This window comes from Vibrio rhodolitus, assembly GCF_003350325.1.
Taxonomy (GTDB): domain Bacteria; phylum Pseudomonadota; class Gammaproteobacteria; order Enterobacterales; family Vibrionaceae; genus Vibrio; species Vibrio rhodolitus.
This window is the reverse complement of the sequence record NZ_QLYZ01000012.1, coordinates 57,672-115,342: the sequence shown is the minus strand read 5'-3', so window position 1 is coordinate 115,342 and position 57,671 is coordinate 57,672. Positions and strand designations below refer to the sequence as shown.

Here is a 57,671-nt window from a genome sequence, read left to right as displayed (position 1 = left end):
CAAACGATGCTTTTTCCACGCTAGCGAGGTGGTGGTCTCACCAAGGTACTTTTCAAATAATTTCAGCGTAGATGAGTGAATTTCTTTGGCTTTATTAACCGCGATAATTGGAATGTCAGCACTCAAAACTTGGCGAAGTTGGTTTAGCTGCCAAGTTAAAAATCGGTTGTTACGCGGGATCTGCATCAGGACTAAATCAACCGATGGTGGTAATTCGGCAAGGCTATCAAGCAGAGTAATTGGCTGGCATTGATTACGAGTTAGGTTAGCAGTGATCGCCTTGTGCGCGATATGTGAGTCGCTAATGGTGGTAACATTGTGGCGCGCTGAGAACCAGCACGAGAGCGCACCAAAGCTATCATTGAGCACTAAAATATTTTGCCCATCATTGAGGTTCATTTCTTCAATGTGGCTAATTAAATACTCATCGCCTGCGTCCCATGCCTGCAATGTTTCGTTGTTTCTAACTGGGTAGCGCAAAAGGGTCAGTGCGCGGTCGAAGAGGGTAAGCTCAGATTTCATAAATGGAACGCTTGGGTGTTTGAGATTAGGTGAAATTGTCGCAGATGAAGACTAAAGTGAAAACTAAAACCTTTCGATTTACGTATGAGACGTCTATGATGCGCTGATAACAATTCGTCATGATGTTAATAAGACGCGGTGAAATACGATGATAGAAGAAACTATTCAAACCAAACTACACCAGCAACTTTCTCCGACTCATCTTGAAGTGATTAATGAAAGTTACATGCATAACGTGCCGCCAGGCTCAGAAAGCCACTTCAAAGTAATCGTGGTCAGCGAGCAATTCGAAGGGCTGCGGTTGTTACCACGCCATCGTTTAGTCAACCAAGCTTTGGCCGATGAGTTGGCTAACCATATTCATGCTTTGGCGATTCACACATACACTCCAGCAGAATGGAGCGAGCAGCAAAGGGCTCCTCATAGCCCGATGTGCTTAGGTGGTACACGATAAAAGAGAGAAGCAGCGCAAGCTGCTTTTTTTCTGTGTTTAAAACATCCCTGTTAACAATGTGGAAACAAAAGTGAAATTACGACAAATTAACAATAAATGTTTCATTATGTTAATTATCAGTAGGTTTCGATAAGTTCTCATTTAGAGCGGGATGTGCGATAGCTCAAAGTTATGACTATTCTTTAACCTTTTAAACTCATTTCCTAACATTTATTGCCACTATAGGCGCCATTGGTCATGGCATCATATTCCCAATTGATGATAGACTATCGCCCCTGATGAATCTCGCAATTAATATGTGACGAGAAGTTTAATAGGATGTTGCGATTTTGATGCCTGGAGGGCGTCAGAACCGGACACTGATGTCGTGTCTAAAAGTTACGCAATTAAAGAATCTTTTTCCCGATAAAGTAGTGCAAGTGCGTATGATTACAATAAAGAAGGGTTTGGACCTTCCTATCGCAGGAACTCCTACCCAGGTGATTAATGATGGTAAATCCATCAAGAAAGTCGCCTTGCTTGGCGAAGAGTACGTTGGCATGCGTCCTACTATGCATGTCCGCGTAGGTGACGAAGTAAAGAAAGCTCAAGTTCTTTTTGAAGACAAGAAGAATCCAGGCGTTAAATTTACTTCGCCGATCAGCGGTAAAGTGATCGAAGTTAACCGTGGTGCGAAACGTGTACTTCAATCAGTAGTGATTGAAGCTGCAGGTGACGAACAAGTTACTTTCGATAAGTTTGAAGCTGCTCAACTAGCAAGTTTAGATCGTGAAGCGATCAAGACTCAGCTTGTTGATTCAGGTCTTTGGACTGCTTTCCGTACTCGTCCGTTCAGCAAGGTTCCAGCTATTGATTCTTCTACCAAGGCTATTTTCGTAACTGCAATGGATACTAATCCTCTTGCAGCTCAGCCTGAGTTGATTATCAACGAAGAGAAAGAAGCATTCATCGCTGGTCTTGACGTCCTTTCAGCCCTAACAGAAGGCAAGGTTTACGTTTGTAAAGCAGGCTCAAGCCTACCTCGCTCTTCTCAGTCTAATGTTGAAGAACATGTGTTTGATGGTCCACACCCTGCAGGTCTTGCGGGTACCCACATGCATTTCCTATACCCAGTAAATGCAGCAAATGTGGCGTGGAGTATTAACTACCAAGACGTGATTGCGTTCGGTAAGTTGTTCTTAACAGGTGAGCTATGTGTTGATCGTGTGATCTCTCTAGCGGGTCCAGTGGTTAACAAACCGCGCCTAGTTCGCACTATCATTGGTGCTAGCTTGGACGAGTTGACTGATAACGAGCTAATGCCTGGTGAAGTTCGTGTGATTTCTGGCTCAGTACTAACAGGTACTCATGCTGTTGGTCCACACGCGTACCTAGGTCGTTACCATCAACAAGTTTCTGTATTACGTGAAGGTCGTGAGAAGGAACTGTTTGGCTGGGCGATGCCTGGTAAGAACAAGTTCTCTGTTACTCGCTCTTTCCTTGGTCACCTATTCAAAGGTCAGTTGTTCAACATGACAACCACGACTAACGGTAGTGACCGCTCAATGGTTCCAATCGGCAGCTACGAGCGCGTAATGCCTCTAGATATGGAGCCGACATTGCTACTTCGTGATCTATGTGCTGGTGACACAGATAGCGCTCAAGCGCTAGGTGCTCTAGAACTGGATGAAGAAGATCTAGCTTTGTGTACCTTTGTATGTCCAGGTAAATACGAGTACGGTGCGTTACTTCGTGAATGCCTAGACACGATTGAGAAGGAAGGGTAATTTTCATGGCTCTTAAAAAGTTTCTTGAAGACATCGAGCATCACTTTGAGCCGGGCGGTAAGCATGAAAAATGGTTTGCCCTGTATGAAGCTGTAGCGACAGTTTTCTACACTCCTGGTCTAGTGACACATAAAAGCTCGCACGTTCGTGATAGCGTTGACTTAAAACGTATCATGATCATGGTTTGGTTCGCGGTATTCCCAGCAATGTTCTGGGGTATGTACAACGCGGGTGGCCAAGCTATCGCAGCACTTAACCACATGTACGCTGGTGAGCAACTAGCGGCAGTAGTAGCAGGCAACTGGCACTACTGGTTAACAGAAATGCTAGGCGGCACACTGGCTGCTGATGCAGGTGTTGGCAGCAAGATGATTCTTGGTGCGACATACTTCCTGCCAATCTATGCCACTGTATTCCTTGTGGGTGGTTTCTGGGAAGTGCTGTTCTGTATGGTGCGTAAGCATGAAGTAAACGAAGGCTTCTTTGTTACTTCTATTCTATTTGCATTGATTGTTCCGCCAACTCTACCTTTATGGCAAGCAGCGCTAGGTATTACCTTCGGTGTTGTTGTAGCTAAAGAGATCTTCGGTGGTACAGGTCGTAACTTCCTTAACCCAGCGCTTGCGGGTCGTGCTTTCCTATTCTTTGCTTATCCAGCACAGATTTCAGGTGACCTAGTATGGACAGCAGCGGATGGCTTCTCTGGTGCAACAGCACTAAGCCAATGGGCACAAGGTGGTAACGGTGCACTAATCAACAACATCACTGGTGCTCCAATTACTTGGATGGATGCGTTTATCGGTAACATCCCTGGTTCAATTGGTGAAGTATCAACGCTAGCACTGATGATTGGTGCGGCAATGATCGTATACATGCGAATCGCTTCTTGGCGCATCATCGCGGGTGTGATGATCGGTATGATTGCAACAGCAACGCTGTTCAATGTTGTCGGTTCTGACTCAAACGCAATGTTTAGCATGCCTTGGCACTGGCACCTAGTTCTAGGTGGCTTCGCATTCGGTATGTTCTTTATGGCGACCGACCCAGTATCTGCATCATTCACTAACTCAGGTAAGTGGTGGTACGGTATTTTGATTGGTGCAATGTGTGTGATGATCCGTGTAGTTAACCCAGCATACCCAGAAGGTATGATGCTGGCGATTCTATTCGCGAACCTATTCGCACCTCTGTTCGACCATGTAGTCATCGAGAAGAACATCAAGCGGAGACTAGCACGCTATGGCAAGTAATAACGATAGCATTAAAAAGACGCTGTTTGTTGTTATCGCATTGAGCTTAGTGTGCTCAATCGTTGTATCAACAGCGGCAGTTGCTCTACGTGGCCAACAAAAAGCAAACGCGGTTTTAGACAAACAGACTAAGATCGTTGAAGTTGCAGGTATTCAAGCTGACGGCAAGAAGATCCCTGAACTGTTTGCAGAATACATTGAGCCTCGTCTAGTAGACTTTAAAACTGGTAATTTCGTTGAGAAGACTGAAGATGGTCTAACAGCGGCAAACTACGATCAGCGTAAAGCTGCGAAAGAGCCTGCACACTCAATCAAATTAACAGCGGAACAAGACAAGGCGAAGATCCTTCGTCGTGCTGACGTAGGTATTGTTTACCTAGTTAAACAAGGCGGCGAAGTGTCTAAAGTGATCATCCCTGTACACGGTACGGGTCTATGGTCAATGATGTACGCTTTCGTAGCTGTTCAAACTGACGGTAACACTATTGACGGTATCACTTACTACGAGCAGGGTGAAACTCCTGGACTTGGTGGTGAAGTTGAGAACCCATCTTGGCGCGCACAGTTCGTTGGTAAGAAACTATTCGACGAAAACCACAAACCAGCAATCAAGATTGTTAAAGGTGGTGCACCAGCAGGTTCTGAGCACGGTGTTGATGGCCTATCTGGCGCGACACTGACCGGTAACGGTGTTCAAGGTACATTCGACTTCTGGTTAGGCGATATGGGCTTTGGTCCGTTCCTAGCAAAAGTTCGTGACGGAGGTCTGAACTAATGTCTAGCGCACAAAACATTAAAAAGAGCATTATGGCGCCGGTGTTGGATAACAACCCGATCGCGCTGCAAGTTCTTGGTGTATGTTCTGCTCTTGCAGTAACAACCAAACTAGAAACAGCATTCGTTATGACGATTGCGGTAATGTTCGTTACTGCATTCTCTAACCTATTTGTTTCGCTTATCCGTAACCACATTCCTAACAGCGTGCGTATCATCGTTCAAATGGCGATCATCGCATCTCTAGTAATCGTGGTAGACCAAGTATTGAAAGCTTACCTATACGATATCTCTAAGCAGCTATCAGTATTCGTTGGCCTTATCATTACCAACTGTATCGTAATGGGTCGTGCTGAAGCGTTCGCGATGAAGTCTGCTCCATTCCCATCATTTATCGATGGTCTTGGTAACGGTCTTGGTTACGGTTTCGTTCTAATCACTGTTGGTTTCTTCCGTGAACTATTTGGCTCAGGCAAATTGTTCGGTATGGAAGTGCTACCTCTAGTGAGCAATGGTGGTTGGTACCAACCTAACGGTCTAATGCTACTAGCACCATCTGCATTCTTCCTGATCGGCTTCCTAATCTGGGTAATCCGCATTCTGAAACCAGAACAAGTAGAAGCGAAGGAGTAAGGGCGTCATGGAACATTACATCAGTCTGTTAGTTAAATCGATTTTCATCGAAAACATGGCACTGTCTTTCTTCCTAGGTATGTGTACATTCCTTGCGGTATCTAAGAAAGTAAAGACCTCTTTCGGTCTAGGTGTTGCGGTTGTGGTAGTACTGACTATCGCTGTACCGGTAAACAACCTAGTGTACAACCTTGTACTGAAAGAGAATGCGTTAGTTGAGGGCGTAGACCTTAGCTTCCTAAACTTCATCACCTTTATCGGTGTAATCGCTGCACTTGTACAGATCCTAGAGATGGTTCTAGACCGTTTCTTCCCACCTCTGTACAACGCGCTAGGCATCTTCCTACCGCTGATCACAGTAAACTGTGCAATCTTCGGTGGTGTATCTTTCATGGTACAACGTGACTACAACTTTGCTGAATCTGTTGTTTACGGTTTCGGTTCAGGTGTGGGTTGGATGCTAGCTATCGTAGCTCTTGCAGGTATCCGTGAGAAAATGAAGTACTCTGACGTGCCTCCAGGTTTACGTGGTCTAGGTATCACGTTCATTACTGTAGGTCTAATGGCGTTGGGCTTTATGTCTTTCTCTGGTGTTCAACTGTAAGTCGGGTAAACCGCAGCAAATAAGGAATAGTTAATGTCTACTATTATTTTTGGTGTAGTGATGTTTACCCTGATTATACTGGCGCTAGTTTTAGTGATTCTTTTCGCTAAATCTAAGCTAGTACCAACAGGTGACATTACAATTTCTGTGAACGATGACCCTAACTTGGCGATCGTTACACAACCAGGCGGCAAGCTACTGACTGCACTTGCGGGTGCAGGCGTATTCGTATCTTCTGCTTGTGGTGGCGGTGGCTCATGTGGTCAGTGTCGCGTAAAAGTTAAATCAGGTGGTGGCGACATCCTACCTACCGAGCTTGACCACATTACGAAAGGTGAAGCACGTGAAGGTGAGCGTCTAGCGTGTCAAGTTGCAATGAAAACTGACATGGATATCGAGCTTCCTGAAGAAATCTTCGGCGTGAAGAAGTGGGAATGTACTGTTATTTCTAACGATAACAAAGCGACATTCATCAAAGAGCTTAAGCTACAAATTCCAGATGGCGAATCAGTACCTTTCCGTGCTGGTGGTTACATCCAGATTGAAGCGCCAGCTCACCACGTGAAATACGCAGATTACGATATTCCTCAGGAATACCGTGAAGACTGGGAGAAGTTCAACCTATTCCGTTACGAGTCTAAGGTGAACGAAGAAACAATTCGCGCATACTCTATGGCGAACTACCCAGAAGAGCACGGCATCATCATGCTGAACGTTCGTATCGCAACTCCGCCGCCGAACAACCCAGACGTAGCACCTGGCATCATGTCATCGTTCATCTGGTCTCTAAAAGAAGGCGACAAGTGTACTATTTCTGGTCCATTTGGTGAGTTCTTCGCGAAAGACACAGATAACGAAATGGTATTCGTTGGTGGTGGTGCAGGTATGGCACCAATGCGCTCGCACATTTTCGACCAGCTAAAACGTCTACACTCTAAGCGTAAGATGTCTTTCTGGTACGGTGCGCGTTCTAAGCGTGAAATGTTCTACGTAGAAGACTTCGACGGCCTAGCGGCAGAGAACGACAACTTCGTATGGCACTGTGCACTGTCAGATCCACTACCAGAAGATAACTGGGATGGTTACACTGGCTTCATCCACAACGTGCTTTACGAGAACTACCTACGTGATCACGAAGCGCCAGAAGATTGTGAATACTACATGTGTGGTCCACCAATGATGAACGCGGCTGTTATCGGCATGCTGAAAGATCTTGGTGTAGAAGATGAGAATATTCTTCTAGATGACTTCGGAGGCTAATTTCTGCCTCATTGAAGCGCTAGCGGTGTTCGCTGCATAAATCCTCCCTAGTCACATAGTTATCTATGCTCCTAGGGAAGGATTGATTTGCTGCCTAGCTAGCACGTCAATGAGTTGAAATTACTCTAAGAGATGGCTGACGTTTTTGTCAGCCATAATTTTATGGTCCTAGTGAATATAAGAGAGCTGATGAATAGCAACTAGAGTTTTGAGTGGTGGCGTTCAATAACAGCTTTCTTATGTTTTCTTTTTCAAGATAGGAGTAAACAAGTGAAAAAATGGCTTGTTGCATTTGCTTCTCTATTGGTGCTTGCGGGTTGTGAAAAACCAGTTGAGCAAATTCATTTAAGCGGTCCAACTATGGGGACCACTTACAACATTAAGTATATTGAGCAACAAGGTTTGCCGACTCCTGAAGCGCTGCAAAGCGAGATTGATCGTTTACTGGAAGAGGTGAATGATCAGATGTCGACGTATCGTAAAGACTCAGAATTAAGTCGTTTTAACCAACACCAATCGGATCAACCTTTTGAAGTCTCTCCGCAAACCGCTACCGTGGTGAAAGAAGCGATGCGTTTAAACGGTCTGACTCTAGGCGCACTAGATGTGACTGTGGGACCGCTGGTGAATCTATGGGGCTTTGGACCAGAGGCGCGTCCTGATGTAGTGCCAAGTGATGAAGAGCTGGCTGCGCGTCGTGCCAATATCGGTATTGAACACCTTTCTATCGATGGCAATAAACTCAGCAAAGATATCCCAAATCTGTACGTAGATCTTTCTACGATAGCGAAAGGCTGGGGCGTTGATGTTGTTGCGAACTATCTGCAAGCAGAAGGCGTGCAAAACTACATGGTTGAAGTGGGCGGCGAAATGCGCCTGAAAGGTAAAAACCGCGAGGGTGTGGCTTGGCGTATTGCGATTGAAAAGCCAACCGTTGATTCACGTGGTATTCAAGAAATCATCGAGCCAGGCGATATGGCGGTGGCAACCAGCGGTGATTACCGCAATTACTTCGAAAGTGATGGTGTGCGATACTCACATATCATTGATCCAAAAACCGGTAAGCCTATCAACCACAAAGTGGTGTCAGTTACTGTGTTGGATAAATCATCCATGACCGCAGATGGTCTTGCGACCGGATTGATGGTGTTAGGGGCTGAGCGCGGTATGCAGATCGCCAACGACAACAACATCCCAGTGTTTATGATTGTAAAAACACCGGATGGATTTAAAGAACTGGCTTCGGAAGCATACAAGCCATTTATCAACAAATAACGAGCTAAAGTGAGCGAATCAATATGAGTACATTTCTGATCACATTTGGGGTCTTCATGGCGGTTATTGCTGCGATGGCTGTAGGCTACATTTTCCAGAAAAAAGTCGTTAAAGGCAGTTGTGGTGGTTTGGGTGCAGTAGGCATTGAGAAAGTATGTAACTGCCCAGAGCCATGTGATGCACGTAAAAAACGTGAAGCACGTGAAGCGGCTCGCGCGGAAAAATTAGCCGCGTGGGAAAAAGACCGCATTGCTTAATAGTAAGCAGAAAAACGAAAAAACCGGCTTATTGCCGGTTTTTTATTGCTTTGAGTAATGTGCTTGATATTACTGAGTAATAACAATATTCCGACCATTCTCTTTAGCGCGATACAGGCGATCATCGGCAAGTTTAATTTGCTGATCGAGTGTTGGCTGCGCGGTTGCAACACCGATACTGATCGTTAGTTTAAACTCGACCTGATCGTGGTAAATCGTCGTGTTTTCAACACGGCTTCTTAACTTTTCCAGTTGCTCCGCAAACTGCTCAAATGGATGGCAGGATTGGATACAGAACTCTTCACCGCCAAAGCGCGCGACCAGATCATGCGGGAAGTAAAGTTGCAGTATTTTTGCCACTGTGACTAAGGCTGAATCACCGCCATCATGCCCGTAGGTATCGTTCACCTGCTTAAAGTGATCAATATCCAGCATGGCTATATTGCGCTCTTGGCAGCCGCCACAAGATTGATTAAACAGATAGCGCCGATTCCAAAGCCCAGTTAGAGCATCTTGATTCGCCATTCGATACAGTTCGTCGGTCGCCTCTTTCATATCGAGGATTTGGTGCACACGACAATAGAACTCTTCAGGGTGGAAGGGCTTATTAAGAAAGTCGTTAGCGCCGGCTTTAAGAAATTGAGCCGTGAGCGTGGCATCTTCTGAGCCAGATAGCCCAAGAATAGCCAGATGTTTCTTGTCTCGAGTTAGGCGAACTTGACGTATCATGCTGACGCCGTCTTTCTCTGGCATATCATGATCGGTAATGACAAAGGTAATGCTCGGATCAGTTTCGAGTATTGTGAGTGCTTGCTCACCATTTTCAGCTTGCACTGCCGTGATATATTGATGCTCAAGAAGCTGCACTATGTAGTTGCGCACAGTCGCTGAATCATCCACCACCAAGCACTTGTGCTGTTGATTCTTTTCTAATCTTTGTACCAATGGCAGCAAGTAAGCGACTGATGCGGTGCTGTCTTTGAGTAGATAGTCGACCACGCCGCGAGCGAGCATACGTTCGCGCAGGTCAGGATTAAATAGCGCGGTTAAAACGATAACGCGATGCTGGTAAGCAAGTGCTAACTCAATCGCTTCGCCATCAGGTCCATCAGGTAAGCAATAATCAATCACACAACAAAGGAACTCTCTCTCTTTAGCGAGAACCCCTTTGGCTTCGACAATATTTTCAGCACATAAAACGTGATAGCCAGCTTGGCTTAACAGTTGTTGGAGATAATTGCGAAAGGTCAGGCTATCTTCAACAACCAAAACTTTATTATTCACACTGCATCCATTCAATTTTAGTTATTGAGCGGAATAATAGTAACTTAGTAATGAGTGAGCCATCAGTAAGGGGGAAAAGTGCTACCTTCCCGGCAGATAAACAGTTTTATTTGCACAAGGATTTACTTATACTGTGTTTTTAAACAGTGATAATTTGGTGTAATCATGACTGAATCTATCAGGAAAATTATTCATGTTGATATGGATTGCTTTTATGCCGCGGTAGAGATGCGCGATTTTCCTGAATATCGCGGACGACCGTTGGCTGTTGGCGGTAGCGAAAAGCAACGTGGCGTGATCAGTACCTGTAATTACGAAGCGCGTAAGTTTGGTGTACGCAGCGCTATGCCGACTGGGCGAGCATTGCAACTGTGCCCGAACTTGACGGTTGTTCCCGGGCGCATGGAAGTCTATAAACAAGTGTCACGCCAAATCCGCGCCATCTTTGAACGTTACACCTCAATTATTGAACCTCTCTCGCTTGATGAAGCCTACTTAGATGTTTCGCATTCGACGGTATGTAGAGGTTCTGCCACATTAATAGCAGAAGCGATTCGCCGCGATATTTTCCAAGAGCTTAATTTAACTGCCTCTGCGGGGGTCGCACCTATCAAGTTTCTCGCCAAAGTAGCTTCGGATATCAATAAACCCAACGGGCAGTTTGTTATTCCGCCAGACCAAGTGCAGCAAGTGGTGGATAAACTTCCGCTGGAAAAGATCCCCGGTGTCGGCAAGGTCAGTCTAGAGCGCTTGCATCAAGCGGGATTCTATTTGTGTGAAGATATTAAGAACGCAGACTATCGAGAGCTACTGAGAACCTTTGGGCGCCAAGGCGAGTCATTGTGGAAGCGCAGTCATGGAATAGATGAGCGTGAAGTCGTGGTGGAGCGCGAGCGCAAATCGGTCGGGGTTGAGCGTACCTTTACTCATAACATTCGTTCTTACGATGAGTGCTGGCAGGTGATAGAAGAAAAATTGTATCCCGAGTTAGAAGTACGCTTAGCTAAAGCCAGTCCAGACAAAGCGATTATCAAGCAAGGCATCAAGGTTAAGTTTGCTGATTTTCAGCTCACTACGATTGAGCATATCCATCCACAGTTGGAGTTGGATGATTTTCGTCAGTTACTGCGTGATGTATTAAAACGGCAAAATGGTCGAGAAATTCGCTTACTTGGTCTTAGCGTGATGCTAAAACCGGAAGATCGCAGTCAGCAGTTGAGTTTCTTCTAAGCGATCATGCTATTCTTCGCCCCGTGATTTTTTACCGCTATTAGATATGGATAAACAATTAATCGTTGAAGCAATCCTAACTGCATTAGAAGCTAAGTTAGCTGTAGCGCGTTCATCCACTCAGCGTGCGATTGACGCCGCAACGGATGAAGAAACTGTCCCTGAGCACAAGTATGATACCTTGGCGCTAGAGGCATCTTACCTTGCTCATGGTCAAGCGATGCGCGTGTTAGAGAGCGAGAATGAACTTAATCTAATGCGCCAACTTAAGCTGCGTGATTTCAGTCAGCAGGCGATAGCGGTTGGCGCCTATGTTGAGCTGGAAGATGAGCTGGGTAAGCAGCAGTGCTTTTTTATTGCCCCGTGCGCGGGTGGACTGGAAGTTAACTACCTGCAAGCCAGTATCTATCTGCTGACCACCCAGTCTCCACTGGGTAAGCTGTTAAAAGGTAAGCGTGAAGAAGATGAAGTAACCTTAACAATTGGCGAAAAATCAAAGATCTACGATATCGTGACAGTCCGTTAACATGCATCATTACAATTGATGTTATAGTAATCACATATTCCACTGCTAATTAAGAGTTGGTCATGAAGCAAATTATTCCCTTATCTTTGATCTTATTAAGCTCAGGCGCTTTCGCTGCGCAGTGCCGTGTTGATCTACAGAATCAAGTTGCATTCAGCGGTGAACAGATTGAGATCACTCAACCTGATGGCGACAGTGCTAAGGTGGATGGCGACAATAATTTGTTTATTCATGGTAAGCAAATAGCGCTAACTGCTGAGCAGCAAGCTGCGATTGAAGCCTACCGCGAAAAAATGAGTGCCTACTTACCTAAAGCTAAGCAAATGGCGGATGAAAGCATCGCCTTAGCCAACACCTTAATTGATGACGTCGCTGCCAGCCTCGATGCTCCAGGTGCTTTTGATGATGTTAAAAAGGCAGTGAAAGAGTTCTATGCAGACGTTGAAGCTCGCTATTACAAAGATGGCGACTTAGTCCTGCCAGCCCAAAGCTTTGAACAAATGACGGAGTCATGGGCGGAAGATTTTGCCAAAGCGAAAGAGATTTTTACCTCTGAGTTTTTAGCCAATGCGATGACGGTATTGTCGGAGAAGATGCAGCAAGATGGTGGGCTAAACTTAACCGAGCTTTCTGAGAGTATGTATGAATTAAAAGCGCGTCTCGAGCAACGTATGGCAGAGCACGCGAAGCAAGCAGAAGAGCAAGCACAAGATTTTTGTGAGTCATTGGATGAAATGGCGGAGCAAGAGCAGGATGTCCTGAAAAAGATCCCTGAGTTAAAAGATTATCAAGTGTTCACGATTTAGTGAAAAATAAGCGAACAAGGCGCCAGTAGGCGCCTTTTTTGTGTCTATAGAGCGAGGGGTAGCGAGTTTGATTAATTTTTTATAATTTAATTCATAAAATATACCGAATAAATCACTACAGTGTATTGATTGTCGCAGATGACTCATATATTGTACTAGCTAACTAGTTCATTGATATTTGTGTGAGTGGTATGACACAAGCAACTTCTTCTAGCCGTGAACATTTCGGCTCTCGACTGGGCTTCGTATTAGCCGCTGCTGGCGCAGCTGTCGGTCTTGGTAATATCTGGGGTTTTCCAACCCAAGCAGCCAGTAATGGTGGCGGGGCTTTTCTTTTAGTGTATTTGGTGATGATCTTAGTGGTCGCGTTTCCAATGCTGGTGGTTGAGATGGCTATTGGTCGTTATGGTCAAGCTAACCCAGTAGACAGTATGCGCTCACTGACCAGTAACCCTCTAGGCAAAAACCTTGGCAGTGTGGTTGGCTGGATTGGTCTTAGTGTGCCATGTGCGGTACTGGCGTTTTACAGCATCGTTGGTGGCTGGCTGATTTGCTTCTTGTTAGGCGCGGTGACCGATATTTTCGGTTTTGACACGGCAACGGCTTGGTTTAAGGGCTTTAGTGTAGAGCGCAATCTGTTTGGTACGCTTGTTTTCTATGTTCTCACTATTCTTATTGTGCAAGGCGGCGTTAAACAAGGGATTGAAAAGTGGTCAACACGCTTAATGCCGGCACTGTTTGTGCTGTTTGCTCTGCTCTTTGTCTACATCATGACGCAAACAGGCGCGGTAGAAGGACTCAAACACTACCTCGTGCCTGATTTTGAAAAAGTCTTTGATCGCAAACTGATCCTAGCGGCGATGGGACAAGGCTTCTTTTCGCTCACCATTGGTGGTTGTTCAATGCTGATTTACGGTTCGTACCTAAGTAAGAAAGAAAACTTGCCTAAAATGGCGATGAACGTAACCTTGGTTGATACGGCTGTGGCATTTATTGCAGGTCTTGTGGTGATGCCTGCTATGTTTGTTGCGATGCAAAAAGGGGTTCAGATCTACGCCGAGGATGGGTCACTGCTGAGCTCTGATACTCTAGTGTTTACTGTCTTGCCGCTGATGTTCGACAGCTTAGGTCTACTTGGACAAGTTTTTGCCGGTGTGTTCTTCTTATTGCTGACTATTGCCGCTTTAACTTCATCTATTTCGATGTTGGAGTGTCCAGTATCGCTGGTGGGTGAACGTTTTAATACCAAACGCGGTCCAACAAGTTGGGTGCTAGGTGGTCTGATTGCGCTATTTAGCGTAGTGATTGTTTACAACTTTGGTGAGATGTTCGGTTTGGTCGCAACATTAGCCACTCAATATCTACAACCAATGGCGGCACTGTTGTTCTGTCTATTTGGTGGTTGGGTTTGGAATCGTCACTCTAAAATTAAAGAGCTTGAGCAAGGCTACCCTGAGTTCACTCAAGGTTGGTTTGGTAAACTATGGCCGGCATACGTGAAGTTTGTTTGCCCAATTCTAGTGGCAACGGTTATCTGGGCGTCGTTTGGCTAAGCGAAATATGAGAAACAAAAATGCCCGCATTTGCGGGCATTTTTAGATCGAAATCGTAGTGATTAAGATGGCGTATTGATTTGACCTGTTGTCAGCGGTTCAAGATCCGCATCAATGATATCTTCAATAAACTCTTCAACTAGCAACTCTGCTTCTTCATCATCACCTTCAAAGTAAGCAAGGTGGAAGATGGCGTCGCCTTCGTTAACCAATGGTAGAGTTTGCTGTCCGATAACAATACCGCCTTTACGTGCCACCAGTTCGATCTCGCTATGACCAAGCGGTGCGCTAATGTAGGCAAGTACTTGACCTTTTTCAACGCGATCACCGAGTGTCACGACTGTACGTAAAATACCGTCGCTTTCGGCACGCAACCAACTGGTCGATTTAGCAATCACCGTATTTGGGATCTTCTTACGGCTAGTACGTAGCATGCCAATAGACTGCATCACACGTTTCACACCTAGGTAGCCGGCACTAATACAAATTGGTTCAAAGCGAAGAGCTTCACCCGCTTCATAAGTCAGCACTGGAATACCTAAACGTTCTGCTTCACTGCGTAGTGAGCCATCACGTAGTGGGGCATCGATAGTTACTGGTGTACCAAACGCCTGTGCGATTCTTAGTGTCTCAGGGTTGCTCAGATCCGCACGGATTTGAGGCAAGTTAGTACGGTGAATCGCACCAGTGTGCAAATCTAGAATGTAGTCACATTGCTTCGCCACTTGGGAGAAGAAGGTATGTGCCATACGTGAAGCTAGCGAACCTTTTTCACTGCCCGGGAAGCAGCGGTTTAAATCACGACGGTCAGGCAAGTAGCGCGACTTGTGAATAAAACCAAATACGTTGACGATAGGCACAGCGATAAGCGTGCCTTTCAGTTTGCTTGCATCAATGGTATTGATCAGTTGGCGTACGATTTCTACGCCATTTAATTCATCGCCATGGATTGCAGCGTTTACCATCAAAATTGGACCCGCCAATTTGCCATTGATGATTTCGACTGGAATCGATAAAGGTGAATGAGTATAAAGCTTGGCCGCTTCCAACTCGATTACCTTACGTTCTCCCGGCGCAACTGATTCGCCGAGAAATTCAAAAGCACGATTCTTTTTAGCCTTTACCACGAGTTTTAGTCCTTTTACTTGCCGCGTTTTTCTCAATAAATTCGACAATCATTCCAGCAATGTCTTTACCAGTTGCGGCCTCAATACCTTCAAGACCCGGAGATGAGTTTACTTCCATGACTAATGGACCACGGTCAGAACGAAGTAGATCGACCCCAGCCACATTTAGACCCATTATTTTCGCAGCAGCAACTGCAGTACGGCGTTCTTCTGGTGTGATCTTAATTAGTGATGCGCTACCACCGCGGTGTAGGTTTGAGCGGAACTCACCCTCAGCACCTTGGCGTTTCATTGCCGCAATCACTTTGTCACCAATTACGAAACAACGGATATCCGCACCGCCAGCTTCTTTGATGAATTCTTGTACCATGATGTTTGCTTTCAGACCCATGAAAGCTTCTACTACGCTCTCTGCTGCCTTGCGAGTTTCAGCAAGAACAACACCGATACCTTGCGTACCTTCAAGTAGCTTGATAACAACTGGTGCGCCACCAACCATTTCAAGTAGGTCTTTAACATCATCTGGTTTGCTTGCAAAACCAGTGATTGGCATGCCGATGCCTTTACGAGATAGCAATTGCATTGAGCGCAGTTTGTCACGCGAGCGAGTGATCGCTACTGATTCGTTGACTGGGTAAACACCCATCATTTCAAACTGACGCAATACTGCTGTGCCGTAAAACGTTACCGACGCGCCAATACGAGGAATAATTGCATCGTAACCAGAAAGCTCTTCACCTTTGAAGTGAATTTCTGGCTTTTGAGAATTGATATTCATGTAACAGCGCAGAGCATCGACCACTTTAACTTCATGGCCTCGAACTTCACACGCTTCGATCAGACGACGAGTTGAGTACAGATTCGCGTTGCGAGACAGAATACCAATTTTCATTATTTGTTTTCCTCAAACGGGACTAAAAAAGATTCCACAGGGTCTACTTGGATACGACCGTGCATAGCGGTACGACCTAGTAGCATACGAAACGCCATGTTTTCGCGGTTATTTAGAGTAATTTCGATAGGCCAAGTTTGACCGCCAAGGCTCATCTCTGTCTCAATTACATAGCGTTTTTCTTCGTGGCCACCAGAGTCACGTACAACACGTGCATCGACCACTTTAGCTTCACATACGACCTCTACTTCCGTGTTGTGCTGGATTGGATGTAACCAAAAGCGCACCCATTGTGTCTCTTCCTTTGAGAAGCTCTCTACTTTAAACGCGTGTAAGCAAGATGTTCTAGCACCGGTATCAACTTTCGCGTTAATCTTATCAATACCAAGTCCTGGTAGGCTTAGTGTTTCACACCAACCCACAAGTAGTTTTTCTTTCTTCATCGCAGTCATTCAGTTTTTTGTTAATACCAATAAGTGTTAGTGCCGTTCTTGCCATGTTGCAGGCATGCGTAAGAGCTAAGAGCTTCGTTATAATTAGCCCGATTTATCATCAAAGCCAATAACTCATATCTCAAAGTGTGCGCTTGAGAACGACTACCTATTACAGATTAGTACATGAGAGAAATAAGACACTCCGGGATGGAGTGCTCCCAACATAACAACACGGTGTTATGGCTTGAAGAAGGCAAGATGGTTTGCCCAAAGACGCTTCAAGGTGGGGGACTGTAACAACCTGATTTATTTGTGACTAACGAAAATATGTTTTCGTAACGATAATTTATTTTTGTTGTCGCGCAATAAAAAGCCAGCTAATGCTAGCTGGCTTTTCGGATTACTTATTCTAATGAAAAGTGATTAAGCTTTACTAGGAATGTTCTCTAGTAGTGCCACCATTTGTTCCCAGAAAAGCGCGACAGTGCTGATTTCCACTTTCTCATCTGGAGAGTGCGGGAACTTGATGGTTGGACCAAATGAAAGCATGTCCATATGAGGATATGGTTCTTTAAATAGACCACACTCTAGACCCGCATGGATCACCATGATGTTTGGCTTATGACCGTAAATATTTTCATATAAGTCGCGGAAAACTTGCATGATTTCAGAGTCAGCATCTGGCTTCCAACCTGGATATGCACCACTGAACTTAATTTCAGCGCCAGCCAGTTCAGCAACAGAAGTTAAGGTACTTTCTACTTGCTGACGACCAGAATCAATCAATGAGCGAATCAGGCAAAGTACGGTTACTTTATCTGTTTCAGTTGTGATTACACCCACGTTGAGTGATGTTTCAACCACACCTTGAATATCATCGCTCATACGTACCACACCATTTGGTAACGCGTTTAGTGTAGCAATAAAGCGCTGTTGGCTCGCAAGTGAAAAGACCTCAGTTGCTTCAGCGGCTTGGTTGAAAGTCACGATGTCAGTTTCAACACGCCCAAGTTCTGCTTTAAGTAACTCAGTGTAGTAGTCGAACAGCTCAGCCAGTTTTGCTTCATTAGCTGCAGGCAGAGCAACCGTAACAAATGCTTCACGAGGAATGGCATTACGTAGACTACCGCCACGGAATTCAACCAGACGTAGGTCTAGCTCTTTTGCGTGACCGGCTAGGAAGCGACCCAGTAGTTTGTTGGCGTTACCACGACCGGTGTGAATATCACAACCAGAGTGACCGCCTTTTAGACCTTTCAGTACTAGCTGACGGGTAGCGTAACCTGCAGGGATAGCTTCACGTTCGATAGTCAGCGTTAGCTCACCATCAATACCGCCAGCACAGCCCATGTAAACTTCACCTTCTTGCTCTGAGTCGGTGTTAAGTAGGATATCACCTTCTAGCCAGCCTGCTTCAAGACCGAATGCACCAGTCATACCTGCTTCTTCATCAATGGTAAGCAGAACTTCAATTGGACCGTGTTTGATATCCGTTGACGCAAGAACAGCAAGGCATGATGCCATACCGATACCGTTGTCAGCACCTAGCGTGGTGCCTTTTGCCGTTACCCATTCACCATCAATGTATGGTTGGATCGCGTCAGTGGTGAAATCGTGCTGAGTATCTTCGTTTTTCTGCGGCACCATATCGATATGAGCTTGCAGAACGACACCTTTTTTATTCTCCATTCCTGGAGTCGCCGGTTTTTTGATAAATACGTTGCCGGTAGGATCACGGCGTACGTCTAAACCTTGCTCTTGCGCCCAGCTCACGATGTATTGTGCTAGTGCTTCTTCATGCTTAGAAGGATGAGGGATAGAACAGATTTTATCAAAGAACTGCCATAGTGGAGCAGGTGATAGCTTGCTGATTTCAGAATGGAACTCAGACACGGATGACTCCTTATATTACTTAAGATCAACGCAGTAGTTCACCCATGCAACGTTGTTTGGTATGAAACTCTAAAGCGGACCTACAAAATAGATGAAGCTAGCATATCACTGTCAATACAAAGAGAGTAGAGGGGTGAGAGTATTTATCATTTAGCGTTTAATAAAGTAGCAAATTGGTTAAACTCTCATATAAGCAATCGTTTTTATAGTTGAAGACGAAAAATCATCAAACTGAAATTTTTCTGTAATTTAATTACAGTTATATTTTGATTTTGGTCAATTATTGAGTTTTTTTGTGATATTTGTCATTTTAATCTTGTAGTTATTTTTCTTTGAGGTATATTTATAACCAACTTCACAAGTTGAAGAAAAAATGCTCAAAGGATGAGTCCGATTTATCGCCTCCAAGGAACCGAGAAATCAACGTTTTGTTTTAATTGCATTGATTTAAAAGGTGATAGCATGAAAGGTTTACCAAGTGCAATGTTCTGGATAAACAGCTCTGTTTATACAAGTAACTTTGTATACCCAACAAGCTTCGGCTACTAAGCTTAGCTTGTTTCTGAACAATTTTGTTCACCCCTATTATTGGAATTTTTTTACAGCTTTTATTTTTAAGCTGACATGATTCAACCGCCACTCATCTTGAGTGGCGTTTTTTTATCCGCTAGATTTTCCCTGCAAGCACCCACATCTCTACAATCGATATTGCTCTGCCCAAATTTTCACTTTAAGCCGAATATGCATCAGTTTTGTGGGTGATAAATAGCCTTACTAATAGTGAAAGTTTGCTACATGGTACGAATAATCACCAAATAACCGTCACTGGTTTTGATTTGCTTAACTGCTGAAAAATATAGATAAGTTACTGGTTTTTAGCGAAATACGCTAAGTCAGTTGGTTAGGTTGGCAGAAAAATATTAATTAGAGTGATAATTCTATCTGGAATTTGTTATTTGATAACTTTATAATCCCAGCCAATCGATTACGCAAACGTTTACCTCAAATTTTTATAGGATTCGACCATGTTCGAGAAACTGTTTAAGCTCAGTGAGAATGGTACCACTGTTAAAACGGAAATAATCGCAGGTTTAACCACCTTTTTAACCATGGCATACATCATCTTTGTTAACCCTGCAATGCTTGCCGATGCGGGAATGGACAAAGGCGCGGTGTTTGTCGCTACCTGTTTAGCCGCTGCGATTGGCTGTTTTATCATGGGTCTAGTGGCTAACTACCCAATAGCGCTTGCTCCTGGTATGGGTTTAAATGCCTTCTTCACCTATGGTGTTGTGCTAGGTATGGGTCACACTTGGCAAGTCGCGCTAGGCGCGGTATTTGTTTCTGGTATTTTGTTTATGGCTTTGAGTATTTTCAAAGTTCGTGAATGGATCATCAACTCAATTCCACTTTCGCTACGTACGGGTATTTCTGCTGGTATCGGTTTATTCCTTGCGTTTATCGGTCTGCAAAACGCAGGTATCGTGGTTGATAACCCAGCAACGCTAGTAAGCCGTGGTGATATCACTAGTCTTAAGCCAGCTCTTGCAGCATTGGGCTTTTTCTTAACGATTGGCTTGGTATACCGTGGTGTTCGTGGCGCGGTAATGATCGCTATCCTTATTATTACAGCAATCGGCATCTTAGTCGGTGACGTGCAGTGGGGCGGGTTAGTTTCTGCGCCACCAAGTATTGCACCAACGCTAATGCAAATGAACATTGCTGACGTATTTGAAGTGGGCATGATCTCTGTTGTGTTTGCCTTCTTGTTTGTTGATTTATTTGATACTGCTGGCACGCTAGTGGGCGTGGCGACTAAAGCTAACCTAATTAAAGAAGATGGCAAACTGCCTCGCCTAAGCAAAGCGCTGCTTGCCGATTCAACGGCAACTTCAGTTGGTGCGATGCTAGGTACTTCAAGTACGACGTCATTTGTAGAGTCAACCGCTGGTGTTGCCGCGGGTGGTCGTACTGGTCTTACTGCTGTTGTGGTTGGTTTGCTATTTATCTTAGCTCTGTTCTTTGCACCGTTAGCGGGCATGATCCCAGCTTACGCAACGGCGGGTGCACTGTTCTACGTGGCTATCTTGATGATGTCGGGTCTAGTGAGTGTTGATTGGCGCGATCTAACAGAAGCTGCACCTGTGGTTGTGACCTGCTTGCTAATGCCGCTGACTTACTCAATTGCTGAAGGTATTGCGCTTGGTTTTATCTCATACGCAGCGATTAAACTACTGAGCGGCAAAGGTCGCGATGTATCGATGAGTGTTTGGGTGCTGTCGGCTATCTTTATCGTCAAGTACCTTATTGCATAACCTATAGATTCCACTGAGAAAACGCACTGACTTAGTGGATGGGAAAAGGACTAATCGGAAAGCCATAGTAGATCACACTGCTATGGCTTTTCTTTTATTCAAGGAAATTCCTCATTGGTATTGTCTGCTCGATTGGGTAGAATAAACGTTTGCGCAGCTTGTCCCCCATTCAGCTGTTCGCACTCTGCTAGTTTCTGCATGAGAGCTCGATTTGCGTATCCGGGGACGCAAGATTTTAAAATTATTAGGTTATTACAATGAGTAAAAAATTCATTATTACTTGGGACAACATGCAGAACTACTGCCGTCAACTTGCTGAAAAACAAATGCCAGCTGAACAGTGGAAAGGTATTTGGGCTGTAAGCCGTGGTGGTCTTGTTCCAGGTGCTATTTTAGCGCGTGAACTGGGCATTCGTTATGTAGATACTATCTGTATCTCTAGCTATGACCATGATCACCAACGTGACATGAGCGTTCTAAAAGCTCCAGAAGGCGACGGTGAAGGCTACCTGATTGTAGAAGACCTAGTAGATAGCGGTGATACTGCGCGTAAACTACGTGAGATGTACCCGAAAGCGAAACTTATTGCTGTATGTGCTAAGCCATCAGGTGCTGCACTGCTCGATGACTACGTGGTCGATATTGCTCAAGATACATGGATCGAGCAACCTTGGGACACCGTCGTTCAATACGTTGAGCCAATCAATCGTAAGCAAAAATAAAGTTTGCATAATTGCTAAAATGACCCGCTAGGGTCATTTTTTTTACCTTTGTGATTTATCTACTAGTATGAATGATGTTTTGCCCGTTTAGATCGTCTTACTTTTCAGTCATAAATCGGTTTAAACTGGCGATAGATGTTAAAGCTAGGTACCAGTATGTCAGAAACTGAGAATAAGAATCTCTCTGAAACCCTGTTTGTGAAACATAAGCAGGCAAAAGAGACATCCGAACTTACCCGTTATATGCCGACCAATCGAGTTTTGCTCGATGAAATGCGTGAGAAAGATAACCACAGTTGGTATCGCAATCTGCATCGCTTGCAATGGACGTGGCAGGGGATTGACCCGATAGAAATGGAAGAAGTTCTGGCTCGTATCGCTGGTTCAAAACACTCACGCACCCATGATCAATGGCTCGATACTGTGATGGGTTATCACAGTGGTAACTGGACGTACGAATGGACTAAGTTAGGCATGCGTCATCAAAAGCGTGCCAATGAACTGCAAGGCGAAGCGGTGGCGGATGAACTGTTTAACGCTTCGCTGTGTTTTAGCATTGCCGGTTATCCGCATCTTAAAAATGACAACCTTGCTCAGCAAGCGCAATTGCTCGCCAATAAGGCGTATCACGAAGCCACCAAGAAAACACGTTTTATCGTTAAACGTCTTGAGGTGCCTTTTAAGGGCAAAAAAGTTACCGCTCATCTGCATCTTACCAGCACAGAAAAGCCGCAACCTGTGGTGATTGTCAGTGCCGGTCTTGATTCATTGCAAAGCGACATGTGGCGTTTGTTCCGCGACTACTTGGCACCGAAAGGTATCGCGATGCTGACGGTTGATATGCCGTCGATTGGTTATTCAAGCCACTGGACTCTCACAGAAGATACCTCATGTATTCACCAAGCGGTGCTGGATGAGGTACCGTCGATACCTTGGGTTGACCACTATCGCGTCGGTTTAATTGGTTTTCGCTTTGGCGGCAACGCCTTAGTGCGTTTGTCATTTATGGAACAAAGCAAAATTAAAGCCTGCGTCGCGCTTGGTGCCCCGATTCATGATGTGTTGTCTTCGCCTGAAAAACTGAAAAAAATGTCCAAAATGTACCTCGATCTGTTGGCGACAAGAATCGGTAAAGAGGTAGTGGATATCGGTAGCCTGTCTGCACAAATGCGGGCGTGGTCACTCAAGGCGCAAGGGATATTAGGCAGCCGTAAAACGAAGGTGCCGATTTTAGCGTTGAGCTTAGAAGGTGATCCGGTTTCACCGCATAGTGACAATCAACTAGTGGCACTTTTTAGTGACTATGGTAAAGCGAAGAAAATCAGTTCCAAGACAATTACACAAGGATATGAGCAAGCGCTCGATTTGGCGATCAAATGGCTCGAAGATGAGTTAATGAGATGACTTCTCTATTAATTTAGTGAACAGTAAGGTTGAGTTCACAATGAGGTCGAACTCAATTACAACTAAAAACAATGGAGAGTCTATATGTCAAAAGTGACGAAGATTCCGACGCATTTTCGCTTGTTAACCAGTTTAAGGGCATTGGGTCCTTACTTGAGAGAACCGCAAAGTGAAGAGGGATTTTATCTATTCGATTGCTTGGGTGTATGTGTAAATGACAAGAAGTCTCCCGAGGAGCGTGAGTTTTGGGGCTGGTGGCTTGAGTTAGAGCAACAAGAGAACCAATTTGCGGCACGCTACCGAATCGGTAAGTACAACAATCAAGGCGAATGGATAGAAGGGGCACTACCAAAAAATGCGGTTGCTGATGTCAATCGTATTCAAAATAGTTTTCATCAGTCACTGGTTGAAATGCTTAAAGAAGAGTATGCAATTGAGGTGACTCTCCATAAAGAATCTGTTGAATTTGTTTAATTGATACAGATATTTCTCTCTGATTAATAAAAAGGCGTCTTATGGCGCCTTTTCTGCTTGTTTAATTGGCTGTTGATTGATAAAACATCAGCTCTTGTTTTTTATTAATTCAATTTATCATGACAACGAATCAACAATGCGGAAAAGTTATGCAACCTCAAACTGTGGTTGTGAAACTTGGTACCAGTGTATTAACTGGCGGTACGCTACAACTTAACCGTGCTCATATGGTGGAGTTGGTACGTCAGTGTGCAGAGCTCAAAAAACTTGGTCATTCAGTGGTTATCGTAACGTCTGGTGCAATTGCAGCAGGTCGTGAGCATTTAGGTTACCCCGCACTGCCCAACTCGATGGCAAGTAAGCAATTACTTGCGGCAGTAGGACAGAGTCAATTGATTCAAACTTGGGAATCGCTGTTCTCCATTTATGGGATGAAAATTGGGCAGATGTTGCTAACGCGTGCCGATCTTGATGATCGTGAGCGTTTTCTTAATGCCCGTGACACCATTAATGCACTACTGAACTTTGATATTATCCCGGTCGTGAACGAAAACGATGCGGTAGCAACTAACGAAATCAAAGTGGGCGATAACGACAACTTGTCTGCGCTGGTGGGCATTTTGTGTGGTGCCGATAGACTACTGTTGCTAACTGACCAAAAAGGTCTCTTTACTGCTGACCCGCGCAAAGATCCGAATGCTGAGCTGATCAAAGAAGTGAAAACCATCGATGATACGTTGCGTAAAATCGCGGGTGGTAGCGGCACCAATTTAGGCACTGGCGGCATGGCAACCAAACTGCAAGCGGCAGATATTGCTCGCCGAGCTGGCATTGAAGTAATTATTGCAGCAGGTAGTGCGCCAAATGTTATCTTTGACTCGTTAAGTTCAGATCCTCAAGGCACACGTTTCTTACCTTGTGAAGAAGCGCTAGAAAACCGCAAACGTTGGATCTTAGCTGGTCCAGCGGCAGCGGGCGATGTAGTGATTGACGAAGGCGCAGTAAACGCGGTGATCACGAAAGGCAGTAGCCTGCTTGCAAAAGGTGTCTTGGATGTGAGCGGTAAGTTTTCTCGAGGCGATGTGGTTCGTATTACTAACCAAGAAGGCAAACTCATTGCTCGTGGTATTTCTGCCTATTCAAGCGCAGATATGAGCAAGATTCTTGGCAAACATAGTAAAGACATCCTCTCGATTTTAGGTTACGACTACGGCGCTGAAGTATTGCACCGCGATGATATGGTCGTGATTCAAGAATAACAAAAAGATAAATCCAAGCACTTGAAACTACTGCTTAGTGACTGTGTAAGTCGCCGTTGAAGTTTGTGCCAGCAGGCATGTAGCGGTGGTTTCAAGCAATAAGGGACAGAAAGGAAGAATTGACGTGGATTTAACCAATATGGGTAAAGCAGCGAAAGATGCTGCTTTCGTACTTGCGACAGCTTCGACTGCGCAGAAAAACCAAGCGCTCGCCATCATTGCAGATGAGCTAGAAGCGAATGCTGCCGACATTTTAGCGGCGAATGAAAAAGACATCGAGTTAGGTCGCCAAGCAGGCTTGACTGATGCACTACTTGATCGTCTTTTGCTTAACGAATCTCGTTTAGCGGGCATCGCCAACGATGTGCGCAATGTGATCAGCCTTAACGATCCTGTTGGCAGTGAAATCGATAGTAAAGTGCTAGAGAATGGCATGTCGCTGTCTCGCCGCCGCGTTCCGCTTGGTGTTGTCGGCGTTATTTATGAAGCGCGCCCTAACGTAACGATTGATATTGCGGCTTTGTGTTTAAAAACTGGTAACGCGAGCATTTTACGCGGTGGCAAAGAGACCTTCTTCTCTAATATGGAGTTGGTTAAGGTGATTCAAGTTGCACTGGCGAAAGCAGGTCTGCCTGCTGCATCGGTGCAATACATTGAAAAGCCAGATCGTGAACTGGTTTCACAACTGCTTAAGTTGGATGATTATGTTGATATGATCATTCCACGTGGTGGCGCTGGTCTGCACAAAATGTGTAAAGAGAACAGCACCATTCCTGTGATCATTGGTGGTTTTGGTATTAGCCATATCTTTATCGATCAAAGCGCCGATCTGTTTAAGTCACTTGATGTAATTGAAAACGCGAAAGTGCAGCGTCCTTCAGCGTGTAATGCGCTCGATACCTTGTTGGTTGATGAAACTGTCGCGGCAGAGTTTTTACCTATGCTTGCTGAGCGCCTCAATGGCAAAGTTGCTCTAGTGGCAGAGCCGAAAGCGAAAGCATTACTTGGTAATGCGCAGGAGTTGCGTGATGCGGGTGAAGGCGATTTTGATACGGAATGGCTAAGCTACACCTTAGGCGTAAAAGTGGTTGCGGATGTGGCAGAAGCGATTGACCATATGCGTGTACACAATGCCAGCCACTCTGATGCGATCATGACGAACAACCTGACCAATGCGGAACGTTTTATTAACTCCGTGGGCTCTGCGGCAGTATATGTTAATGCATCGACTCGTTTTACTGACGGTGCGCAGTTTGGTCTTGGTGCCGAAGTAGCGGTTTCAACGCAGAAGCTGCATGCACGCGGTCCAATGGGCTTAGAAGAGCTCACTAGCTACAAGTGGGTGGGTAAAGCAAACTATCTGACACGCAGCTAAAAGCTTATTCATCGAAGTTTTATGCGAAATATGCAGTGAAAAGGGGCTATCAAGCCCCTTTTTCTTTTATTCAAGTTGCTAATTCCGCTACACTACTGGCATTGATATGGAGGTAATATGCATTGTCCTTTTTGCTCTGAGACTGATACCAAAGTTATCGATTCTCGATTAGTGGCTGATGGCCATCAAGTGCGTCGTCGCAGACAGTGCTTGGCGTGTAGCGAGCGCTTTACGACCTTTGAAACCGCAGAATTGGTTATGCCTCGCGTGATTAAATCGAACGGCAATCGTGAACCATTTAATGAAGATAAAATGGTCGGCGGCTTACAGCGTGCGCTAGAAAAGCGTCCGGTCAGTGCCGATGCTGTTGAGTTGGCGATCAGCATGATCAAATCTAAGTTGCGTGCTACTGGCGAGCGCGAAGTACCCAGTGAAATGGTGGGTAACTTAGTTATGGAACAGCTGAAAGAGCTGGATAAAGTTGCGTATATTCGTTTTGCTTCGGTTTACCGCAGCTTTGAAGATATTCGTGAGTTTGGCGAAGAAATCGCAAAACTAGAAAACTAAATAGGTGTCATTATGGCTCAATTCGATACACAAGATTACGCCATGATGCAGCGCGCGATCAAACTCGCGCAGCAAGGTATCTATACCACCGCGCCGAATCCTAATGTCGGCTGCGTTATCACCCAAGACAACAAGATTGTTGGTGAAGGTTTTCATGCCAAAGCGGGTGAGCCGCATGCCGAAGTGCATGCTCTGCGTATGGCTGGCGATAAAGCGCAAGGTGCAACAGCGTACGTTACACTTGAGCCTTGCTCTCATTACGGCCGCACACCACCTTGTGCTGAAGGGTTGATCAAAGCCAAAGTGGCGAAAGTCATTTGTGCCATGCAAGACCCGAACCCGCAAGTTGCTGGTCGTGGTATTCAGATGCTGCGCGATGCTGGCATCGAAGTACAAGTTGGCTTATTGGAAGCCGATGCTCGCGCATTGAACCCTGCGTTCATTAAACGTATGGAAACGGGCAAGCCCTTTGTTCAACTAAAAATGGCCGCCAGCCTAGATGGGCAAACGGCGTTGGCAAATGGACAAAGCCAGTGGATTACCTCACCTCAAGCTCGCCAAGATGTGCAAGCTTTCCGCGCCAAATCAGGCGCGATTCTCTCCACAAGTAAAACTGTTATAGAGGACAATGCGTCTCTTAACGTGCGTTGGAGTGACTTGCCTTTATCCATACAAGTCAAATATCCAGCAGATAAAGTTCGCCAGCCGCCGCGTGTTATATTGGACCGTCAAAATCAGTTAGACCGTGCGTTAAAGCTGTTTACTACTGACGGTGAAATCTTGCGTGTCTCACCGCAAGGCGAGGTGGCTTATCAGCTTAATCAGTTAGAGCAGATTGATTTGACTCACCTGCTGGATACCTTAGTGACAGAGCACAATGTGAATCACCTTTGGGTAGAAGCGGGCGCGACACTAGCAGGCTCAATGATAAAGCAGGGGCTGGTTGATGAACTGGTTATCTATTTGGCGCCTAAACTGATGGGTAGTGATGGGCGCGGGTTATTCGGCGCGCTAGGTCTTACTTCTATGGCAGAGGTGATGGATCTGAATATCAAAGAGGTAACCTTAGTGGGGCCGGATATTCGCATCATTGCCACTCCAATCTATAAAGAACAATAGTTATGTTTACTGGAATAGTAGAAGCAGTTGGTACGCTAACTGCCATTACGCCAAAAGGCGAAGATATCAGTGTCACGGTTGATAGTGGCAAGCTTGATATGAGCGATGTAAAGCTCGGTGACAGTATCGCCACTAACGGGGTCTGTCTGACGGTGGTGGCATTTAATTCTAACAGTTACACCGCTGACCTATCGCTAGAAACACTTAATAAAACCGGCTTTAGTCAATACCAAGTGGGTGGCAAAGTGAACCTTGAGAAAGCGATGTTACCGACAACCCGTTTTGGCGGACACATTGTTTCAGGGCACGTTGATGGGGTTGGTGAAATCGTCGAGCGTAACCAAGTCGGGCGTGCGATTGAGTTTTGGGTCGCGATGCCGGCAGAGATTAGCAAATACGTGGCAGAAAAAGGCTCAATTACTGTTGATGGTATTAGTCTTACGGTTAATGCATTACGTAAGAATGCCTTTAAGTTAACTATTGTGCCGCACACCGGTGAAGAAACCACGATTGCTGATTTCCACGTTGGACGCAAAGTCAATTTAGAAGTCGATGTTTTGGCTCGCTATATGGAGCGTTTGCTAACTAGTCAGCAAGCTCAAGCACCGGAATCGCGCATTACGATGGAATTTTTACAACAAAATGGCTTTGCCTAACGGCGATCAGGGTATCGTGTCCTGATTAGTGAGCGAAAAGAACAGTCAGAAATAGGAATGGAAGATGCCAATTAGTACGCCTCAAGAAATTATCGAAGATATTCGTTTAGGAAAAATGGTTATCCTGATGGATGACGAAGATCGTGAGAATGAAGGCGATCTTATTATGGCTGCCGAGCATATCACGCCAGAAGCGATCAACTTTATGGCGACTTATGGAAGAGGCTTGATCTGTTTGACCATGACGCGAGAGCGTTGTGAAAATCTTGGTCTTCCACCGATGGTGCAAGACAATAACGCGCAGTACACCACCAACTTTACTGTTTCAATTGAAGCGGCTGAAGGGGTGACGACGGGTATTTCTGCCGCTGATCGCGCACGCACCGTTCAGGCAGCTGTTGCGCCAGATGCTAAAGCCGCAGATCTTGTGCAGCCGGGACATATCTTCCCATTGGCGGCACAAGAAGGTGGCGTATTAACCCGAGCTGGACACACTGAAGCGGGTTGTGATTTAGCTCGTTTAGCTGGTTTTGAACCTGCGTCGGTGATTGTCGAAATTCTTAACGACGATGGCACCATGGCGCGTCGCCCAGATCTGGAAGTGTTTGCCGAAAAACATGGCTTGAAGCTTGGTACTATCGCGGATTTGATTGAGTACCGCAATAACACCGAAACCACTATCGAGCGAGTGGCGGAGTGTAAGCTGCCAACCGAGTTTGGTGAGTTTAATCTCGTAACTTATCGCGATACCATCGACAATCAAGTGCACTATGCTTTGTGTAAAGAGAGTGTAGAGGCGGCTGCGCCTTTGGTTCGCGTGCATCTACAAGATACCTTTACTGATTTATTACGTAGCGATCGCAATGCAGAGCGCAGTTGGACGCTCGACAAAGCGATGAAACGTATTGGTCAAGAAGGCGGTGTGTTGGTGATTCTTGGCAATGAAGAACCAACGGATCTGCTCATCCATCGCGTTAAGATGTTTGAAGCGCAAGATCAGGGCAAAGCACCGACGCTGGCGAAAAAGCAGGGCACTTCACGCCGTGTGGGTGTCGGTTCACAAATTCTGGCAGATCTTGGTGTGCATGCCATGCGCCTGCTTTCATCAAGCAACAAGCGTTACCATGCGTTAGGCGGTTTTGGCTTGAATGTGATTGAGTATATTACTGAGTAACAAGCGTCGTAGTTTCAAATAATTAAGCGAGGTGTCTATGACATCTCGCTTTTTCGTTTTGGATATGTAAAAACCTATTAGATATTGCTCACAGTTTTGTGCTAGAATCCGGCGATTCTCACTTGATGAACATAGTTAAAGGAAGGCTTATGAAAGTGATCGAGGGTGGCTTCCCAGCGCCAAACGCAAAAATTGCTATCGTTATTTCTCGTTTCAACAGTTTTATTAACGAAAGTCTATTGTCTGGTGCAATCGATACTTTAAAGCGTCATGGACAAGTAAGCGAAGACAACATCACTGTTGTTCGTTGTCCTGGTGCCGTTGAATTGCCTCTTGTGGCTCAACGTGTAGCGAAAACAGGTAAGTACGACGCGATTGTATCTTTAGGTACAGTAATTCGTGGCGGTACTCCACACTTTGACTATGTTTGCAGTGAATGTAACAAAGGTCTTGCTCAAGTTTCTCTGGAATATAGCCTTCCAGTGGCGTTTGGCGTATTGACCGTTGATACAATTGACCAAGCAATTGAGCGCGCAGGAACCAAGGCTGGTAATAAAGGTGCAGAGGCTGCACTAAGCGCACTTGAGATGATTAACGTTCTTTCAGAAATTGATTCCTAATGGGGGCCAGTGTGAAACCAGCCGCACGTCGTAATGCACGTCGATTCGCTCTACAAGCGATCTACTCTTGGCAAATTACTAAAGACAATGTTGCCACAATTGAAGAGCAGTTCTTATCAGGTGGTAAGTATGATGAAGAAGAGCATCATGCATCAGAGCCTGCACTAACTGCGCCAGACACTGACGTTGCTTACTTCCGTGACCTGTTATCAGGTGTTGTGCTAAGTCACACAGAGCTAGATAGTAAGATTCGTCCATACACGTCACGTCCAATGCAAGATTTGGATTTGATGGAGCTAGCACTGCTACGTCTTGCTATGTATGAGATGACTCGTCGTGAAGACGTTCCTTACAAAGTGGTTATCAACGAAGCGATTGAACTTGCTAAAGTGTTCGCTGCGGAAGACAGCCACAAATTCGTGAACGGTGTACTTGATAAAGCTGCGCCGCACGTACGTAAGAAATAATCGATTTAAATTTAAAAAGGTCAGCATTTGCTGACCTTTTTTATATACTACAGCCTAGGTTTCTCATCTCTCTATTCTATGTCTGGCGAATTCAATCTCATCGAAAAGTACTTTGTCGGTCGGCAAGCTCAGCGCAGTGATGTTGTGTTGGCAGCGGGCGATGATTGCGCATTAGTCGCGGCTTCTACCGGGACTCTCATTGCGATCAGTACTGACACCTTAGTCGCGGATACGCATTTCTTATCTTCTGCCAATCCGGCTTGGGTGGCACACAAAGCATTAGCTTCAAATATCAGCGATCTTGCAGCGATGGGCGCGACACCTGCTTGGGTTTCGTTTGCCTTGACTATGCCTGAAGTGGATGAAACTTGGTTAGCCCCATTTTGTGACAGCTTCTTTGCTTTAGCTGATCAATACGGCTTACAGCTGATTGGTGGAGATACCACCAAGGGACCGCTAAGCATCACCTTGACGGTACAAGGTCTTCTGCCTCAAGGGGAAGCGTTAGAACGCAGTGGTGCCAAAGTCGGCGATGGTGTGTATGTCACGGGCTTCCTTGGTGATAGTAAAGCCGGATTGGATGTGGTGTTAGAGCCTGCCAACCTGAGCAAGCCTTATGCGCGCGAGCTAGAAAAACGTCACTACTTTTCAACTCCGCGAACGCAGGTAGGTGAGGCGCTAAGAGGCATTGCTAGCGCGGCAATTGATATTTCTGATGGCGTCATTTCCGATTTAGGTCATATACTTAAGCGCTCAGGTGTTGGCGCACAACTGCAAGTTGAACAGTTACCGCTGTCTGAGCAGTTACTAGGCTTTGTTGGCAGTGAGCAGCAAGCTCAGCAATATGCTCTTACCAGTGGTGAAGAATATGAGCTTTGTTTTACTCTTGCCGATGGTAACCAGCAGCGAATGTGGCAGGCAGTGAGTGAGATTGATTGCCAAATTACTCGCATTGGCACGATTAACGATAGTGGTAAGCTAACTTTGACTCAGCAAGGTCAAGCTCTTGCTTGGCAGCTCAACGGCTATGATCATTTCAAAACCAATTAAGACCGAATTATGACGAACCCTCTTTCTCTGATTTCTTTAAAGAACCCTTGGCATTTACTCGCAACTGGCTTTGGTAGTGGTCTTTCTCCGGTCGTTCCCGGAACGATGGGCACCTTAGCTGCGATTCCTTTTTATTTGCTCTTAGTGCAACTGCCGTTCAGTGCTTATCTGCTTGCTGTATTGGCAGCTTGTGTGATTGGCGTGAAGATCTGCCAGGTGACTTCTGATGATATGGGCGTGCATGATCACGGCTCGATTGTTTGGGATGAGTTTGCTGGTTTTTGGATCACTATGGCAGTGGTGCCGATGTTGCAACTTTCTGCGACGGATTGGAAATGGCTACTGACAGGTTTTATCTTGTTCCGCTTTTTTGACATGGTAAAACCATGGCCAATTGGTTGGCTTGATAAGCGCATTCATGGCGGTCTAGGCATCATGATTGATGACATCGTAGCCGGTGTCATGGCTGGTGTTGCCCTTTACCTAGTCGGTAAATACGCAGGTTGGATGTAACCTTACCGCTTTTGGAACGCATGGCGCTGCTATGCTTCGGGAGCGCTCAGCATAATACGTTTCACTTACGGAACGCTAACGCTTATGGAATGAAGCAAACTCCGTAGCGCAGCGTTCCCTCATCTGTAACAAAGCGATGTCATCGCTTTGTGTTCCCAGACTTAATTCAGCTTCTCCAAATCCGCCTCGATTTCGGCAATCTTGCTCGATACCACTTTTTCTAAATGACGCAGATCCGACAGGATTTTCTGTTTCACATCGACTTCTGCGCTTTTTTCTGGCTTGGTGAGTCTATTGAGCTCATCAATCACGAGGGTGAGATTGCGGTTGATTTCGGTGACTTCTTTGTACTTGTGACTGCCGCTATCTACTAGCACATTCTTGATTTGGCGTGGGTATTTGTATTTGACACTTTTGGCGAATAGTTCGCCTTTTTGTTTGCGGAAGTAGATTTTCAATACGTCTTTGTGAGCTTCTTGACGCAAAGAATAGCGCTCAATCTGTTTGGGATCTTGTATGCCTAGACCCGTTAATTGTGGAAACATAGGCTACCTCATTAATTGTGAGTTTTATGACCTAAGCTTAGCTTAAGTTAAATTGAACACATTTAATGTAGCAGCCTAGTTCTCGGCGATATAGTTGAACTGTCTATATTTTTATCAATTTGTGGCTAAGATCAGTTTGGAGCAAGCTCTGCTACGTTGGCAATCAAGCACTCGCGTAGCGCCATTTCTTCCTCTTCACTTAACTTGCCGCCTTCGGCTCCGGTAATAATAAAAAAGTCCTCTGCACGTTCGCCGATAGTGGTAATTTTTGCTGCGTGTAGGTTGATGTTGAGATCGGCAAAGGTTGCCCCAACGGTAGCAAGTAGCCCGGGAGTATCAAGGGCGACAAACTCAAGCGTGGTGCGCTTTTTGCTCTTACTAGGAAGAAAATCTACCGTGGTTTTAACCTTGAAGTGTTGCAGGTTACGTGGCGTGCGACGGGTACGGATCTTGGTCGGACGTCCATCCGTTAAAACATGCACCAAATGTTTCTCGACTGCCTTATGACGACCTTCCTCAACCGGATTGCCGTTTTGGTCAAGCACCATAAAAGTATCAAGTACATAACCATCTTTACTGGTCATGACTTGCGCGTCATGGACGTTAAAGTTCCTTCTGTCGAGCTCAGCCACAACGGTGGCAAAAAGTCCCTTTTGGTCTTTGGTGTAAACAAACACTTCGGTACCGCCTCGAGTTGGCTTTTTGCTGATCAGCACTAAAGGTTGCGTGGGATCTGTATGACGCAATAAGTTGGCACAATGCCAAGCAATCTGCTTGTGAGTGTGGCGTAAGAAATAGTCAGCTTTAAAGCGCTGCCAAATCACTTCAATTTCGCGGCTGCTAAACCCTTCCTTACGCAGTAGCGCTGACGCCATCTGCTGGTTGTGACGGATACGCTCACGCACATCAACTGGGTTCTCTAAACCGCGGCGCAGCGCTCTTTGAGTCGAGTAAAACAGCTCGGCAAGCAAGGTACGTTTCCAACTGTTCCACAGTTCTGGGTTAGTCGCACAGATGTCCGCCACGGTCAAGCACACCAGATATTCAAGATACTCTTCATCGCGCACTTGTTTGGCAAATTCGGTGATCACTTCTGGATCGTAAATATCACGGCGCTGAGCGGTGACGGACATCAGTAGGTGATTACGTACCAGCCAAGAAACAAGGTTGGCTTCTGGCGTCGACAAGCCATGTTCACGACAGAATGCATAGGCTTCTTCTGCGCCAATGATGGAGTGGTCGCCACCGCGTCCTTTACCAATATCATGGAAAATTGCGGCGATGATCAGCAGCTCTTTTTTCTGAATACGGGGGAAAACCTCACAGCAAATCGGGTGTTTGCTGTGGTTCTTAGCGTAGCTAAAAGTGTTGATGTGCTTGAGTAATCTCACGCTATGTTCGTCAACGGTATAGACGTGGAATAGGTCAAATTGCATCTGACCTACAATTTGGCTCCATTGTGGAAGATAAGCAGCCAGCACGCCCAGTTTGTGCATCAAACCAAAGGCATTGTGCAAAGCGTTGGGATGGCGACACAGCTCAAGAAACTTCTCACGCGCTTCGGGAATGGTGTGTAGGAACTTGTTGAAACGGCGACGTGCGGTGCGTAACTGGCGTAGTGTTGGCGGTGATACGCCTTCAATGGTTGAGTCATTGGCAATATGTAGAAACATATCCAAAATCGTTTCGGGGCGCGCTTGGAACAGAGCCGGTTTGCGCGCTTCAATCAAGCTGCCTCGACGTTGGAAATCTTCACTGATTACTTGCACCGAACTCTCAACACCTCGATTTAATATCGCTTGTCCAAACAGTTTGAGCAGCATTTTGTTTAGCTCAGCGACGCGGCGCAAAGTGCGGTAGAACTCTTTCATCATCATTTCGACGCCGCGATTGCCTTCACCGACAAAGCCCAGAGTCTCTGCAACAGGTGGTTGGTGAGCAAAAGTCAGGCGGTTGTCATAGCGTCTTAGATCAATATGCAAGGCAAAGCGCACGCGCCAAAGAAACTCTTGGCACTCTACCAACTCGCGATATTCAGCGTCGGTTAAAAAGCCGTAGCGGCTCATTTCAAACAGCGATGTGGCGCCAAAATGGCGTCGCGCAACCCAGCTTAAGGTGTGAATGTCGCGCAGTCCCCCAGGGGTGGATTTGATATCGGGCTCGAGATTATAGGTGGTGTCGTGATAGCGAGCGTGGCGCTCGGCTTGCTCTTGTACTTTGGCTTTATAGAAAACTTCGCTTGGCCAAAATGACTCAGAGTGGACGGTCATTTTGAGCTGGTGGAAGGTTTCTTCACAGCCAGTAAGCAGTCGGGCTTCTTGTAAGTTAGTGGCAACGGTGAGATCTTGGCTGCCGATCTCGCCGCATTGCTCGACAGTACGCACCGCATGACCGATTTCTAAGCGCAGATCCCATAGTAGGGTAATAAATTCACTAACTTTTGCTCCGAGAGCATCGGGCAGTGTTTTTTTGGATAACACCAAGATATCGATGTCTGACAGGGGGTGCAGTTCACCACGACCATAGCCACCGACGGCTACTAAACTGATGTGCGGCAATTGGGCAAAACCATAATACTGCCACAAGCGGGTCAGCAGTAAATCAGTGTAGTCAGAGCGCCCTAACACTAGGTCACTGACCGGGTGATGATTTTTAAACTCTTGCTTTTGGTATTCAGCAAACTGCTCTAATTGGGCTTTTAACTCGCTAACGTTAATTTGCTCGTCACTGAATGTGAGTGGCGATTGAAAAGGCATAGTGGCTATCCGTGCTGGGTGAATCTCGACCTAAGCGTGCCTAGGTTGTGATAGAGTTTTCTTAACTCTATCAAATCGTTGCTGACAAAAAAATATCCCCGCAAAAGCGGGGATATCTCAATTATGCATTTTTCATAAAACGTGGAATTGTATCGTCGCTACGCAGCGTTAACACCTCACAACCGTCTTTGGTCACCACGATGGTGTGTTCGTACTGAGCTGACTTCTTACCGTCGCCGGTGTATACCGTCCAGTCGTCTTCGGCATCAACCGTACAACCGAACTTACCCGCGTTAATCATCGGTTCAATAGTAAAACACATGCCTTCTTTGAACTGACGACGGTCGCTGTTGCGGTAGTGAACAACTTGTGGCTCCTCGTGGAACTCGTTACCAATGCCGTGACCACAGAAGTCTTTTACGATCGAGAATTTATTGCGTGGGTTGTTTTTGTTGTTGGTCTTGATGTACTTCTCAATCGCCGTACCGATATCACCTACAGTCGCGCCTGGCTTAACTTGACGCATACCAACATAAAGCGCTTCTTGTGTGACCATACATAGACGCTTATCCTCTGGAGATACGTCACCTACGAAGAACATCTTTGAGGTATCACCGTGATAGCCAGCTGGACGCACGTTCAAATCAGCGTTTTCATCGTCAGGAACGATAACCGTGATATCAACGTTGATGATGTCGCCATTTTTAAGCACAGCAGGTTTCATTTGACCGTTTGCACCCAGTTCATCTTGTGTTGCCGGAATGCCGTGACACACGATGTGGTTGATTGAGGTACAAATGGATTTTGGAAAGCCGTGGTAGTCGAGCGGAGCAGAGTAGGCACCTTTCTCTAGAGCATAATCGTGACAAATTTGGTTTAACTCATCTGTCGTTACCCCTTCTTTGATATGAGGTTCGATCATTTCTAGGATATCGGCAGCTAGGCTACCCGCAAGGCGCATACGTTCGACTTCTTCAGCCGTTTTGATCTTGATTGACATTGGCTTTTCTCTACTTTCTCTTCTTACGCAAAATGTGCGAATCGACACATTTTAACAGGAAGCCGCGCGAGACCCAAGTAGCTTAAGCAATTGCCAAGTTGAGCGTATCAAATTGGCTTGAGTGCATAGAGATAGGATTTATTTGCTTACAAATGATGTAGAGCATTGAGCTAGCCTTCTTTTACGCAGGGGAAAGGCTTTTTCACCACCGCGAGAGAGGAATTTTTACTAGCCAATATAGGGTGAAATGTGATATAAAGCGCGCCGGAAACATTGTCTGTTCTCTTCAGTTAGCATGGCTAAGCGGCGAAGCAGATGAGTTCCATAAACATTTATCTTTAAATCACACACATTCCGACACATATTCCGGGGTGCTGAGCAGAAGCTTAGTCGGAATCATGGGGAATGTGGAGGCCTAACCCCATAGAGGATTTTAAAATGGCAACTGTATCAATGCGCGATATGCTGAAAGCTGGTGTTCACTTCGGTCACCAAACTCGTTACTGGAACCCAAAAATGAAGCCATTCATCTTTGGTGCTCGTAACCGCGTTCACATCATCAACCTAGAAAAAACTGTACCAATGTTCAACGAAGCTCTAGCTGAACTAGCTAAAGTTGGCGAGAAGAAAGGTAAAGTTCTATTCGTAGGTACTAAGCGCGCTGCATCTGAAGCTGTTAAAGAAGCTGCAATCGCAAGCAACCAGTACTACGTTAACAACCGCTGGTTAGGCGGTATGCTAACAAACTACAAAACTGTTCGTCAGTCTATCAAGCGTCTAAAAGATCTTGAAGCACAGTCTCAAGACGGTACTTTTGACAAACTAACTAAGAAAGAAGCTCTAATGCGTACTCGCGAAATGGAGAAGCTAGAGAAATCTCTTGGTGGTATCAAAGACATGGGTGGTCTACCTGACGCTCTATTCGTAATCGACGCTGATCACGAGCACATTGCGATTAAAGAAGCTAACAACCTAGGTATTCCAGTATACGCTGTAGTAGATACTAACTCTAACCCAGACGGCGTAGACTACATCATCCCAGGTAACGACGACGCAATCCGCGCAGTACAACTATACCTAAACGCTGCAGCTTCTGCTGTAACTGAAGGTCGTAACAAAGACGTTGCTGTTGTAGCTGAAAAAGACGGTTTCGTAGAAGCTGAATAATAGCGGCTCCGAGTCTTTCTTAGTTTATGTGCAACTTAGTTGTCGCATATACTGAGTTATAGTTATCATCAGGGGCCGAAAATGTAGGCCCCTGATTTTTACCCTATCGAGAATCAACCGAGGAATACAGAATGGCTGTTACTGCTGCTCAAGTAAAAGAACTGCGTGAACGTACTGGCGCAGGTATGATGGAATGTAAGAAAGCGCTTGTTGAAACTAACGGCGACATCGAACTAGCAATCGAAAACATGCGTAAATCAGGTGCTGCTAAAGCTGCTAAGAAAGCAGGTAACGTAGCTGCTGAAGGCGCAATCATCATCAAAGACGCAGAAGGCGTAGCTGTTCTTCTTGAAGTTAACTGTCAAACTGACTTCGTTGCTAAAGACGGCAACTTCACTGCATTCGCAGAGAAAGTAGCAGAAGAAGCTCTAGCTTCTAAAGCTTCTGTTGAAGAGCTAATCGCTAAGTTCGAAGAAGAGCGTGTTGCTCTAGTTGCTAAGATCGGCGAAAACGTTGCTATCCGTCGCGTACAATACGTTGAAGGTGCTGCTATCGCTTCTTACCGTCACGGTGAGAAAATCGGTGTAGTTGTTGCTGGTGAAGGCGACGCTGAAACACTTAAGCACGTTGCAATGCACGTAGCTGCATCTCGTCCAGAATACGTTAACCCAACTGACGTACCAGCTGACGTAGTTGCTAAAGAGCGTGAAGTTCAAGTTGAAATCGCTATGAACGAAGGCAAGCCTAAAGAAATCGCTGAGAAGATGGTTGAAGGTCGCATGAAGAAATTCACTGGCGAAGTTTCACTAACTGGTCAGCCTTTCGTTATGGAACCTAAGAAGTCTGTTGGCGAAATCCTTAAAGAGCGCGGCGCATCAGTTTCTACATTCGTTCGCCTAGAAGTAGGTGAAGGTATCGAGAAAGTTGAAGGCCTAAGCTTCGCTGAAGAAGTAGCTCTAGCTCAAAAAGGTTAATCCTTAGAGACGCTGAGATATCTAGACCGTAGCCATGGCTACGGTCTTTTTACGATTAGTCGTGATGGATAAAGATTTAGACAAGTCTCTATCCATGACTGTTAATTAATAACTCTCTTTTTGGAAGGTATAATCCATGACTACGAACCCTAAACCGGCATATCAACGTATCTTGTTAAAACTGAGTGGTGAAGCACTTCAAGGCTCAGAAGGTTTTGGTATTGATCCTGCGATTCTTGACCGCATGGCTCAAGAAGTAAAAGAGCTGGTAGAACTAGGTGTTCAAGTTGGTGTGGTAATTGGTGGTGGTAACCTATTCCGTGGTGCTGGTCTAGCTGAAGCGGGTATGAACCGCGTAGTTGGTGATCACATGGGTATGCTAGCAACCGTTATGAACGGTCTTGCAATGCGTGACGCGCTACACCGTGCATACGTTAACGCTCGCGTAATGTCTGCTATCCCACTAAAAGGCGTGTGTGACGACTACAATTGGGCAGATGCAATTCGCGAACTGCGTCAAGGTCGCGTGGTGATCTTCTCTGCAGGTACTGGTAACCCATTCTTTACGACTGACTCAGCTGCGTGTCTACGTGGTATTGAGATCGAAGCTGACGTAGTTCTAAAAGCGACGAAAGTTGATGGTGTATTTACTGCAGACCCAGTAGCAAACCCAGACGCAGAGCTGTATGATAAGCTTACTTACGCTGAAATTCTTGATAAAGAACTAAAAGTGATGGATTTAGCAGCATTTACACTTGCTCGCGACCACAAAATGCCAATCCGCGTATTCAATATGAACAAACCAGGTGCACTACGTCGCGTGGTAATGGGTGAAGCTGAAGGTACTTTGATTACTGATAAAGCTTAATCTGTGCAGTCGCTATTTGGAAAAATGGCGACTTACCGAATAGCCCTGTTAAAATTTCTTTGAGAAAGAAGAATTATTAAGGTGAAATCGTGATTAACGAAATCAAAAAAGACGCGCAAGAGCGCATGGAAAAGAGTGTTGAAGCTCTAAAGAACAACCTTTCTAAAGTTCGCACGGGTCGCGCTCACCCAAGCTTGCTATCTGGTATCTCGGTAGAGTACTACGGTGCACCAACGCCTCTAAACCAAGTGGCTAACGTTGTAGCGGAAGATGCACGTACACTGGCTATCACTGTATTTGACCGTGAACTAACGCAAAAAGTTGAAAAAGCGATTATGCAATCTGACCTAGGTCTAAACCCTATGTCTGCAGGTACAATTATTCGCGTTCCACTTCCACCGCTAACAGAAGAGCGTCGTAAAGATCTAGTTAAGATTGTACGTGGTGAAGCGGAAGGTGCACGTGTTGCAGTACGTAACATCCGTCGTGACGCAAACAGCGATCTGAAAGCACTTCTGAAAGACAAAGAAATTTCTGAAGATGAAGATCGTAAAGGCCAAGAAGAAATCCAAAAACTGACAGATGTTGCTGTTAAGAATGTGGATGATGTTCTAGCGGCAAAAGAAAAAGAGTTGATGGAAGTTTAATTCTTCAACTATCTTCAAAAAAAAGCACTGTGCTCACCGCACAGTGCTTTTTTGTGCTACTCTTTGTCCCCTGCTAGTAACACTAAAAGCTATATGCAAAATTCACAACTCTCACCCGATCTACTTCCTAAACATATCGCTGTCATCATGGATGGCAATGGTCGTTGGGCAAAAGCGCAAGGAAAGCCGCGCGTATTTGGTCATAAAAACGGCGTCTCTGCGGTTCGCAAAACCATCTCTACTGCAGCTCGTCTTGGCATCAAGGCAGTGACGCTATTTGCCTTTAGCAGTGAGAACTGGCGTCGACCGGAAGAAGAAGTCGGTGTGTTGATGGAGTTGTTTATTACCGTGCTTTCAACCGAAGTGAAGCGACTGCATAAAAATGGCTTACGCCTAAGAGTGATTGGTGATACCAGTCGTTTTAATCAAAAGCTTCAAGATAAAATTGCTCAAGCAGAGGCTTTGACCGCAGGCAACAGTGGGATGGTAATTAACATTGCAGCTAACTATGGCGGCAAATGGGATATCACTGAAGCGACTAAGCAAATCGCCAAGCAAGTTCAGCAAGGCGAGCTGAATGTTGATGATATCGATGAAAGTTTAATTACTCAGCACCTGACCATGGCTGATTTGCCAGAGGTCGATCTCTTGATTCGCACTAGTGGCGAATGTCGCATTAGCAACTTTATGCTTTGGCAAATGGCTTATGCGGAAATCTATTTTACTCCTATTTATTGGCCTGAATTTAACGAGGATAGCTTAATTGAAGCTGTTACTTGGTTTATCGAACGTGAACGTCGTTTCGGATGCACTGGCGAGCAAGTTAGAGCATTAATGGAATGCCAATAAGGACATTAGTTTGAAACAACGAATTATCACCGCGCTTATTCTTGCACCTTTAGTGATCTTGGCGATTTTTAAGCTTTCTTTACCTCTTTTTATCGCTTTGATTACTGTTGTGACTTTGATTGGTTTTTGGGAATGGACCCAGTTTGTTGAAACCAATAATCGTATTACTGCACTGTTACCGAGTGTCGCCGTTACCGCTCTAAGTTTTGTTTTTATTCCTTTTGATGCCTACAGCCTCAATCATCTCTCTGAAGTGCATTACTTTGTGCTTGGCGCTGGTTTTATTTGGTGGCTAGTTTCAAGTGCTCTTGCCATCTCATATCCTAAGTCTGCCACTCTGTGGCAAGGGTCTAAGCCGCTGCGTCATCTATTTGGCATTCTTACCTTGCTGCCATTTCTATGGAGCATAGTGATGTTACGTGCTGAAGGCGTGCTTACAGAACCGTATCACGGCGCTAAACTTGTCTTATACGTTTGCTTTATTGTCTGGGCGGCAGATAGTGGCGCTTACTTTGCAGGCAAAAGCTTCGGTAAACGTAAGATGGCACCCCATGTCAGCCCAAATAAAACCATCGAAGGTTTGATAGGTGGTTTAGTGACCGCCCTATTAGTTGGTTGGGGTACGGCTGAGTGGTTTGATATCGAGTTTGCTAGTGTCGTGGCGTTTGTTGCAATTACCTTAGTGACGGTCATTATCTCAGTACTTGGCGACTTGGTTGAAAGTATGTTCAAGCGTGTATCAGGTATTAAAGATAGTAGTAATATCATTCCAGGGCATGGTGGTGTACTTGACCGTATTGATAGTCTGACAGCCGCTTTCCCGGTTTTTGCTCTTCTTTATTTCTTATTCTCTTGAGTTGAGCGAGCTTATCTCGCTCGCTTAGCTATCGGTTTAGTCTATGCGTAATTTAACCATTTTAGGTGCCACAGGCTCTATTGGTGCCAGCACCTTAAAAGTTATAGAAAACAATCCTGAGCAATTTCGAATTGTTGCTTTAGCTGCGGGTCAGAATGTCGAAAAAATGATTCAGCTGTGCGCAAAATGGCAACCGCAATATGCAGTGATGGCCGACGAAGTGTCAGCGCAGCAGCTGAAAAAGGCACTTGCCGCGCTTGGACTAAACGTTACTGTCTTGGCGGGTGTTGAGGCAATGTGTCACGTGTCATCGATGAGTGAAGTTGACACTGTGATGGCTGCTATTGTCGGTGCCGCTGGGTTAATGCCAACTATGGCAGCCGTTAAAGCGGGCAAGCGAGTGCTATTGGCTAACAAAGAAGCTTTGGTGATGTCCGGTCAGCTTTTTGTTGATGCGGTTAAGCAAAGCGGCGCAGAGCTTTTGCCTGTAGACAGTGAGCACAATGCGATTTTCCAATGTTTGCCTAGCGAGATCCAAACTAATCTAGGTCATTGCGATCTTAGCGAGCATGGCATCGAACATATCTTGCTGACGGGCTCTGGCGGTCCATTTCGTTATTCCAATCTAGAAGAATTGGAGCATGTGACCCCTGAGCAGGCGATTGCTCATCCTAATTGGTCGATGGGACCAAAGATTTCTGTTGATTCTGCGACGATGATGAACAAAGGCTTAGAGTATATCGAAGCCAAGTGGCTATTTAATGCCTCGCGTGAGCAGATGAAAGTGATCATTCATCCTCAGTCTGTGATTCATTCGATGGTGCAGTACAAAGATGGTTCAACACTCGCTCAATTGGGAGAGCCTGATATGGCAACTCCAATTGCATTAACACTTTCTTATCCAGAGCGCGTTCGTGCCGGTGTGAAGCCACTCGATTTTACTCAAGTTGGTCAGCTAACCTTCCTTGAACCTGATTTTGAACGCTATCCGTGTTTAAAACTGGCAATTGATGCTTGCTACATTGGTCAGCACGCCACAACGGCACTGAATGCCGCCAATGAGATCGCGGTTGATGCGTTCTTAAATCGTACGATTCCGTTTACTCATATTGCACGTGTCAATAATTGGGTAACCGAAAGAATTTGTTCGATGAATACGCAGTTAAAGTGTGATAGTTTGGAGAGCATTTTAGAGGTCGACAAAATGGCTCGCTCTCTTGCCACCAACTTTATTAGCGGACGCAGAGCATGACTGGAATCTTATGGAACTTTATTTCATTTATCGTTGCCCTAGGTATTTTGGTGGCGGTGCATGAGTTTGGTCATTTTTGGGTTGCACGTCGTTGCGGCGTAAAAGTTGAACGCTTTTCAATCGGTTTTGGTAAGTCGATTTGGCGCAAAGTTGCGCAAGATGGCACCGAATACACCATCTCAATGATCCCACTTGGTGGCTATGTCAAGATGCTTGATAGCCGCGTGGATGATATCCCAGCCGAGATGGAGCAATACGCGTTTGATAAAAAGCCATTGATAAAGCGCACCGCAATCGTGGCTGCAGGACCAGCGTTTAACTTCTTATTTGCTATCTTTGCTTACTGGTTAGTGTTCTTGATTGGCGTGCCAGCTGTCAAACCGGTTGTTGGTCAAGTTGAGGCTCACTCTATCGCTGCTCAAGCAGGATTAGAATCGGGAATGGAACTAAAAGCGATTTCTGGCGTCAAAACCGCGGATTGGGAATCGGTTAACATGCAGTTAGTCTCTCACATTGGTGAGCAAACACTAACGATGACAGTGGTGCCTAGTGACACCATTGGCATGGAGCAACAAGTTAAACTCGACCTTTCCGCTTGGAAGTTTGATCCAGAAAGTCAGTCGGCAATGTCTGCGCTTGGTTTTAAACCTTACACACCGGAAATTTCGACCACATTAGCCAGCGTATCTGATGCTAGTGCAGGTCAATTAGCAGGTTTGATTGCTGGTGATACGATTGTGGCGATTGACAATCAAGCGATTACTCAGTGGCAGCAGTTAGTGGAGGCGGTTCGCTCTAGTCCAAATAAGCCATTGAGTGTGGCAGTGATGAGAGATGAGCAGTTGGTGACACTAACCTTAATCCCGCAAAGTAAAGAGTTACAAGATGGCTCTTTAATTGGTTTTGCTGGAATCGCCCCTGAGGTCGCAGAATGGCCGGAAAATTATCGCTTCGACCTGCAATTTGGTGTATTTGAGTCAATCGGCAAAGCGGTGGATAAAACCGGACAAGTTATTGATTTAACCTTTACCATGCTGAAAAAATTGGTCGTGGGCGATGTGGGGCTGAATAACTTAAGCGGTCCAATCACCATAGCTAAGGGGGCGGGAACCACGGCTGACTATGGCTTGGTGTATTTCTTAGGCTTCCTCGCTTTAATTAGTGTGAACTTAGGCATTATTAATTTAGTGCCGTTACCGATGCTAGACGGTGGACATCTACTGTTCTTTGCCATCGAAGCAATTATTCGACGTCCTGTGCCAGAAAAGGTACAGGAGATAGGCTACCGTTTTGGTGGCGCAATTCTATTTGCCCTTATGGCGGTCGCGATTTTTAATGATTTCGCTCGCCTATAACGTGGATGAAAGTTGTAGCAAGGAATAACTAGAACAAATATGGCGATGAAAAAAATTCTGTTGGCAACACTATTGGCAACAAGTGTCTCTGCGCAAGCCGAGAGTTTTGTAGTACAAGATATTCAGATTGAGGGCTTGCAGCGCGTAGCATTAGGTGCAGCGTTGCTAAAAATGCCAATTCGTATTGGCGATACTGTCAGCAATCAGGATGTCGCAGATATCATCCGTGCGCTTTACTCAACCGGTAACTTTGAAGACATCAAAGTATCACGTGACAACAATGTGTTGGTAGTCCAGGTAACTGAGCGACCAACCATTTCTACTATCTCTTTCTCTGGTAACAGTGCGATTAAAGATGAGCAGTTGCAGCAGAACTTGGACGCATCAGGCATTCGCGTGGGTGAAGCGCTGGATCGTACAACGCTGTCAAATATTGAAAAAGGGTTAGAAGACTTCTATTACAGTGTTGGTAAATACAACGCAACTGTTCAGGCGGTGATCACGCCGCTACCGCGCAATCGTACCGACCTAAAATTTGTTTTCACCGAAGGTGTTTCAGCCAAGATTCAACAGATTAACTTTATCGGTAATAAAGTCTTTACTGATGACGAGTTAATGTCGCGTTTTAACCTCAATGCGAACGTATCGTGGTGGAACTTCTTGTCGGATGATAAGTACCAAAAGCAAGTGTTGGCAGGTGATATTGAAGCGCTCCGCACTTACTACTTAGATCGTGGGTACCTAAAGTTTCAAGTGACCTCGACGCAAGTATCGATTTCACCAGATAAAAAAGGTGTTTATATCACCTTGAGTATCAATGAAGGCGCGCAATATACGGTTGAAGGCGTTAAGTTCCGTGGTGACCTTATTGGTAAAGAAGCAGAATTTGAGCGTCTAGTGACGTTTGAGCCGGGTGAGGTTTACAAAGGCTCAGCCGTGACCTCATTGGAAGAAGGGGTTAAACGTGTGCTGGGTGAGGCTGGTTATGCTTACCCACAAGTTCGCACCATTCCTGAATTCAATGAAGAAACCAAGCAGGTTTCGCTGACGGTGAATGTAGAACCGGGCAAACGCGTGTACGTCCGTGATATTCGTTTTGTCGGTAACAACTCGACTAAAGATGAAGTGTTGCGCCGCGAAATGCGTCAAATGGAAGGCAGCTGGCTTAACTCAAAAGCGATTGAAACCAGTAAAGGGCGTCTAAATCGTCTCGGCTTTTTTGAAACCGTTGATGTACAAACCGTGCGTGTACCGGGTAGTGAAGATCAGGTTGATCTGGTTTACCGTGTCAAAGAGGCCAACTCAGGTAGTATTAACTTTGGTGTAGGCTACGGTACTGAATCAGGTATTAGCTTCCAAGTCGGTCTCCAGCAAGATAACTTTGCTGGTACCGGTAATCGCGTTGGTGTAAGCGCGATGATGAACGATTATCAAAAGAACTTAACTTTGGAATACCGTGACCCATATTGGAACCTTGATGGGGTGAGTTTGGGTGGTAAAGTATTTTTCAATACCTTTGAAGCATCAGAAGCGGGTATTGTCGACTATACCAACGAAAGTTATGGTGCGGATTTAACCTGGGGCTTCCCATTTGATGAGCTGAACCGTTTTGAGTTTGGTTTTGGCTACACGCATAACAAGATTGGTAACGTACCAACTTATGATCAAGCGCAACGATTTGCGCAAAGTATTGGTCAGCCTGAAGGCGATATCATCACCAACGACTTTGATATTAACCTAGCGTGGACACGCAACAATTTAAACAAAGGCTATTTCCCAACAGCTGGCAACTATCAACGTGCATCGTACATGATGACAGTGCCTGGTTCGGATGCGAAATACTTCAAGCTACAATATGATGTAAGAAATTACATTCCGTTGACGAAAAAGCATGACTTTACGCTGCTGATGCGTGGTCGTTTGGGGTATGGTAATGGCTACGGTCAAACCGATGGCAATGACAACTTGTTCCCATTTTATGAGAACTATTACGCAGGTGGTTTCTCAAGCTTACGTGGTTTTGGCTCAAACAGTGTTGGTCCACGAGCGGTGCAATCGCAAAGAGGTGGTAGCGTTGATGGGCAGATATGTAGTTCAGGCAATCCATGTTTGATTACAAGTGATGACTCTGTCGGTGGTAACGCTGTTGCGTTAGCAAGCTTAGAGCTAATTTTCCCAACGCCATTCGCGTCTGAAGAAGTTCGCAGTCAAGTGCGTACTAGTGCCTTTATTGATGCGGCGAGCGTGTGGGATACCGAGTTTGTCTATAAAGGTGATATTGGCGATCCGCTGTATTACGATTACTCAGATCCAGCAAATTACCGCGCTTCTTACGGTGTTGCGCTGCAATGGATGTCACCAATGGGACCATTAGTGTTCTCAGTGGCGAAACCAATTGAAAGTTATGAAGGTGACGATGAAGAGTTCTTCACTTTCACAATCGGCAGAACCTTCTAATTAAAGGAATTTACAAGTGAATAAAACAATCAAAGCGGCTGGTCTTGGTCTTCTAGTAATGACTTCTTCTCTTTTTGCTAACGCGGCTGAAGCGGCGCAAAAGATCGGTTACATTAATACAGCTCAGGTGTTCCAAGAGTTACCGCAGCGTGAAGCGGTATTGCAACAGATGCAGAAAGAATTCAAAGACAAAGCGGATGAGCTAAAAGCGATTCAAGCAGAAGCAAGAACGAAAATTGAGAAGCTGAAGCGTGATGGCGAGCTACTTGGTCAAGAAGAAGTGGAGAAAATCCGCATTGAAATTGGTCAGCTAGACAGTAAGTACAAGATCAAAGCGCAAGCACTTGAGCAAGCATCGGCACGCCGCGAAGCGCAAGAAAAAGCGAAACTATTCCAAGTTATTCAAAAAGCAGTAAAAGAAGTTGCAGAGAAGCAGGGCTACGATATGGTTATTGATATCACAGCACTGCAATACTCTAAACCTGAGTACAACATCTCTGAAGACGTAATCAAAGCACTAAAATAGACGTTTATGAAGACACTGACATTAGCCGAATTGGCAACAATTACTGGGGGCGAGTTACATGGTGACGCGACAGCGACAGTCACTATGGTTGCACCAATGGATAAAGCACAGCAAGGTCATGTGACTTTCTTGTCTAATCCAAAGTACGCGAAACATTTAGCGCAATGCCAAGCAACAGTAGTCATGGTGAAAGCGGCTCAATTAGAGCAGTGCCAAGGCAATACTCTGGTTGTCGATGATCCTTACGTTGCTTTTGCGAAAGTGGCGCAAGCGCTAGATACCACGCCGAAAGCAGCATCAGGCATTGCGCCTTCTGCGGTAATCGATGCAACAGTGAAACTTGGAGCCAACGTCTCAATTGGCGCTAACGCGGTTATCGAGGCGGGTGCTGAGCTTGGTGATAACGTCATCATTGGTGCAGGTTGCTTTATTGGTCAACACGCTAAAATTGGTAGCAATACTCAGCTTTGGGCTAATGTTAGTATCTATCACAACGTTGAGTTAGGCAGTGACTGTCTAGTTCAAGCAAATACCGTGATTGGCAGCGATGGCTTTGGCTATGCCAATGAAAAAGGTGAGTGGATTAAGATCCCTCAGCTTGGCACGGTGCGTATTGGTAACCGTGTTGAAATTGGCGCGTGTACCACGATTGACCGTGGTGCGTTAGATGATACTGTGATTGCCGATAACGTCATTATTGATAACCAAATGCAGATCGCTCATAACGTAGAGATCGGATATGGTACAGCGATGGCTGGTGGTACAGTAGTCGCTGGTAGTACCAAAATTGGTAAGTACTGCATTATTGGTGGCGCGAGCGTAATTAATGGTCATATTGAGATCGTTGATGGTGTGACTATCACAGGTATGGGCATGGTGATGCGTGGTATCGAAGAAAAAGGTATGTACTCATCAGGTATTCCGCTACAGACCAATAAAGAGTGGCGCAAGACTGCAACACGCGTGCATCGCATCGATGAGATGAACAAGCGCTTAAAAGCTGTCGAAAAACAGCTAGAGGATAAAGCGGATTGTTAAATTCGTTGATTCCAAAAAGACTCGCAATGGGCGGGTCTTTTTTGTCTTTACTTACTTATGTTTCTTGATCTCCATAGCATCAGTAACATACTTGGGTATAATGCCTGCCAGAAAATGAATTAAGCATTCAGAAATAGGAATATGACTTTGACTACAGAAAATAAAACGATGAACATTACTGAGATTCAGGAATTGTTACCGCATCGCTACCCATTTTTATTGATTGATCGTGTGACCGACTACCAAGAAGCGAAGTACTTGACCGCGATTAAAAATGTTTCTGTAAATGAACCGCAATTTACTGGTCATTTCCCTCAACTTCCTGTCTTTCCTGGCGTATTGATCCTTGAAGCTATGGCTCAAGCAACGGGCTTGCTAGCATTCAAATCATTTGGCGCACCTTCAGGTAACGAGCTTTACTACTTTGCTAGTGTCGATAACGCAAAATTCCGCAAGCCAGTGACACCTGGTGATCAGCTAGTGATTGAAGTTGAGTTTGTTAAAGAGCGCCGTGGTATTGCAGCATTCTCATGCTCTGCAAAAGTTGATGGCGATGTTGTATGTTCTGCAGACCTTAAATGTGCTCGTCGAGAGTTTTAATTTATGATTCATGAAACTGCTCAAATCCACCCAATGGCGGTGGTTGAAGAAGGTGCAAAAATTGGCGCTAACGTAACCGTTGGTCCATTTACTTACATCACCTCGAATGTCGAGATTGGTGAAGGCACTGAAATCATGTCACATGTTGTGATCAAAGGTCACACTACGATTGGTAAAGATAACCGTATCTTCCCGCACGCAGTGATTGGCGAAGAGAACCAAGACAAGAAATACGGTGGTGAAGATACCACGGTAGTGATTGGTGATCGCAATGTGATTCGTGAAGCGGTGCAAATCCACCGTGGTACGGTACAAGATAAAGCAACGACCGTGATCGGCAATGATAATCTTCTGTGTGTTAATGCTCACGTTGCGCACGATGTTATCGTTGGTAACCATACTCATATTGGTAACAATGCGATTCTTGGTGGTCACGTAACGGTAGGTGATTACGCAGGTGTGATGGCGTTGTCTGCGATTCATCCATTCTGTACGGTAGGTGCATACGCCTACATCGGTGGTTGTTCTGCGGTGGTGCAAGACGTATTGCCATACGTACTGGCTCAAGGTAACCACGCTTCACCATTTGGTCTAAACCTAGTGGGTCTAAAGCGTAACGGCTTTGAAAAACCAGAACTACGTGCATTGCAAAAAGCGTACAAAGAGATTTACCGTTCAGGTAAAACGCTAGAAGAAGTAAAACCAATTTTGGCAGAGATGGCACAAGAGTGGGCATCAATTGAGCCAATGTTGAAGATGCTTGAATCCACTGAACGTGGCATTATTCGCTAAGCGATTGAGCTCAAATTAGTATCAAAAGATCGCAGTGATGAACTGCGGTCTTTTTGTGTTTTTAAGCTGGGGAAAATTTACGATGGAAAGACCGCTGAGAATTGGTATCGTCGCAGGTGAACTATCTGGCGACACCTTAGGTGAAGGCTTTATCAAAGCGATTAAGCAGCAATATCCGAACGCGGAATTTGTTGGCATTGGTGGACCTAAGATGATTGCTCAAGGCTGTGAATCTCTATTCGATATGGAAGAGTTGTCAGTGATGGGCTTAGTCGAAGTGCTCGGTCGCTTACCGCGCCTGCTGAAAGTCAAAGCTGAGTTGGTCAAATACTTCACTTCAAATCCACCAGATGTCTTTGTCGGGATTGACGCTCCAGATTTCAACCTGCGCTTAGAGCTTGACTTGAAAAATGCCGGGATTAAGACCGTGCATTACGTCAGTCCATCGGTATGGGCATGGCGACAAAAGCGTATTTTTGGTATTGCCAAGGCAACCAACTTGGTGCTGGCGTTTTTGCCATTTGAAAAAGCGTTTTACGATAAATTCGATGTGCCGTGTGAATTTATTGGTCATACCTTGGCGGATGCAATTCCTCTGCAATCAGATAAAGTTCCAGCCCGTGAACTGCTTGGCTTAGCGCAAGACAAGCGTTGGTTAGCTGTGCTGCCGGGCAGTCGTGGTGGCGAGCTCAAAATGCTGGCGGAACCGTTTATTCAAGCCTGTAAGCAACTGCATGCGAAAGATCCAGAGCTTGGTTTTGTCGTCGCACTGGTTAATCAAAAACGTCGTGAGCAATTTGAAGCGGCATGGCAAGAGATCGCCCCAGAGCTCGAGTTTACACTCATCGACGATACGGCTAAGAACGTAATTACCGCTTCTGATGCAGTCATGTTGGCTTCAGGCACCGTCGCGCTAGAGTGCATGTTGGTTAAGCGTCCAATGGTGGTAGGTTATAAAGTCAATGCCTTTACCGCCTTCTTGGCGCGCCGCATGTTAAAAACCAAGTATGTTTCGCTGCCGAATATTCTGGCTGATCAAGAGTTGGTCAAAGAGTTCCTGCAAGAAGAGTGTACCCCTGAAAATCTTAGCCAAGAGGTAGAGCGTCTACTCGGTGAGCATGGTCAAGCAATGGTGAGTAAGTTTACTGAGATGCACCATTGGATCCGCAAAGATGCCGATCAGCAAGCCGCTAAAGCGGTGTTAAACCTAATTGAAATGAATAAAGCAGTATGACGAAAGAGAAAAAAGAGTTACCGCCATTTGAGTACCCGCAAGGTTACCAACTGATTGCTGGTGTGGATGAAGTAGGTCGTGGACCTCTAGTGGGCGATGTGGTGACCGCTGCCGTGATCCTTGATCCAAATAACCCTATTGAAGGGTTGAACGACTCGAAGAAGCTAAGCGAGAAAAAACGTTTAGCCTTATTGCCAGAGATTAAAGAGAAAGCACTGGCTTGGTCTGTTGGGCGCTGTTCTCCTGAAGAGATCGATGAGCTGAATATTTTACAAGCGACAATGGTAGCGATGCAGCGCGCGATTGCAGGGCTGCAAGTACAACCTGATTTGGCTTTAATTGATGGCAATCGCTGTCCACAGTTGCCAATGGATGCGTTAGCAGTGGTTAAAGGCGATTTACGCGTGGCAGAAATCAGTGCCGCATCGATCATCGCCAAGGTGGTACGTGACCAAGAAATGGAAGAGTTGGATAAACAATACCCACAGTTTGGCTTTGCCAAGCACAAAGGTTATCCAACCAAAGCACACTTTGAAGCCATTGAGCAGCATGGTGTGATTGATCAACACCGTAAAAGCTTCAAACCAGTAAAAAAAGCACTCGGACTCGAAGAGTAATCGCGTAGAATAGTCAGTTAAGCGTCAAAGCCGGAAAGTATTAATGTCAGATCCAAAGTTTATTCACCTTCGTGTTCACAGTGATTTCTCCATGGTGGATGGCCTGTCGAAAGTGCCACCTCTTGTGAAGAAAGTGGCCGAAATGGGCATGCCAGCCATGGCATTAACCGATTTCACCAACTTATGTGGCTTGGTGAAATTCTATGGTACCGCCCACGGTTGTGGCGTGAAGCCAATTATTGGTGCTGACTTTGCTATGCAAATCCCAGAGTTTGGTGATGAGCTGGTTAAATTAACGGTGTTGGCGGCGGATAACGTTGGCTATAAGAACCTAACGTTACTGATTTCTAAAGCCTACCTACGCGGACATGTGCAACATCAGCCAGTGATTGATCGTGACTGGCTGATTGATCTCGCAGAAGGTTTGATCCTCATCTCAGGCGGTAAGAATGGTGATGTAGGTAAAGCGTTGCTGAAAGGCAATAAAAAGCTGGTGGATCAGTGTGTTGATTTTTATCAGCAACATTTTGCTGACCGCTACTATTTAGAGCTGACTCGTACTGGTCGTGCTGACGAAGAGAGCTATTTACACTTTGCGCTTGAATTGGCTGAGGAAAAAGACCTGCCAGTGGTGGCAACCAATGATGTGGTGTTTCTCAACGAAGAGCTGTTTGATGCCCACGAAATCCGCGTTGCGATTCACGATGGTTACACTTTAGAAGATCCTCGCCGTCCCAAGAACTACAGCCCTCAGCAATACCTGCGTAGTGAAGAGGAAATGTGTGAGCTATTTGCTGACATTCCTGAAGCACTCGAGAACAGTGTTGAGATTGCTAAGCGTTGTAATGTCACGGTTCGTCTGGGTGAATACTTCTTGCCAGCCTTCCCAACCGAAGGCATGGAAGAAACCGAATTCTTGGTGATGAAATCTCGAGAAGGTCTTGAAGAGCGCCTTGAGTTTCTGTTCCCCGATGAAGAAGAGCGATTAAAGCGTCGTCCTGAATACGATGAGCGCCTCGAAGTTGAACTGGAAGTAATTAACAATATGGGCTTCCCGGGCTACTTCTTGATCGTAATGGAGTTCATTCAGTGGTCAAAAGATAACGCCATCCCGGTTGGTCCTGGTCGTGGTTCAGGTGCGGGTTCATTGGTGGCATATGCGTTAAAGATCACTGACCTCGATCCGCTTGAATACGACCTGCTATTTGAACGTTTCCTTAACCCAGAACGTGTATCCATGCCCGATTTCGACGTTGACTTCTGTATGGATAAGCGTGACCAAGTAATTGATCACGTAGCGGAAATGTATGGTCGTGATGCGGTATCACAGATCATTACCTTTGGTACCATGGCGGCAAAAGCGGTAATTCGCGACGTGGGTCGTGTGCTTGGCCACCCGTTTGGTTTTGTTGACCGCATCTCAAAACTGGTACCGCCAGACCCAGGTATGACGCTGGAAAAAGCGTTTGCCGCAGAACCAGCTTTGCCAGAGTTGTATGCTGCCGATGAGGAAGTCAAAGAACTGATCGACATGTGTCGCATCCTCGAAGGTTGTACGCGAAATGCGGGTAAACACGCGGGTGGTGTGGTTATCTCACCAACTACCATTACTGATTTTGCACCTATCTACGCTGATGCGGAAGGTCACTTCCCGGTAACTCAGTTTGATAAGAATGACGTTGAAACTGCTGGTCTGGTTAAGTTTGACTTCTTGGGGCTACGTACCCTAACTATTATCGACTGGGCGCTGGGCTTAATTAACCCGCGTCTTGAGCGTAATGGCGAAGCGCCTGTGCGTATTGAGTCGATTCCACTGCAGGATGAAGCCTCATTCCGTGTGCTGCAGAACTCTGAAACCACCGCAGTGTTCCAGCTTGAATCGCGCGGGATGAAAGAGCTGATCAAACGTCTGCAGCCAGACTGTTTTGAAGACATCATCGCATTGGTAGCTCTGTTCCGTCCGGGGCCACTGCAATCAGGCATGGTAGATAACTTTATCGACCGTAAGCATGGTCGTGAAGCGATCTCTTACCCTGATGAAAAATGGCAACACGAGTCATTAAAAGAGATCCTCGATCCAACCTACGGCATCATTCTTTACCAAGAGCAGGTAATGCAGATCGCGCAGGTACTGTCGGGCTACACCCTAGGTGGAGCGGACATGCTGCGTCGTGCGATGGGTAAGAAAAAGCCAGAAGAAATGGCCAAGCAGCGTGCCACTTTTGAAGACGGCGCGGTGAAAAATGGCGTCGATGGCGAGTTGGCGATGAAAATCTTCGACTTGGTAGAAAAGTTTGCTGGCTACGGCTTTAACAAATCGCACTCTGCTGCCTATGCGTTGGTTTCTTACCAGACGTTATGGCTAAAAACCCACTATCCGGCAGAGTTCATGGCGGCAGTAATGACCGCGGATATGGACAATACCGAGAAAGTGGTTGGCCTGGTTGATGAATGTTTCCGCATGAAACTTAAAGTACTGCCACCGGATATCAACTCGGGGCTGTATCGCTTTAATGTCGACGATGACGGTGCGATTGTTTACGGTATCGGTGCGATTAAAGGGGTGGGTGAAGGTCCTATTGAAGCGATTTTAGCTGCGCGCAATAAAGATGGTCACTTTAAAGATTTATTCGATTTCTGTGCGCGTATTGATCTGAAAAAGGTCAACAAGCGTGTGATTGAAAAGCTGATTTATGCAGGTGCATTGGATAGATTGGGTCCCCATCGTGCTGCTTTGATGGCGTCTCTGGATGATGCGGTAAAAGCGGCGAGTCAACATCACCAAGCAGAAGCCTTTGGACAGTCTGACTTGTTTGGCGTTTTGACTGAAGCACCAGAAGAAGTTGAAAACAAATACACCAAAGTGCCACCTTGGCCAGAGAAGGTGTGGTTAGAGGGTGAGCGTGAAACGCTGGGTCTTTATTTGACCGGACACCCAATTAATGCCTATATCAAGGAACTTGGTAAGTACACCAGTTGTCGACTTAAAGACGCAACGCCAACTCGTCGCGATCAATCAGTGACTATTTCGGGGCTGGTTATCGCTTCGCGAGTGATGACGACCAAGCGCGGCACTCGCATTGGCATTATGACGCTCGATGACCGCAGTGGTCGTATGGAAGTGATGTTGTTCTCGGATGCGTTAGAAAGATATGCAGAACTGCTTGAAAACGATAAAATTCTAGTAGTTTCTGGACAGGTCAGCTTTGATGATTTTAATGGTGGCCTTAAAATGACCGCGCGCGAGGTAATGGACCTTGGCGCTGCGCGTGAAAAATACGCCCGCGGTCTCTCTGTTTCGATTAGCGAATCGCAAGTCGACAGCCAGTTTTTTGAGCGCTTTAGTACCATTCTAGAGCCTCATCGAGCAGGAACTATTCCTGTTCACGTTTATTACCAACGTCAAGACGCCAGAGCGCGTTTGACCTTAGGTACAGAGTGGCGAGTGACGCCGAGTGACGCTCTAATAGATGATTTAAAACAGTTGCTTGGTTCTGACCAAGTAGAACTCGAATTTAACTAAATTTGGTACACGTTGCCGAATCAAAAAGGATCGATAGATGAGCCTAAACTTTCTAGAATTTGAAAAGCCTATCGCAGAACTTGAAGCTAAGATTGAAGCGCTACGTGGCGTATCGCGTCATGGTGGTGAGGCTGGCGTCGATCTCGATAAAGAGATTGAGCAACTAGAGAAAAAAAGTCTAGAACTAAAAAAGAAAATCTTCAGTGACTTAGGTGCTTGGGAAACGGCTCAATTAGCCCGCCATCCATTGCGTCCTTATACACTAGATTACATCGACCACATTTTTACTGAATTTGATGAGCTTGCTGGTGACCGTCATTACGCAGACGACAAAGCGATCGTGGGTGGTATGGCGCGTCTTGAAGGTCGTCCTGTGATGATCATTGGTCACCAAAAAGGTCGCGAAACCAAAGAGAAAGTGAAACGTAACTTTGGTATGCCAAAGCCAGAAGGTTACCGTAAAGCGCTACGCCTAATGCAAATGGCTGAGCGTTTTAACATGCCGATCATCACCTTTATCGACACCGCAGGTGCCTACCCAGGTGTTGGCGCTGAAGAGCGTGGTCAATCAGAAGCAATCGCAACCAACTTGAAAGTGATGGCTGGTCTTAAAGTGCCAGTGATCTGTAACGTAGTGGGTGAAGGTGGTTCAGGTGGTGCACTGGCGATTGGTGTCGGTGACTATGTGAACATGCTGCAATACTCAACCTACTCAGTAATTTCACCTGAAGGTTGTGCATCAATCCTATGGCGTGATTCAGATAAAGCACCGCAAGCGGCAGAGGCGATGGGTCTAATCGCTCCGCGTCTCAAAGAGCTTGAGTTAATCGATGAGATCATCGAAGAGCCACTAGGTGGCGCACATCGTAACCACAAGCAAATGGCGGCAAATATGAAGCAAACTCTGCTTCGTCAACTTGAAGAGCTTGAGCAGTTTGATGATGAAGCACTAATGGCACGCCGTTATCAACGTCTTATGAATTACGGTTACTGCTGATCCCTGCCTACTCAGAATTACAGCTTTGTTGAAGGGTAACCTAGCTGTAAACCCGATTAGTTTGGGGAAATGACAGAAAATAGATGAAAAGGGTTGAGCTAGTCTCAACCCTTTTGTTTTGGTGTAGAATAATGGCAACAACTCTCTCGATGCTCTCGACCATGGATCCTCTATTAGATCTTTTTACACACACTGTTAATGAGTCCAAGCCGAATAAATTGGTGTTAGCGCTAAGTGGCGGCATTGATTCACGCGTGTTACTCGACTTACTGCGTCGTTATAAGCAGCAATATCCAGTTCCCTGCTTGGCGGTTCACGTTCATCATGGCTTGAGCAGCAATGCTGATAATTGGGCAGCGCAATGCATCGATTGGTGTCAGCAATCAGAGATAGAGTTGCGGGTTGAGCGGGTTCAGCTAGATCTTGCCGGTCGCAGTATTGAAGAAAGTGCACGTGAAGCCCGCTATCAGGCATTAGCGAAACACTTGCAGTCCGGAGACATCTTACTCACTGGTCAACATAGTGATGATCAACTCGAGACCTTTCTTTTAGCACTAAAGCGCGGCAGTGGTCCAAAAGGCTTGTCCGCGATGGCAAAGCAAATCCCTTTTGCCAGTGCAAGTATGTTACGCCCACTTTTGTGCGCCTCTCGAACACAAATCGAACAGTACGCGCAACAGTATCAACTCACTTGGGTGGAAGATGAGAGTAATCAAGATACTCGCTTTGAGCGCAATTTTATCCGCCACCAAGTAGCGCCGATTTTGCAACAACGTTGGCCACACTTTAGTAAGTCTGTGCAGCGCAGCAGTGAGTTATGTGCCGAGCAAGAAGCGCTATTGCAAGAACTACTGCAAGATAAGCTTGAGCAAGCGATGTGCGAATATCAAAGCCTTTCAGTCGAAGTATTAGCCACATTTAGTGAACGAGTTCGCAGTCAAATTATCCGCCAATGGCTTGCTAAGCTTGAGGTTAAGATGCCAAGTCGTGAACACCTAGTCAAGATCTGGCAGGAGGTGGCTTTAGCGCGTGAGGATGCCAATCCGATTCTCAACTTAGGATATGGTCAAATTAGGCGCTTTGAACAGCGTCTCTATTGGGTGACCGAGGTACACGACATCTCAAGTTGGCATCAGTCTATCAGCTTAGATGAAACCGTAGCGCTGCCGGATGGTTTAGGCGAGATTACATTGCGCCTTCAAGCGGGTGGTTTGCTGGCTGCGGATACACTGCAAGATAAGAACTTATCGATCATTTTTGACCCACAAGGGTTAAGTGCTCATCCGGTTGGACGTGGACACAGTCGAAAACTAAAAAAACTGTTTCAAGAGTATGGCGTACCAAGTTGGCAGAGGCGGCGTTT

General features: G+C 45.7%; 55 protein-coding genes (2 of these 55 cut by a window edge). 46 read left to right on the top strand and 9 right to left on the bottom strand.

The annotated features are described in order from the left end of the window. Positions 1–522 carry the 5' portion of a methyltransferase gene (locus DPF93_RS12735; protein WP_114766523.1) on the bottom strand. The gene continues 609 nt to the left of window position 1, outside the view, so the window shows 522 of its 1,131 coding nt (coding positions 1–522); its start codon is at positions 520–522; its stop codon lies off the left edge, out of view. Between the two features lie 148 nt (positions 523–670). On the opposite strand from DPF93_RS12735, the gene DPF93_RS12730 reads away from it, so the two are divergent. The 9 genes from DPF93_RS12730 to nqrM all read left to right on the top strand — a co-directional run bounded on the left by DPF93_RS12730 (position 671) and on the right by nqrM (position 8,795). Next, positions 671–976, top strand: a complete 306-nt coding sequence (locus tag DPF93_RS12730) for a BolA family protein (protein ID WP_114766522.1) — start codon at positions 671–673, stop codon at positions 974–976. Positions 977–1,401: 425 nt separating this feature from the next. Continuing rightward, positions 1,402–2,742, top strand: a complete 1,341-nt coding sequence (locus DPF93_RS12725) for a Na(+)-translocating NADH-quinone reductase subunit A (protein WP_114766552.1) — start codon at positions 1,402–1,404, stop codon at positions 2,740–2,742. A 5-nt stretch (positions 2,743–2,747) separates the two neighbouring features. After that, entirely contained in the window at positions 2,748–3,992 is a 1,245-nt protein-coding gene (locus tag DPF93_RS12720; protein ID WP_114766521.1) for an NADH:ubiquinone reductase (Na(+)-transporting) subunit B, read from the top strand. Beyond that, on the top strand, positions 3,982–4,767 hold the full coding sequence (locus DPF93_RS12715) for a Na(+)-translocating NADH-quinone reductase subunit C (RefSeq protein ID WP_114766520.1): 786 nt from the start codon (positions 3,982–3,984) through the stop codon (positions 4,765–4,767). The genes DPF93_RS12720 and DPF93_RS12715 overlap by 11 nt, the downstream gene beginning before the upstream one ends. Next, complete coding sequence (locus tag DPF93_RS12710; RefSeq protein WP_114766519.1) at positions 4,767–5,399, top strand: NADH:ubiquinone reductase (Na(+)-transporting) subunit D; 633 nt, start codon at positions 4,767–4,769, stop codon at positions 5,397–5,399. Before DPF93_RS12715 ends, DPF93_RS12710 begins: the two co-directional genes overlap by 1 nt. Before the next feature lie 7 nt (positions 5,400–5,406). After that, positions 5,407–6,003 carry an NADH:ubiquinone reductase (Na(+)-transporting) subunit E gene (gene nqrE / locus DPF93_RS12705; RefSeq protein WP_005436652.1) on the top strand — a complete coding sequence of 199 codons (597 nt, stop codon included), beginning with the start codon at positions 5,407–5,409 and terminating at the stop codon, positions 6,001–6,003. A 33-nt stretch (positions 6,004–6,036) separates the two neighbouring features. Next, the gene (nqrF, locus tag DPF93_RS12700) at positions 6,037–7,263 is read left to right on the top strand and encodes an NADH:ubiquinone reductase (Na(+)-transporting) subunit F (protein WP_075647664.1); all 1,227 of its coding nucleotides are present in this window, start codon (positions 6,037–6,039) and stop codon (positions 7,261–7,263) included. A gap of 270 nt (positions 7,264–7,533) precedes the next feature. Next, a complete protein-coding gene (locus DPF93_RS12695) occupies positions 7,534–8,538 on the top strand; it encodes an FAD:protein FMN transferase (protein WP_114766518.1) in 1,005 nt (334 codons plus the stop codon). A 23-nt stretch (positions 8,539–8,561) separates the two neighbouring features. After that, on the top strand, positions 8,562–8,795 hold the full coding sequence (gene nqrM, locus DPF93_RS12690; RefSeq protein WP_075652712.1) for a (Na+)-NQR maturation NqrM: 234 nt from the start codon (positions 8,562–8,564) through the stop codon (positions 8,793–8,795). Positions 8,796–8,864: 69 nt separating this feature from the next. Here nqrM and DPF93_RS12685 read toward each other — a convergent pair whose 3' ends face one another. Then, the gene (locus DPF93_RS12685; RefSeq protein WP_114766517.1) at positions 8,865–10,079 is read right to left on the bottom strand and encodes a GGDEF domain-containing response regulator; all 1,215 of its coding nucleotides are present in this window, start codon (positions 10,077–10,079) and stop codon (positions 8,865–8,867) included. A gap of 165 nt (positions 10,080–10,244) precedes the next feature. On the opposite strand from DPF93_RS12685, the gene dinB reads away from it, so the two are divergent. The 4 genes from dinB (at position 10,245) to DPF93_RS12665 (ending at position 14,194) form a co-directional block, all read left to right on the top strand. Further along, complete coding sequence (dinB, locus tag DPF93_RS12680) at positions 10,245–11,309, top strand: DNA polymerase IV (RefSeq protein WP_114766516.1); 1,065 nt, start codon at positions 10,245–10,247, stop codon at positions 11,307–11,309. 46 nt (positions 11,310–11,355) lie between these two features. Further along, entirely contained in the window at positions 11,356–11,835 is a 480-nt protein-coding gene (locus tag DPF93_RS12675) for a GreA/GreB family elongation factor (RefSeq protein ID WP_114766515.1), read from the top strand. Positions 11,836–11,897: 62 nt separating this feature from the next. Further along, positions 11,898–12,641, top strand: a complete 744-nt coding sequence (locus DPF93_RS12670) for a YggN family protein (RefSeq protein ID WP_114766514.1) — start codon at positions 11,898–11,900, stop codon at positions 12,639–12,641. A 191-nt stretch (positions 12,642–12,832) separates the two neighbouring features. Then, positions 12,833–14,194 (top strand): sodium-dependent transporter, encoded by a 1,362-nt coding sequence (locus DPF93_RS12665; protein WP_114766513.1) that lies wholly within the window; start codon positions 12,833–12,835, stop codon positions 14,192–14,194. 62 nt (positions 14,195–14,256) lie between these two features. Here DPF93_RS12665 and DPF93_RS12660 read toward each other — a convergent pair whose 3' ends face one another. From DPF93_RS12660 to DPF93_RS12645, 4 genes are all read right to left on the bottom strand, one after another. Continuing rightward, on the bottom strand, positions 14,257–15,321 hold the full coding sequence (locus DPF93_RS12660; protein WP_114766512.1) for a succinylglutamate desuccinylase/aspartoacylase family protein: 1,065 nt from the start codon (positions 15,319–15,321) through the stop codon (positions 14,257–14,259). Then, positions 15,308–16,213: a 30S ribosomal protein S6--L-glutamate ligase gene (gene rimK, locus DPF93_RS12655; RefSeq protein ID WP_114766511.1), complete on the bottom strand. Its 906-nt coding sequence runs from the start codon at positions 16,211–16,213 to the stop codon at positions 15,308–15,310. Before rimK ends, DPF93_RS12660 begins: the two co-directional genes overlap by 14 nt. Then, complete coding sequence (locus DPF93_RS12650) at positions 16,213–16,656, bottom strand: ATP-dependent zinc protease family protein (RefSeq protein WP_114766551.1); 444 nt, start codon at positions 16,654–16,656, stop codon at positions 16,213–16,215. Before DPF93_RS12650 ends, rimK begins: the two co-directional genes overlap by 1 nt. A gap of 414 nt (positions 16,657–17,070) precedes the next feature. Beyond that, the gene (locus DPF93_RS12645) at positions 17,071–18,540 is read right to left on the bottom strand and encodes an aminoacyl-histidine dipeptidase (protein WP_114766510.1); all 1,470 of its coding nucleotides are present in this window, start codon (positions 18,538–18,540) and stop codon (positions 17,071–17,073) included. Positions 18,541–18,924: 384 nt separating this feature from the next. Here DPF93_RS12645 and vcdP point away from each other — a divergent pair, with 384 nt between their 5' ends. The 15 genes from vcdP (at position 18,925) to pgpA (ending at position 32,255) form a co-directional block, all read left to right on the top strand. Beyond that, positions 18,925–19,089 (top strand): small protein VcdP, encoded by a 165-nt coding sequence (vcdP, locus tag DPF93_RS21585; RefSeq protein ID WP_483050731.1) that lies wholly within the window; start codon positions 18,925–18,927, stop codon positions 19,087–19,089. 476 nt (positions 19,090–19,565) lie between these two features. Next, positions 19,566–20,855: an NCS2 family permease gene (locus DPF93_RS12640; protein ID WP_114766509.1), complete on the top strand. Its 1,290-nt coding sequence runs from the start codon at positions 19,566–19,568 to the stop codon at positions 20,853–20,855. Between the two features lie 257 nt (positions 20,856–21,112). Next, a complete protein-coding gene (gene gpt, locus DPF93_RS12635; protein WP_075649531.1) occupies positions 21,113–21,577 on the top strand; it encodes a xanthine phosphoribosyltransferase Tet(34) in 465 nt (154 codons plus the stop codon). A gap of 156 nt (positions 21,578–21,733) precedes the next feature. Further along, entirely contained in the window at positions 21,734–22,981 is a 1,248-nt protein-coding gene (gene frsA / locus DPF93_RS12630) for an esterase FrsA (RefSeq protein WP_114766550.1), read from the top strand. Between the two features lie 84 nt (positions 22,982–23,065). Further along, positions 23,066–23,455, top strand: a complete 390-nt coding sequence (gene crl, locus DPF93_RS12625; protein WP_114766508.1) for a sigma factor-binding protein Crl — start codon at positions 23,066–23,068, stop codon at positions 23,453–23,455. Between the two features lie 119 nt (positions 23,456–23,574). Beyond that, positions 23,575–24,714 (top strand): glutamate 5-kinase, encoded by a 1,140-nt coding sequence (proB, locus tag DPF93_RS12620; protein ID WP_114766507.1) that lies wholly within the window; start codon positions 23,575–23,577, stop codon positions 24,712–24,714. A gap of 124 nt (positions 24,715–24,838) precedes the next feature. Beyond that, a complete protein-coding gene (locus DPF93_RS12615) occupies positions 24,839–26,089 on the top strand; it encodes a glutamate-5-semialdehyde dehydrogenase (protein WP_114766506.1) in 1,251 nt (416 codons plus the stop codon). Between the two features lie 117 nt (positions 26,090–26,206). Continuing rightward, positions 26,207–26,656, top strand: coding sequence for a transcriptional regulator NrdR (gene nrdR / locus DPF93_RS12610; protein WP_114766505.1), 450 nt, complete (start codon positions 26,207–26,209; stop codon positions 26,654–26,656). A 12-nt stretch (positions 26,657–26,668) separates the two neighbouring features. Beyond that, positions 26,669–27,775 (top strand): bifunctional diaminohydroxyphosphoribosylaminopyrimidine deaminase/5-amino-6-(5-phosphoribosylamino)uracil reductase RibD, encoded by a 1,107-nt coding sequence (gene ribD, locus DPF93_RS12605; protein WP_114766504.1) that lies wholly within the window; start codon positions 26,669–26,671, stop codon positions 27,773–27,775. A 2-nt stretch (positions 27,776–27,777) separates the two neighbouring features. After that, on the top strand, positions 27,778–28,431 hold the full coding sequence (locus tag DPF93_RS12600; RefSeq protein WP_114766503.1) for a riboflavin synthase: 654 nt from the start codon (positions 27,778–27,780) through the stop codon (positions 28,429–28,431). A gap of 64 nt (positions 28,432–28,495) precedes the next feature. Beyond that, the gene (ribBA, locus tag DPF93_RS12595) at positions 28,496–29,605 is read left to right on the top strand and encodes a bifunctional 3,4-dihydroxy-2-butanone-4-phosphate synthase/GTP cyclohydrolase II (protein ID WP_114766502.1); all 1,110 of its coding nucleotides are present in this window, start codon (positions 28,496–28,498) and stop codon (positions 29,603–29,605) included. Positions 29,606–29,754: 149 nt separating this feature from the next. Then, a complete protein-coding gene (gene ribH / locus DPF93_RS12590; protein ID WP_005440184.1) occupies positions 29,755–30,225 on the top strand; it encodes a 6,7-dimethyl-8-ribityllumazine synthase in 471 nt (156 codons plus the stop codon). Further along, positions 30,225–30,692 carry a transcription antitermination factor NusB gene (gene nusB, locus DPF93_RS12585; protein ID WP_114766501.1) on the top strand — a complete coding sequence of 156 codons (468 nt, stop codon included), beginning with the start codon at positions 30,225–30,227 and terminating at the stop codon, positions 30,690–30,692. The genes ribH and nusB overlap by 1 nt, the downstream gene beginning before the upstream one ends. 78 nt (positions 30,693–30,770) lie before the next feature. After that, positions 30,771–31,742 carry a thiamine-phosphate kinase gene (thiL, locus tag DPF93_RS12580; protein ID WP_114766500.1) on the top strand — a complete coding sequence of 324 codons (972 nt, stop codon included), beginning with the start codon at positions 30,771–30,773 and terminating at the stop codon, positions 31,740–31,742. Positions 31,743–31,751: 9 nt separating this feature from the next. Then, the gene (pgpA, locus tag DPF93_RS12575; RefSeq protein ID WP_114766499.1) at positions 31,752–32,255 is read left to right on the top strand and encodes a phosphatidylglycerophosphatase A; all 504 of its coding nucleotides are present in this window, start codon (positions 31,752–31,754) and stop codon (positions 32,253–32,255) included. A gap of 161 nt (positions 32,256–32,416) precedes the next feature. On the opposite strand, the gene DPF93_RS12570 is transcribed toward pgpA, so the two are convergent. The 3 genes from DPF93_RS12570 to map all read right to left on the bottom strand — a co-directional run bounded on the left by DPF93_RS12570 (position 32,417) and on the right by map (position 36,556). Next, positions 32,417–32,800, bottom strand: coding sequence for a DUF3461 family protein (locus tag DPF93_RS12570; RefSeq protein ID WP_114766498.1), 384 nt, complete (start codon positions 32,798–32,800; stop codon positions 32,417–32,419). A gap of 131 nt (positions 32,801–32,931) precedes the next feature. After that, entirely contained in the window at positions 32,932–35,556 is a 2,625-nt protein-coding gene (glnD, locus tag DPF93_RS12565) for a bifunctional uridylyltransferase/uridylyl-removing protein GlnD (RefSeq protein WP_114766497.1), read from the bottom strand. Positions 35,557–35,677: 121 nt separating this feature from the next. Next, positions 35,678–36,556, bottom strand: coding sequence for a type I methionyl aminopeptidase (map, locus tag DPF93_RS12560; RefSeq protein WP_114766496.1), 879 nt, complete (start codon positions 36,554–36,556; stop codon positions 35,678–35,680). Between the two features lie 438 nt (positions 36,557–36,994). Here map and rpsB point away from each other — a divergent pair, with 438 nt between their 5' ends. The 18 genes from rpsB to tilS form a co-directional block, all read left to right on the top strand. After that, positions 36,995–37,723, top strand: coding sequence for a 30S ribosomal protein S2 (gene rpsB, locus DPF93_RS12555; protein WP_075649516.1), 729 nt, complete (start codon positions 36,995–36,997; stop codon positions 37,721–37,723). Between the two features lie 131 nt (positions 37,724–37,854). Further along, entirely contained in the window at positions 37,855–38,697 is an 843-nt protein-coding gene (gene tsf / locus DPF93_RS12550; protein ID WP_114766495.1) for a translation elongation factor Ts, read from the top strand. 136 nt (positions 38,698–38,833) lie between these two features. Further along, complete coding sequence (gene pyrH / locus DPF93_RS12545; protein WP_114766494.1) at positions 38,834–39,565, top strand: UMP kinase; 732 nt, start codon at positions 38,834–38,836, stop codon at positions 39,563–39,565. Positions 39,566–39,654: 89 nt separating this feature from the next. Beyond that, entirely contained in the window at positions 39,655–40,212 is a 558-nt protein-coding gene (frr, locus tag DPF93_RS12540) for a ribosome recycling factor (RefSeq protein WP_114766493.1), read from the top strand. Positions 40,213–40,275: 63 nt separating this feature from the next. Next, entirely contained in the window at positions 40,276–41,061 is a 786-nt protein-coding gene (gene uppS / locus DPF93_RS12535; protein ID WP_279628071.1) for a polyprenyl diphosphate synthase, read from the top strand. A 10-nt stretch (positions 41,062–41,071) separates the two neighbouring features. Next, the gene (locus DPF93_RS12530; RefSeq protein WP_114766491.1) at positions 41,072–41,917 is read left to right on the top strand and encodes a phosphatidate cytidylyltransferase; all 846 of its coding nucleotides are present in this window, start codon (positions 41,072–41,074) and stop codon (positions 41,915–41,917) included. Positions 41,918–41,960: 43 nt separating this feature from the next. Further along, on the top strand, positions 41,961–43,169 hold the full coding sequence (gene ispC, locus DPF93_RS12525; protein WP_114766490.1) for a 1-deoxy-D-xylulose-5-phosphate reductoisomerase: 1,209 nt from the start codon (positions 41,961–41,963) through the stop codon (positions 43,167–43,169). Continuing rightward, entirely contained in the window at positions 43,166–44,524 is a 1,359-nt protein-coding gene (gene rseP, locus DPF93_RS12520) for a sigma E protease regulator RseP (protein WP_114766489.1), read from the top strand. The genes ispC and rseP overlap by 4 nt, the downstream gene beginning before the upstream one ends. A gap of 39 nt (positions 44,525–44,563) precedes the next feature. Further along, positions 44,564–46,981 (top strand): outer membrane protein assembly factor BamA, encoded by a 2,418-nt coding sequence (gene bamA, locus DPF93_RS12515; RefSeq protein WP_114766488.1) that lies wholly within the window; start codon positions 44,564–44,566, stop codon positions 46,979–46,981. Positions 46,982–46,997: 16 nt separating this feature from the next. Then, positions 46,998–47,507 (top strand): OmpH family outer membrane protein, encoded by a 510-nt coding sequence (locus DPF93_RS12510; RefSeq protein ID WP_164675362.1) that lies wholly within the window; start codon positions 46,998–47,000, stop codon positions 47,505–47,507. Between the two features lie 6 nt (positions 47,508–47,513). Then, a complete protein-coding gene (gene lpxD / locus DPF93_RS12505) occupies positions 47,514–48,545 on the top strand; it encodes a UDP-3-O-(3-hydroxymyristoyl)glucosamine N-acyltransferase (RefSeq protein ID WP_114766487.1) in 1,032 nt (343 codons plus the stop codon). 147 nt (positions 48,546–48,692) lie between these two features. Continuing rightward, positions 48,693–49,145 (top strand): 3-hydroxyacyl-ACP dehydratase FabZ, encoded by a 453-nt coding sequence (gene fabZ, locus DPF93_RS12500; protein ID WP_114766548.1) that lies wholly within the window; start codon positions 48,693–48,695, stop codon positions 49,143–49,145. A 3-nt stretch (positions 49,146–49,148) separates the two neighbouring features. Next, positions 49,149–49,937 carry an acyl-ACP--UDP-N-acetylglucosamine O-acyltransferase gene (gene lpxA, locus DPF93_RS12495; RefSeq protein ID WP_114766486.1) on the top strand — a complete coding sequence of 263 codons (789 nt, stop codon included), beginning with the start codon at positions 49,149–49,151 and terminating at the stop codon, positions 49,935–49,937. A gap of 82 nt (positions 49,938–50,019) precedes the next feature. Continuing rightward, entirely contained in the window at positions 50,020–51,171 is a 1,152-nt protein-coding gene (gene lpxB / locus DPF93_RS12490; RefSeq protein ID WP_114766547.1) for a lipid-A-disaccharide synthase, read from the top strand. Continuing rightward, the gene (rnhB, locus tag DPF93_RS12485; RefSeq protein ID WP_075649504.1) at positions 51,168–51,788 is read left to right on the top strand and encodes a ribonuclease HII; all 621 of its coding nucleotides are present in this window, start codon (positions 51,168–51,170) and stop codon (positions 51,786–51,788) included. The genes lpxB and rnhB overlap by 4 nt, the downstream gene beginning before the upstream one ends. A gap of 43 nt (positions 51,789–51,831) precedes the next feature. After that, positions 51,832–55,311 carry a DNA polymerase III subunit alpha gene (gene dnaE / locus DPF93_RS12480; protein WP_114766485.1) on the top strand — a complete coding sequence of 1,160 codons (3,480 nt, stop codon included), beginning with the start codon at positions 51,832–51,834 and terminating at the stop codon, positions 55,309–55,311. 37 nt (positions 55,312–55,348) lie between these two features. Next, a complete protein-coding gene (gene accA / locus DPF93_RS12475; RefSeq protein WP_114766484.1) occupies positions 55,349–56,308 on the top strand; it encodes an acetyl-CoA carboxylase carboxyl transferase subunit alpha in 960 nt (319 codons plus the stop codon). Positions 56,309–56,469: 161 nt separating this feature from the next. Next, positions 56,470–57,671 carry the 5' portion of a tRNA lysidine(34) synthetase TilS gene (gene tilS, locus DPF93_RS12470; RefSeq protein ID WP_114766546.1) on the top strand. The gene runs 106 nt beyond the window's last position, so only the first 1,202 of its 1,308 coding nucleotides appear in the window; it begins with the start codon at positions 56,470–56,472; the stop codon falls past the right edge of the window.

What these genes read in the sequence shown, in the direction of transcription:
- DPF93_RS12720 (WP_114766521.1), top strand. Translation starts at nt 2,748, where the DNA reads ATGGCTCTTAAAAAGTTTCTTGAAGACATCGAGCATCACTTTGAGCCG.
- ribBA (WP_114766502.1), top strand. Translation starts at nt 28,496, where the DNA reads ATGCCAATTAGTACGCCTCAAGAAATTATCGAAGATATTCGTTTAGGA.
- nqrM (WP_075652712.1), top strand. Translation starts at nt 8,562, where the DNA reads ATGAGTACATTTCTGATCACATTTGGGGTCTTCATGGCGGTTATTGCT.
- DPF93_RS12665 (WP_114766513.1), top strand. Translation starts at nt 12,833, where the DNA reads ATGACACAAGCAACTTCTTCTAGCCGTGAACATTTCGGCTCTCGACTG.
- ribH (WP_005440184.1), top strand. Translation starts at nt 29,755, where the DNA reads ATGAAAGTGATCGAGGGTGGCTTCCCAGCGCCAAACGCAAAAATTGCT.
- map (WP_114766496.1), bottom strand. Translation starts at nt 36,556, where the DNA reads ATGTCAATCAAGATCAAAACGGCTGAAGAAGTCGAACGTATGCGCCTT.
- nqrF (WP_075647664.1), top strand. Translation starts at nt 6,037, where the DNA reads ATGTCTACTATTATTTTTGGTGTAGTGATGTTTACCCTGATTATACTG.
- lpxA (WP_114766486.1), top strand. Translation starts at nt 49,149, where the DNA reads ATGATTCATGAAACTGCTCAAATCCACCCAATGGCGGTGGTTGAAGAA.
- ispC (WP_114766490.1), top strand. Translation starts at nt 41,961, where the DNA reads ATGCGTAATTTAACCATTTTAGGTGCCACAGGCTCTATTGGTGCCAGC.
- gpt (WP_075649531.1), top strand. Translation starts at nt 21,113, where the DNA reads ATGAGTAAAAAATTCATTATTACTTGGGACAACATGCAGAACTACTGC.
- dinB (WP_114766516.1), top strand. Translation starts at nt 10,245, where the DNA reads ATGACTGAATCTATCAGGAAAATTATTCATGTTGATATGGATTGCTTT.
- pgpA (WP_114766499.1), top strand. Translation starts at nt 31,752, where the DNA reads ATGACGAACCCTCTTTCTCTGATTTCTTTAAAGAACCCTTGGCATTTA.
- dnaE (WP_114766485.1), top strand. Translation starts at nt 51,832, where the DNA reads ATGTCAGATCCAAAGTTTATTCACCTTCGTGTTCACAGTGATTTCTCC.
- DPF93_RS12710 (WP_114766519.1), top strand. Translation starts at nt 4,767, where the DNA reads ATGTCTAGCGCACAAAACATTAAAAAGAGCATTATGGCGCCGGTGTTG.
- thiL (WP_114766500.1), top strand. Translation starts at nt 30,771, where the DNA reads ATGTCTGGCGAATTCAATCTCATCGAAAAGTACTTTGTCGGTCGGCAA.
- DPF93_RS12675 (WP_114766515.1), top strand. Translation starts at nt 11,356, where the DNA reads ATGGATAAACAATTAATCGTTGAAGCAATCCTAACTGCATTAGAAGCT.
- rnhB (WP_075649504.1), top strand. Translation starts at nt 51,168, where the DNA reads ATGACGAAAGAGAAAAAAGAGTTACCGCCATTTGAGTACCCGCAAGGT.
- DPF93_RS12650 (WP_114766551.1), bottom strand. Translation starts at nt 16,656, where the DNA reads ATGAAGAAAGAAAAACTACTTGTGGGTTGGTGTGAAACACTAAGCCTA.
- rpsB (WP_075649516.1), top strand. Translation starts at nt 36,995, where the DNA reads ATGGCAACTGTATCAATGCGCGATATGCTGAAAGCTGGTGTTCACTTC.
- lpxD (WP_114766487.1), top strand. Translation starts at nt 47,514, where the DNA reads ATGAAGACACTGACATTAGCCGAATTGGCAACAATTACTGGGGGCGAG.
- nrdR (WP_114766505.1), top strand. Translation starts at nt 26,207, where the DNA reads ATGCATTGTCCTTTTTGCTCTGAGACTGATACCAAAGTTATCGATTCT.
- DPF93_RS12640 (WP_114766509.1), top strand. Translation starts at nt 19,566, where the DNA reads ATGTTCGAGAAACTGTTTAAGCTCAGTGAGAATGGTACCACTGTTAAA.
- bamA (WP_114766488.1), top strand. Translation starts at nt 44,564, where the DNA reads ATGGCGATGAAAAAAATTCTGTTGGCAACACTATTGGCAACAAGTGTC.
- DPF93_RS12600 (WP_114766503.1), top strand. Translation starts at nt 27,778, where the DNA reads ATGTTTACTGGAATAGTAGAAGCAGTTGGTACGCTAACTGCCATTACG.
- DPF93_RS12670 (WP_114766514.1), top strand. Translation starts at nt 11,898, where the DNA reads ATGAAGCAAATTATTCCCTTATCTTTGATCTTATTAAGCTCAGGCGCT.
- accA (WP_114766484.1), top strand. Translation starts at nt 55,349, where the DNA reads ATGAGCCTAAACTTTCTAGAATTTGAAAAGCCTATCGCAGAACTTGAA.
- DPF93_RS12570 (WP_114766498.1), bottom strand. Translation starts at nt 32,800, where the DNA reads ATGTTTCCACAATTAACGGGTCTAGGCATACAAGATCCCAAACAGATT.
- tsf (WP_114766495.1), top strand. Translation starts at nt 37,855, where the DNA reads ATGGCTGTTACTGCTGCTCAAGTAAAAGAACTGCGTGAACGTACTGGC.
- proB (WP_114766507.1), top strand. Translation starts at nt 23,575, where the DNA reads ATGACAACGAATCAACAATGCGGAAAAGTTATGCAACCTCAAACTGTG.
- DPF93_RS12715 (WP_114766520.1), top strand. Translation starts at nt 3,982, where the DNA reads ATGGCAAGTAATAACGATAGCATTAAAAAGACGCTGTTTGTTGTTATC.
- pyrH (WP_114766494.1), top strand. Translation starts at nt 38,834, where the DNA reads ATGACTACGAACCCTAAACCGGCATATCAACGTATCTTGTTAAAACTG.
- ribD (WP_114766504.1), top strand. Translation starts at nt 26,669, where the DNA reads ATGGCTCAATTCGATACACAAGATTACGCCATGATGCAGCGCGCGATC.
- nqrE (WP_005436652.1), top strand. Translation starts at nt 5,407, where the DNA reads ATGGAACATTACATCAGTCTGTTAGTTAAATCGATTTTCATCGAAAAC.
- DPF93_RS12730 (WP_114766522.1), top strand. Translation starts at nt 671, where the DNA reads ATGATAGAAGAAACTATTCAAACCAAACTACACCAGCAACTTTCTCCG.
- vcdP (WP_483050731.1), top strand. Translation starts at nt 18,925, where the DNA reads ATGAGTCCGATTTATCGCCTCCAAGGAACCGAGAAATCAACGTTTTGT.
- rseP (WP_114766489.1), top strand. Translation starts at nt 43,166, where the DNA reads ATGACTGGAATCTTATGGAACTTTATTTCATTTATCGTTGCCCTAGGT.
- glnD (WP_114766497.1), bottom strand. Translation starts at nt 35,556, where the DNA reads ATGCCTTTTCAATCGCCACTCACATTCAGTGACGAGCAAATTAACGTT.
- frsA (WP_114766550.1), top strand. Translation starts at nt 21,734, where the DNA reads ATGTCAGAAACTGAGAATAAGAATCTCTCTGAAACCCTGTTTGTGAAA.
- DPF93_RS12725 (WP_114766552.1), top strand. Translation starts at nt 1,402, where the DNA reads ATGATTACAATAAAGAAGGGTTTGGACCTTCCTATCGCAGGAACTCCT.
- rimK (WP_114766511.1), bottom strand. Translation starts at nt 16,213, where the DNA reads ATGAAAATTGGTATTCTGTCTCGCAACGCGAATCTGTACTCAACTCGT.
- nusB (WP_114766501.1), top strand. Translation starts at nt 30,225, where the DNA reads ATGGGGGCCAGTGTGAAACCAGCCGCACGTCGTAATGCACGTCGATTC.
- crl (WP_114766508.1), top strand. Translation starts at nt 23,066, where the DNA reads ATGTCAAAAGTGACGAAGATTCCGACGCATTTTCGCTTGTTAACCAGT.
- lpxB (WP_114766547.1), top strand. Translation starts at nt 50,020, where the DNA reads ATGGAAAGACCGCTGAGAATTGGTATCGTCGCAGGTGAACTATCTGGC.